The following is a 57,671-nucleotide window of genomic DNA, read 5'->3' on the forward strand; positions in this document are numbered from 1 at the left end:
ATTTTTAATTTGGCTTTTAAAAAGAGAAAAAAAATAAAAACAAAAAATAAAAATTCGGCTCTGTGTTAATCCGAAAAATTAGTGTCTTTTTGCACGCTACGTTTCATACACAACCCGTTAGCTCTAATTTAAAAAATGACGTTGAAAAACAGAATAATAATCATCCTATCGATTGGAATTATAACCATTTCGAAATCTTTTGGGCAAAATAGTCCTAAACAACTTGGAATAGATTTTTTTAATGCTCTAAAGTCTAATGACTCAACTAAAATTATGAAAATCATTCCTGAGCCTGAAACCTTGATTGAATTTTCAAAGAGTATCGGAATTAAAAGAAATAAAAAAGAGATAACTGAATTCTTTACTAAATATCCAAACGAAGTAAAACAATTCATAAATCGTTTTGAAAATCTAAAAGATTACGGAATTAAGCTTGGAATTGAATTGGAATTTGCTGAATTCAAAGATATCGAGATAAATACACGTGAATAGCAAATAAGTGAAGAAGGCAAAACTATTCCAGTGACGGATTTGAATGTGATTTTTAATTATAAAACTAAATCATATCGTTTAATATTAAATTCCATTTTTGAATATAATAAGGTTTGGTTTTTAGCAGGAGATAAACCAAGGCTTGAAAAATATTAAAAAAACTACAACTAACACCATGTATAATTCATTGCTAGTACTCGCCTACTCAAGAAAATCCTCGCGGATTTTCTATTCGGTTTGTATTTGCTATTTTAATTACTGAAACACGCTATGAAATCATACACAAACACGTTGGCAAACATATGGAAAGACACTTACTAACTTCAATCGGAATTCTAATTTTAATGGTTTCTTGCAAACAAAAAGAAACTCAAAAGATTGAAATTCTCGAACAAAAACCAACGACTGAATTAAACGCAGAAACGGAAAAAATAGCTGAGGAAATTCTTATTCCTGAACAATATTTTGAAAATGATAGTTTACGAATTTTACTGGAATCCGATTTAGAAAAACTTACTCTAAACCCAAAATTTGATTTAAAAACTGAATCGAGAATAAACACACACGACGAAACAATAACTGATACAGTTAAAACACAGACTTTTGACAAAACAAAAATTTACTCTTACCAAGCTAAAGACAAAGAATGGATTTATTCTGCAAAAATAAGGAGTTCAGAATTTAAGTTTTTAAAATCTATCAAAATTGGAGTTAATAAAGAATCTCTTGAAAATATATTGAAATCGGAATTAAAAACTGATTTAATCAAAATTGGAGATTTAGAGAATACATCCGTTTTCATTTTTACTTTTGAGAATGACACACTGAAAGCTATAGATTATCAAGGTTGGGTAGATTAAAAAATACGATTTGCCAACAACGTGTATAGTTCATTGCTTCTGACATTTCCTTCGGAAAGTCCTTGCGGCTGAACAATGAGTCGTTATTTTTTCCTAATTTAGTATAAGAGCAACGAAACCACACACAAGACCGTTGTACTTAATTATGAAAAAACTATTATTTATTATTATTTTATTTTTCTTATCATGTAATAATGATAAACCCAGAATTGGTGTAATTGAAGAAAGGGATTTAACTCAAACGCAAATTGACTCTATATTAAATGAGTATAATTTTGTGTACTCAGATTTGACGTTTATAGATAGTACTAGTCAGGTACTATTGCCAATAACTACTCAAAAAAATTATGAAAAAAGATATAGTAGTTATGAATATGAAGCAGAAGATTACCCTCGTTATTGGAATATTCTGTTCTTTAATAGCGATAATGATACAACCAATTTATTGATAAATTCCAAAATTCGTATCGCGGACTTTGAGTGTAACATTAAAAATTCGGGTCCAATATTAAGAAACCGTATTTTATATAAAATCGGCGACAAGGATTATAATAAAGACAAAAGACTTAATTATGAAGACCCCCTGCATTTATTTATTTCAAAAATTGACGGAAGCGAATTAGTTAGACTTTCACCATTAAATGAGAACTTAGAAAGTTATAAAATTGTTCCAAAAACGGACAAAATAATTTTTAGAACTAGTAGGGACATTGATTCAGACCTAAATTTTGATAAAGATGATGAGCTCATTTGGTATCAAATTGACTTGTCTGAAAAGAATTCTCTAAAGGAAATCGTTAATCCTGCTAATAGAAAGTTGATTGAAAAACTATATTTCGAACAATGGCTCGTGAAGGAATAACTAAGTACAACACAACCTATAAACAATACGGGTTCGGGCAAAATCTTTTGGATTTTGCTCTGGACAGGAAAAAATAAATCAAAACCAAAAGATCTCGCTATGTGCGTGGCGGAAAGCAAACGCCAGTTTGCTCCCGTACTGTTCATAGCTCAACCGTTGTACAACATAAACCAATTCTCTTAATATCAATGAAAGGAAACAGCTATGCTCCAGATGAAACAATAATTAAACTTTCAAGAACAAAACTGTTAACAGAAAATATTTTATGGAGCACCTTAATGATTGTTTGTCTTTATTCTGCTTACTTTAACCTTTACGGATTAAGATATTTAGCATTATTACTATTTTTTTTGTTTCTATATGGAGTTTATCAAAATGTAAAAAAAGCTAAAAAAGAACCTAAAATTCAGTTGAGACTATCCAACAAAGGATTGATTTTAAAAAACGGATCTTTTATTAACTGGTCCGAAATAAAAAAAATGGAGGTGATTGTTAAACCAAATTATTCATCTTCAATTCAACAGGAATATCTTGTTGTAAACACAAATAAAGACAAAACGGAATTTTATATTAACGAATTAAATATTAGCTCATTAAGATTGGAATATTTGATTAAAATTTATAGAAAAAGGTTTGATAAAAAACAAAACAATTAAAAAACGTTGCACGACATTTGCCAAAAACATAAAATGAAACCTGAAACAGCTAAAAATATTGGAATAAAAAAAGCTTTGCAGTCTGCAACAATTGGAATCTTAATCGCGCTTCTTTTTATGATCTTACTTGCTGGTGGTAGTTTTCAATGGATGTTTGACTGGAATTACTGGATAAATATATTAATCGGAATTGGAATTTTTTACGGACTTGCATACTGGTTCGGGAAAAATGCTGGGTATGAAATTTTGATTAAGAAAAAAGATTCTGATAAAGTCCGAGCAAAATACGGATTTTTGACTTTGATAATAACTGCTTTTCTTGTTGGATGGACTGGATTTGTACAAGAGGGAATGGAACCTTACGATACTTTTTGGGACTCGTTTGAGGATTATATTTTTAAACCATTCTTTTGGATAACATTAATTGGCTTTTTGCCTGCAATTTTAGTCGGAATCGTATTTGGAAAGTGGATTAAAAAAAAGTAAATAAAAATGTTGTATAACAATGGCTGTAAATAATTGCTTGAGTATAGTAAGTGCTAATCGGAATATTCTCCGAATATTCCTCGCTCTGTGCCTTTTTGCTAACTTAGTACTGTTAAGTAACTACCCATAGCCGAACCGTTACCACACACCTAAGAAATATAACGTTTGAAAATAACTTTTAAAATAATAATTCTGATATTCCTCCTATTTGGTTGTTTAAATCCAAATCGAAATTTGATAGCAGTCGAAAATGACTATGAAATTGATTTGACTGAATTGGACTCTGTTCGAGAAAATCTAAATGGATTTTGGATTCCAGAAAATGATCGAAACGGACAAGAAATCCTGTGGCTAAATTTTGAATCAAATAAGGATTTAACCGACTGGGAAACTATACCCTATACTGACGAAATAAAGCAAACGGAAATATTACCTTATAAATCTTGTCCAACAATTGTTACTTTGATAAAGGTAAATAAGGAAGTTCAAATGCAATTCGTTTCATTAGATGGACAAGACACAACAAAAATTGATCAACTGACCAAAACGAAATTTAAGATTGGCGGAACTACATACTTGAGACACAAAGGTTATGAGTTCCTGAAATAATAAACGTATGGTATATATATGTGATCATAGCAGCTAAAGGGCTAAGCGGATGATCTGGTTATTTTGGAGTGGTGCAGCACTCGCAATAAAGAAAAGTTGGCAATCACTGCGCAAAAAAAAGAAAAGCAAGGTAACAATTTGCTCTGCTATGACACATATATTTAACGTTACCCAATATTATAAATGACTGAATTCACTCCACCAATATCTGAACGTAAAACTGAGGAGTTAATTGAAATTGTATACTCAGGCAAAGAGTATTGGAATGAAGAAGCTATTCGGCAATCAAAACTGGAACTTGAAAAAAGAAATGTTTCTAAAAAAGAGCAAGAAAAAGTAATTTCTAAGTGGGAAAAAGAAGTAGATGATTATATTGTTGAACTGAAAAACACTTTAGAACAAAATAAATCGGAAGGATACTCTATTCTAAGAATGTTATCCATTTTTGCGGTTGCTCCTTTTATCCTTGTTGGTAAGTGGACTGTCGGTAAAGATCTTATCGAATTACGGAATGAAAATTTTAAACTAAAATTCAAACAACGGCTTATTTTACTTTTGACTGGAACTTTATTTTGGATAGGAATTTTTATTTACGGATTTAATGCATCTGAAAAAGAAAGGTTAAAGCTCTCTCATGAAGAAGAAATTGAAATATCTGACTGGAAAAAGAAACACGGATATGAAAAATAAACATTGGGTAACAACACCTATGCGATAATGCCGGGTTTGGGTTTAATCGAAAGGTCATTATCTATTTGGTTTGTCGCCAAAGTATTAATTTTAGTATTTAGAAAAAATAAAAACAAAACATAAACTTTGGCTTAGTGCTAGTTCGAAAACCAGTGATTTTTTTGCTCCCGCACTACGCATAGTTAAACATTATTCTATATTATGAAAAAAATATACATACTAATATTAATACTTGTATTAAGCCCATCATTTTCTTTTGCATGTAGTTGTGATTGGGGAGGGAATTTTATTAAGGCTGCGGTATATAGTGATGTGATTGTAAAAGCAAAAGTGATTCAATTTAACTTTCACCTTCCTAATGGTAAAGTATATACAAATCAAGAGGAACTTAATAAATATCTTTCAGCGAATCCAGATTTCCGACCAATCAATATAGGAGCCTCAATGCTAGTTGAGCATATTGAAACAGTAAAAGGAATTGAACAAAGAAAAAAATTCGAAATTTATGGAATGAGCGGATTAGATTGCAGGCAAAGTCTTCATATTTTTGATATTGGAAAAATATATATCTTATCAATTGACAGAAGTAAAAAAACTAAATATACTCCTCCAAATGAAGATGAAAAAGATTATATGATTGGAGGTTGTTCTGAACATTCTCTTGAATTTATTCCTGCTAAAAACAAAGTGAGAGGTTACATCAAAGGACATTATTCAAGACGACTGATAAATTACGATTATAAAAAGCTTTTGAAAAAAGTAACATAGACTAACACCATATAAGTGGTCATAGCAGTTAGGTGATCGATCGAATGGTCAGCGTATTTTTGTTGTGGCGCAATGCTTACAAAAAGGAAAAGCTAGCAACCAATGCGCAGTTTTTGTCGAAAATAGGGTAACAATTTCCCTTGCCACGACAAATATATTAAACGTTGTGTGTAATTCTGAAAAAAATAAGTACAAAACAGTAACAAACAAATTTTTAATTTGTCTTTAAAAAAATATTTTATGAGAATTAAAAGGTTGTTCAAAAAAATTATTGCTGTTTTATTATTGCTAGTAACTTCTGTATTAGTTTATAGCCTTATTCCTAGGGTGCGCAATATTGATCCTGAATTTCAAACAGAATTGGAATATGGGGAACCGATTGCTAAAGAAATCAAAGATATTTTAACACCAAAAGAAGAACCAGAGAGAATAAGATCTATAGTTATTCTTCAAGATGAAAAAGTAGTTTACGAATACGGTCCAACAGATAAAATTATGAATACGGCTTCCATACGTAAATCCATTCTTGGACTATTATATGGAATAGCAGCTGATAAAGGGTTAGTTAATATTAATAAGACCCTTACTGAACTTAAAATTGATGAATCAACGCCTCTAACGAATCAAGAGAAAACAGCTACCATAAAACATTTGCTGATGTATAAATCTGGAATTTATTTACCATCTCAAGGAGAGCATGATTCACAGATAACTGATAGACCCATAAGAGAAAGTTATAAACCTGGTGATTATTTTTTCTCAAATAATTTTGATGCCAATGCTTTAGGTACAATATTTATGCAAGAAACTGGAATCTCCATCGGAAAATTCATGGAAGAACACCTAGCTATACCAATGGGGTTTCAAGATTTTTCAAAACAAAATGTAATAGTTGGAGATCCTTGGTTTTGGCCAAAAAAAGAATCAAAACATGAACAATATTATATTTATTTAAGTACAAGAGATTTAGCTAGAATTGGTGCTATGGTAGCAAATGGAGGCCATTGGAATGGAAAGCAAATAGTATCTAAAAAATGGATAGCAGAAAGTATAACATCCTACAGCAACCTTAAGAAAAATCGTATAAATTATGGACGTTATGATGGCTTCGGTTATCAGTGGTGGATTTCATCTAACACCAAAACCGTATGGGCAGATGGTTATGGAGAAAGGTTTTTGATAATAAACCCAAATCGAAATTTAACTCTGGTAGAACAGAATTTCACTGGTAATTCTTTTTTGTCTACAGGATTATGGTTAATGAATAAAAATATGGATTCAGGTTTAGGAAATTTAATTAAAGTACATCAAATGATTACACTAAAAGAATAAAAACTAAATGGGCATTGTCTTTTTCTACTTTCTAGTTTTGCTTCTAATAATTTCAATCTTGGGTGGAATTATCTATTTAAGTTATTGGATTCCTAAAAAACTAGGCAAAAAGAAACTAGGAATCATTCTCTCACGAATACTGAGTGTTGGAGTAATTCTTCTAATATTATCATTTGTTTTTGATGATATTTTGTTTTTTAAACGGGACGCGAAAAAATATCTCTCTGAACAAAAAATTGAATTGAATGATGATTTCGAAATCTTAAATAATCAAAGTGGTGGAGTAATGGATTATTACCATAGATTTGAATTAGAAATTTCTCAGGTTGACAAAAATCGCTTGATTAATGAAATTAGATCTGCTGAAAATTTTCAGGATTCAGTAATATCCTATTATCATTTACCAAGTTATTTTGACAGATATTCTGGAGAGTTAATAACAGCAAATTATGAAACTGACAGGGAATTTAAAACCGAATTTTATCAGCCTAATGGAAAAGGAATGGCTCCAACGTATAGAATAATAAGTATTTCGAAAATTGATAAAAAACTGACTTTTGAAGATATTATTGAGTAATAAACTACACACAACACCGAGTATGTGATCATAGCTGTTAAGTGATAAACCAAAGGTTCTAGTATATTTGCTATGGCGCAAAGGTTCTAGAGAGAAAAGTTATAAAACCAGCGCAGGTTGTCGATGGCTAGGTAACAATTTATTTTGCTACGACACATATTTATAACGTCGTAAAACATTTTGAAAATAGATAAAGCTCAATTAAAAGATTGAAACTAGTTTAAACCACTAACAAAATAGAAAAATTCCTTTATTAAACTTCGAAATCTAAAATATATTTCCAGATGAAATTGACTCACCCGATAATGGTAATTTTTATATTGGTAATCCTAATTACTGGAGGATTCTCTTTTTGGTTATATAACGCTTTACATAGCCCAATAAGCCATAATTGTGCAACGAAATACATTACAATTGAACAAGGCTCCTCATCGAATAGAATTCTCGAAGTATTAGAAAGAAATAAAATACTACAAGCTCCTCTGGCAACAAAGATATATTTGCGATTCTCTAAAATGGATGATAAGATGGAAGCGGGTGATTACAAATTTCCTTCACCCATCAGCCCTATAGATGTAATAAACCAACTAAAGCAAGGAAAAAAACGGACCAAAACGCTTACTATCCCTGAGGGCTGGACACGGTTTGAGATTGCCAAACGTATTGTAAAAGAGTTTCCAGTAGAATCGTTATTGACTGAAAAAGAAGTTCTGTCGTTGATGGACGATACCAGACTAATTCAAGAGATTGATTCTAAGGCAAAAAATCTTGAAGGCTATCTTTACCCACAACTTATGAATTTAAATACGGTACTCACCCCAAGGATGTAATTGCTAAAATGGTTCAACAATTTAAATCAGTTTGGCAAACAGAATGGGATGGGTTGGCACAAAAGATGGGAAGAACTAAGCGAGAAATTATTATCATTGCTAGTCTCATTGAAAATGAGTCAAAAATAGATGCCGAACGTGGTTTAGTTGCTTCCGTAATTTACAATCGCCTTGAGAGCAAGATTCCTTTGGGTATTGATGCAACAAATGTATACATTGCCAAATTACTCGGCCGTTGGGATGGCATAATTCACAAAAGTGATCTTGAAGTGAATCACCCTTACAATACTCGAAAAGTACTTGGCTTACCTCCTGGTCCAATAAGTTCCCCGAGCAAAACGGCTATTGAAGCGGCTCTAAATCCGGAACAAACGGAAAATCTTTATTACGTGCTTAATGTAGAGGCCAATGACGGGTCACACCACTTTTACCCTAGCGCTACCGAGTTTTCTAAAGGTAAAGCTGATTATCAAAAGTGGTTGGCTAACCAACGAAGAAATTGATTTAAAATAAAAATTTTTGGCTAAGTACTTAATCGAAAGTTCCCTATTTTTAATTCCCGTACTAACTATAGTCGAGCCGTTAGCATACATATGAAAAGAACAATCCTTTATATAATCTTTTTGTCAATAAACATTGGTTTTTGTCAATATCGACAAAAAGCCGGACAACCGTATGCCGAACCTGATTTGTTGATATGGGAGAATGATACAATTCAAATTCAAACTTTTCCTTTATACTGCCTCTCTACATTTGACCAAAAAAATCTTTTCGATAACAAAGAAGCAAAACCTGAATGTTGGGGTTGTTTAAAAAACTATATTGCCGAATGGAAAATTATAAATAGTAAACTTTATTTATCTAACATATACAGTTTCAACTTTAAAAAGGACAGTATAAAAACTGACTTAAATAAACTATTTCCTGATAAAATAAAAAACAATGTGGTTTTAGTAGATTGGTATTCAGGCAATCTTTTTGTTCCAAAAGGAGAACATATTTGGATGAGTCAAAGTCCAGGTTTCCCAATTTACGAATCAGAGTGGAAATTAATTATCGAAAAAGGACAAATTGAAAATATGGAACTTAAAAATGGCAACTATTATAAATCCATTTACACTGAGAGTCCGAAAAACTTAATTGCTTTTATTGAAAATAATTTAGACCAAAAAAGTATAAATGAATTGAAAAATAGAAAGATTTCTATTTATTTAAAAACTGGCAAGTCAAAAAATGATTTTTCTATTTCAAAAGTCAAAGGAATTACCGATAAAAGCTTAGAAAAAAAACTTGTTGAAGTTATAAATAAATTACCCAATTTTGACTATTATTATAGACATGGGGAAGAGTTAAATATCATATTTCTAATAACATTTATGGATAATCGACCTTGAAAAAACAAAATACGTATGCTAACACCGTATAAAAATAATTACTGTTTTAGGCTTAACCAAAGGTCGTTGCAGTTTTGTTACACACAAAACCTCAAAAAATGAAACTATTAATACTCATATCCTCTATATTTATTTATTGTGGTGGAATAAAAGCTCAGAATACGGATTTATATAAAAAGTATAAATACGAAGATTTTCTAAAGGTTAAAACTATTGATAGTGGATATAATTATGTAAAAACAATACACAGAAAAATAAATACTGATTACGACTATAGAAAAAATCAGGATGATGTAATTGTCAGAGTATTATTAATTAATAATGGGGATGATAAGGGAATTGAAATAATACCCATTGACGAAACCAATAATTTTCGAAAAGATATAATAAGGACTTTGATTATAGCGAACGAGAATTTGACAAAAAATGATTCTGAAAAGTATATCACTGAGTTTAATATCACTTATGATTATGAGCCTCATATGGAAAATTGGCAATGGAAAAAAGAACTGCCAAAAATTCGATTACCTCTTTATAAAACCAAAGTAAAAACTGTTACTATAAATTGTGAAGTTGATAAAAAGACTGGAGAACGATTTAGTAAACAAGAGGTAAAAGAAAAGTAAAGTGTGTAACATCATATATTAAATCAGAGTAAAGTTTAGTGTTAGCTCGAAAGGTCTTTTTCTTTTTGCAATGGCGCTAGATTTTTATAAATTAAACAAGAAACAAAAATGCGCAGATAGATCTATTGGTTTAGACATACTTGCCTTGTTCCGATTCATATACTAAATCTTTGCGGTAATTAAAACAAATTAAACTTTGAGAAATCACATAATTAAATTTTCAGTGTTAGCATTCATAATATTATTAAATGCTTGCAAAACTGAAAAACCGAAAACAAAAGAGAATGATTTTTCGACCACGGAAAGTCCTTACCTTGGTCAAAAGCCGCCTGGTTTAATACCAGAACCTTTTGCCCCTGGATTAGTTACAACTTTGAATTGGGAAATTGATGGTGTCTTTACTCCTGACCTTAAAGAGTTTTATTTCATCAGAGAAGTTGGAGAAAAAGAGGAAGATAAAAAAATGGAATTTGTTGTCTTCCAATATAAAAACAACCAATGGCAGGATTCTGTTATATCATCAAGGGTTGGACAACCTTTCATATCACCCGATGGGAAAAAAATGCACTTGGGAAGAAGGTATAAAGAGCGTACTGGTACTGGTTGGTCGGAGATAAAAAAACTCGACACCGTATTTATGAAAATCCCTATTATGAGACTTACCGCGTCGGCTAAAGGAACCTATGTTTTCGATGAGATGTCTGAAGAAGGTCATCTCCGTTACTCTAGATTAATAGATGGGAAACGTGAAGAACCCAGATCATTTGGAAAAGAGATTAATACTGGAAAATCGAATGCCCACCCTTTTATTGCGCCAGATGAGTCTTATATTCTTTGGGATGGTAGACGAGATAGTGGCTATGGTAATGCTGATATCTATGTTAGTTTTCGACAAAAAGATGATTCATGGAGTAAAGCTATTAACCTCGGCGAAAATATAAACACAGAAGCTTCTGAATATGGTGCAAGTGTGACACCTGACGGAAAATATCTGTTCTTTAACAGAAATGTTGGAAAGGTTAAACCAACTGACAAGTACGAGAATACGGATATGTTCTGGGTGGATGCTCAGGTTATTGAAAGGTTAAGGTCTAAACAATAAAAAATAACTACCGCCAACAACGCGTATAAAACATAGCTAAAATGCGATAAACTAATAGTTCTGCTCTTATTTGTAAAGACCACCAAATTTGAAAATTTGGCTTTTAGAATAAAAAGTAAAAACAAAATATAAAAATTCGCCTCTGTGTTTATCCGAAAATTAAGCATCTTTTTACGCCCTAAGTTTCATACACAAGACCGTTGGTAGGTATTGAAAATGCAACTCAAAATAATTACAAAATGGCTAAAAATAAAACCACCGAAACTGAAGTAGACGTCTTTGATTTTATTGAATCATATGTAGACAATGATCAAAAAAAAGCTGATAGTCATAAATTAATCGAATTGATGAGTGAATGGTCAGGTTTTGAACCAAAAATGTGGGGGCCAACAATAATAGGTTTTGGAAGCTATCACTATAAATATGAAAGTGGTCATGAAGGTAATGCTCCTTTGTTAGGTTTCTCTCCCCGAAAAACGCAATTTTCACTCTATATCTATTCGAAAACAGAAAAAAGTGATACTCTTTTGATGGATTTAGGCAAATTCAAAATGGGTAAAGCCTGTATTTATTTTAAGAAACTAACTGACATAAATATTCCAATTTTAGAAAAACTTAGTATGGAAACGATTACATATCTTAATGAACACCATGAATGTGCTTGTAGAAACTAACAATGACCAGCCAACAACATGTATCGTTCATTGCTGCAGAATTTCCTAAACAGAAATTAGCACGCATTAATTATCTTAGCCAACAGCGGAAAATGACTTAGGCCTTTTCTGCAACTAACCATAAACCAACCAGTGCGCGGCATTTGAAAAACCGAAAATAAAATGAATGAAACAAGGCGAGAATACATTAAAAGAATAAATATCGTCTTGGATTTCATAGAAAATAATCTTGACACTAAACTATCACTTGAATATTTATCTAAGAAAGCCCATTATTCAGCTTACCATTTCCATAGAGTATTTTTGACATTAGTAAATGAAAGCTTAAACGAATACGTCAATAGAAAGCGGATTGAACGTATAGCCGCAATTTTATTGGTTAAACCAAATTCTTCTTTAAAAAACCTAGCCTATAAATATGGTTTTAATAGTGATAATTCTTTTTCAAGAGCATTTAAGAAATACTACGGTATTAGTCCAACTAAATTTAAATCCGAGGGAAAAGAATTACTTAGCAAGATTGGTATAGAACCTTTTTCGTCAGAAAAATACATTTGTTCCATTGATAATATTAAACAATGGACTAAAATGAATGCGCAAATAACGATTAAAGAATTACCTGAATTAAAACTTGCAAGTATATCTAATATCGGAAACTTTGAAAAAGCAGGTAGTATGTTTCAAAAATTGATGGAATGGGGACATCAAAAAAGAGTCTTAGACACTTCAAATTTTAAAGCAATAACAATTTATCGCGACAACCCGAATATTACCCAAACCTCAAAAGTGAGATTTAGTGCTTGTGTAACAATATCTGAAAATATAAATACAGATGGAGAAATTAACCAACATAATCTAAAGAAAGGGATTTATAGCATTGGACATTTTGAAATTAAAGCAGAAGAAATTTCGAAAGCTTGGAAAAGTATGTCTATTTGGGTAATTGAAAACGGTTATGAATTTAGAGATGGAGATTATTTTGAGATGTATCATAATGACCACAAAACTCATCCTGAACAAAAATTCATAATAGACATTTGTATTCCTTTGCAAAAGACTGAAAATATTAAACTTGGAGAAATCAACAATCTAGATCTATCAAAATATAAAGACAACTTAGATTATCATCAATTGATAAGCTATATGAAAGAATTGAGGCTCTTTTTTCAAAAAGAATATGATACAATTTTTAAACTCGGAAAGATTTATCAAGGAGCCCCTAATTTTTCTTATTTTTCTCTAACGACAGATGAATTAAAAAAGCAAAAGCTTAAATTCGTTATCATTTTAAATCACAAAGAACTGTATTTTTCGATTTGTTTATCAGGTCAAAACAAAAGCATTCGAAAAAAGTATTGGAAAATTTTTAAAGGTAGCGATTGGAACAAGTACCATTTAGCAGAATCAATTGATAATAGTTTATCAATAATTGACCAAACCATACTAAAAAACCCTGATTTTAATAATAAAAGAAATTTAACTGAACGAATTGAAAAAGAATCACTGAAATTCATAAACGACATAAAAAACATCCTTGAATAAAAACGACCACATAACAATGGGTATAATTAATACGGGTTTTCGTGTTTAATCCAAAGTTTAGCGTAATTGTTAAGGTCCGCCAAACCTTTTGATTTGGCTTCTAAAATGAAAAATAAAACAAAATTAAAAGGTTTGGCTAAGTGTAAGTTGTCAAATTACCACTCTACTACTCCCCTACTAATCATAGTCGAAGCCATTGTAAAACATTTTAACAAAACCTATGAAGAAAATTATAAGCCTACTAATTTGCGTCCTTTTACTTGTCTCTTGCGGAAATAAACATGAAGGAGAAGAAAAACCTAGCTTACTATCTAATTTAATTAACATAACTGATAATGAAAATAATGGAATTGAAGAAATTCTGAATTTTTATGGAGGTCGTTGCGAATATTCTATAGGAGTATCAGCTTCAACAAGCGATGGAACAAAAAAATACTTCGAAATTGAAATGAGTCAAAGTGATGAGATTGAGAAAAGATTAGATAAACCAATATTACCTTCCTCAAATATAGCATACATATTCTACAAGAATCTAAAGGAAGAAAAAAAGAATTACGATGCCATCCACGTAATTCTTGTTTCTAAAAACAATGCTGAACAAGAATTTAAATACCCTATTTCAACACTTGAAAAAGTTGAACAAAGAATGTCTTTGAATGATAAAACCGTGAATTTGCTTAAAGAGAAAAAATTTGAAAATCTAAAAACCATGCTTAATAACGAATTAATTCCCTTTGATAAGAACGAGCTTGTACCACGTTTAATCAAACTTGAACCACAATTTGGAGATATTAAAGAATATCGTTTCTTCGGATTTATGATTGCTCCTTATAAAGGGAAGGATATACTTCACCTGTCAGGAGCTTTATTAAGAGAAAAGCAAAATCACGAATTTAGCATTGATGTGGATTTTAATTCAAATAGAGATGAACTATACCAGCTTCAGTACAAAAAATGATTTGAATAAAAAACGTTTTACGCCAACATATATATGATCCTAGCAATCAAGTCATCAATCGAATGGTTGTCTTATTTTTCATAAGGCGCAATACTTACAAAAAGTAAAAGATAGCTATCAACGCACAAAAAAACCAAAAAAAGCAAGGTAACATTTTGCCCTGCTACAACACATATATTAAACGTTGTCATACATTTGAGAAAAACAATCTACATAACAATAATATTAGGAATTCTGATTTCCTGCAAACACAAAAAAGAACCTAAACAAGCGGAAAATAAACCAGCTGAAAGTCTTGCGTGGAAAATTGATTTAGATACTATTTTGGAAAGAAATAATCCGAAAAGTCTTGATTTAACGATACATCAACTTTTTATAGATACAACACGAAATTCGGAGATTTATGAAAAAGTGATTAACTGGAAACCGAATCGAATGGATAATGACGCAATTTCATATTACGAGAAAGAAATTTCCAAAAAACACAAACCGAATAAAATTTACTTAAAAGGATTTCCGAGACATTGGATTAGTTTAAAAAAGTTAAACAATGAATTCGTGATTTACGAACCTTGTGACGGAAATACGCCATCATACGAAATCAATGAAAGTTCAGTTCTTTTCTTTCATCAACTCGAATCAGATGCTGACTTAATATCTGAATTGAAAAAATTGAGAGAAAACGAAATCGCTTTAGAATTAAATACTATTCCACAAAAAACCAAATCTGAAAAAGCCGAATTAACAATAAAAGCAACTGAATTTAAAAACGTTTATGAATTGACTTATAGTTTTGATAAAGTTGTGAGTAAACAGTTGGTTACGCCAAACTATAAAGCGTCGGAATTTGATATAATTGTAAATAATTGTCCGTCAATGAAAAGAATAGAATTTAATGGATTTGACAAAGATTAGCAGAATAAAAATGCACTGCAACACCGTATGAAATTAATTGCTGGTTTTAGCCTATTTACTAACTTTAGTACTTGAAACACGAAACTAATCTTATACGAAACCATTATATTTAATGTAATAAAACACATTGAAAAAATCTTGGGACAACTTTTTATTCAAAAATTTCGTCTATGTAAGTAGAACCGAAATTTAAAATGAATAGATCAACCAAAGTCTTGCTAATTATAATCATATCATTTGGGACATATTTTGTTTTCGATGCTATTTTTTTCAGGGACATCAGAAAATGGCTCTTTGACCTAACAAATCAGCTCGGAATTAGTCAAATATTAACGTATTTGATAACTGGAATTCCGTTATTCTTAAGCACTTTACTGATTGGGAAAAGAACGGATTTTTTTCAAAATTTAGGACTTGACAAATCAATAATCAAAGGATTCCTATTTGCCATTGTCTGCATCTTACCGATGTATATTGGATTTAGTATGATCTTTGATTTTAATCTAAATGTAAAAATAAACACAATTTTGATTGGAGTTGTTTCTGCCGGATTTTTCGAAGAACTATATTTCCGAGGATTTTTATTTGGATTACCATTTAGAAAAACAAAACTCGGATTTATACTTTCCGTATTCTTCGGAGCTCTTTATTTTGGCTCATTGCATTTGTACCAAAGTTCTAATTTTAATGAATTAATGGGTATATTCTTGATAACATTCTTGGGAGGTATCCTGTTTGCATGGGTATACGCAGAATGGAATTACAATATTTGGGTTCCTATATTTCTGCATATGCTAATGAATTTAGCGTGGGAATTATTCTCTGTAAGTGAAAACGCACTTGGCGGAATTTATTCGAACGTTTTCCGACTTCTAACTATTGCTTTAGTAATTGTTCTTACTATACTCTACAAAAAAAGAAAAGGAATAAAACTCACTGTAAATAGAAAAACACTTTTACTTAAAAAAACGAACTAGGAATAACAGAAAAAAAAGCACTACTCACAACAATATGTATAATTCATTGCCTGTTCTGCGTTTACCCAGAAAATCGTACCGAATTTCCTCTTGTTAGTTTTCTTTTGCTAACTTAGTTCTTGTCAACGCAACTAGTCATAAAAGAACACGTTGTGCATAATTATGAAAATGATTCTTAAAACAATATTTCTGCCAATTATAAGCTTCACTTGTTTTAGTCAAAATAGTGGCAAGGAAAATTTGAACCTAACATTCATAAATCAGTGTACAAACGAAAAAGTAAATCCTGAATTTGAAATTCTAATGCCTGAATTATCGTCTAAATTTACTTATGAATACATAACTATTTTTAGAGAAATTGATGACTTGATTACTCAATACACAACCTCTATAAAAACAAAAACAGATACAATTTATATTCCTAAAATCCTCTTTGCGGTAGGAAACGAATTACATTCAAAACGTTTTAATTACTTGAATTGTGAAAAAGTTTGCAATGGAAAAGAAACCGATTTTTATAAAAATGGAAATAAGCGGACTGAAGGAACTTACAAAAATGGAAAACCAATCGAAATCAAAGATTATCGAACAAGTGGAACATTAAGAGCTCAATACTTTTATGAAAATCTGACTCTGAATTACAAGCGAATTGATTATTATGATGAAAATGAAGATTTAGAAGAATATCAAATTTACGAGAACAAAAAATGATAAAAGCAAAATATTTATATTTGGCTTAGTACCAATCCGAAACGTATCGCTTGTCACCTGCCCTACGTTTCCTCTACGAGACGTTGGCAAACCTTATAATCAACCTCTCTATTAAACCAAAAAACTGTAGTCAATAAAAAATGGATATTGAAAATATATTAAATAAAATTGGGCAAATTTATTCACCATTATCTAATGATTGTCAGCAAGAATTCATTGCTAAATTAAAACTTATTACTTATAGAAAAGGTGATACTGTCGTCCGAGAAGGACAATACTCTAAAAAAGCTTATTTAATTGTACAAGGTTGTGCCAGAGCTTATTATTTAAAAGACGGAAAAGACATTTCAGACTGGTTTACTTTTGAAAATCAGTTTATGGCTTCTATTGTAAGTTTTTTTAGCAGCCAACCCAGCCCACATTATGTAGAATTTGTAGAAGAATCAATTGTCATAGAGTTCTCAAAAGAAACGGTAGACTCACTTTCTAACAAATTCCACGATTTTGAACGATTTATTAGTAAAGTTGTTACAGAAACGATGTTAGGCCTTTGCGAAAGGCTACACACTATTCAATTTTCAAAAGCAGATGAAAGGTATAAGAACTTAATCGGTATTTATCCGGACATTACCCAAAGGATACCACTTACACACATTGCATCATATTTAGGAATTACACTTGAAACATTAAGCCGAATCCGCAACCCTAAAATTCGAATTTGATTTATATCAAATGATAAGTATTCCATTAAAATGACTTTTGTAAAAAGATTTAAAAATGGAAGAAAACAACAAACAACTAAAATCAATTTGGGGTGTCTGGTGGGAGCCTATTAGAAAATGGTTTTATCCAGCTTGGCTACTCTATGAAGTCTCAATTCGTTTTTACAATTATTCTATAGCCGTCCATCAATTTATAATGGAACAGCAAAACTATTTAGGGGAAATTATTATACAAATTTTAGCTGTATTTTTAAGTATTGTTACTTTCATCATTTGCTCCTTTTATTTGACAATCCCTACTTGTCTCACCTTATATAGATTCTTTACAAAAAACAATTTTGCAAGCAACACATTTGAACAGAAAATAAAAAAATACTTCTAACTTTTAATTATTCATCAAGCATCAAATAAACAAATAAGTATGAAAGTTATTTTAGAAAACATACCTATCAACAGTTTAATTAATACCATTTCAAAAAAGGTAGATTATTCAGACACTTATGCTACGACAAATCATTCAGATAGTTTAGACAAAATTACAAATAAGGTATTTGCTGACTTTCCAGATTGGGTTAAAACACTAATGAAACTAAGAAATGCAATTGCCAAAAAATTGAACTAAAAACCCAAAAACCATCAGATTATAGCACAGAATTCAAAATTGGAGGTAATATAGGTTTTTTTAAGATATACAAAATAATGACTGATGAAATTATTTTAGGTGCTGATGATAAACATCTCGATTTTAGAGTTAGTATTTACAATTCTCACGACCCCACTTATAATATTAAAGTTTCTACAATAGTTCAATACAATAAAAGTTTCGGTAAAGTCTATATGGTAATCGTCAAACCGTTTCATAAATTAATTATGAAACAAATAGTCAAAAGAGCCTACACCACAAAACAAATCTAATTCTAAAAATATGAATATTTATTTAATTACTTCTGGTATTCTTTGTCTCATTCTAGGGTTGTTACATTCTATACTCGGTGAATTGTTAATTTTTAGAACGAAAAAAAAAACTAATAAATTAGTGCCAACATTAGTCACTAATGGCCTAAAAGAAAGACATCTTAGAATTATTTGGGCTACTTGGCATTTAACATCATTTTTTGGTTGGTGTATCGGTACTTTACTTATAAAAATTGCCCTTGACCAAAATTTAGTGAGTAAAGAATTATTAAAATTCATAATTGCTTCAATTTCAATTTCAATGTTATGTTCATCTATTTTAGTTTTTATAGCAACAAAAGGAAAACACCCTGGGTGGATAATTTTATTGGGGATTAGTATTTTAACTTTTCTAGGAACTTAAAACAAACAAATGAACAAACGAATAGCATTAATAATAGGGCATCCAGACAAAGAAAGTTATAATTACGCTTTAGCAGAAGCCTATAAAAAAGGTGCAAAGACATCAGAATTTGAAATTCAAGAAATTGTTATACAAGATTTAGAATTTAATCCCAACCTTCAATATGGTTATAGGAAACGAACCGAACTTGAACCTGATTTATTAAAGGGTCAAGAAATATTGAAATGGGCAAACCATTTAGTTTGGATTTATCCAGTTTGGTGGGGTTCAGTACCTGCAATTATGAAAGGTTTTTTAGATAGAGTTCTTCTTCCTGGGTTTGCTTTTAACAAAAGGAAAAACTCAATATGGTGGGATAAACTTTTTATTGGCAAAACAGCTCGTATAATTTGCACTTTAGACCAACCTAGTTGGTATTACAAGTGGTTTTATGGAAATCCTAGTCATAAGGCAATGAAAAAATTAACAATGAACTTTGTTGGAGTAAAAAAAGTAAGAATTACAACCATAGGACCAATCAGACTATCCAAAGAAAAATTTAGAACAAAATGGTTGAAAAGAGTTCAAAAACTAGGTGAAACTGGTAGGTAATATAAAATAATTAACAGAAAATAATGAACGGAAAGATTTTAGTATTTTTTGGAATTACCCATACACTTTTAGGGATTTCACCTTTTGCTTTTGGTGAACAATTTGTAAAATTTGCAGACAATTTCTTTTTCAAAATTAGTGAGGGACTTTTTGAATTTCCATTACTGAATGGACAAATGAACTTCGAAAATTTTCAGCGTTTTGGTTTGTCTACTATGGTCTGTTGCTCATTCCTCTTGAAATTTTAGTCAATTATGTAGAAAAAATAAGAGGACAACTACCTGAAAAATTTATTTTGACTTACTTGATTATCATAGTAATCGGAGTTTATATGATACCCGTTTCTGGAATGACATTTTTAATGTTACCACATGCAATTTATATGTTATTTCAAAAAAATCAACTAAAAAGCAGAAGCTAAAAAATAAAGAAAATATGAAACACTAGAAAACATAGTTAAAATATGAATATCTAACCTTAAAAATAACGTTTACCAACAACAACGTATATAAAAAATAGTAGGATCAACACAGATCAATTGGTTTGCATTTTTTTTATTATTTTGCCTAGATATCGTAAAAAGTAGTAGATTATCATCTGCTACTTTTCATACACAAATTGTTGTGACTAATTATTCAAAAAATTGACAAAAAATATATATTATGTAAGCGGATTAGGAGCTGATGAAAGAGTTTTTAATTTCTTAAGAATTGATAATGTGATTGAAACGCATATCAAATGGTTAGACCCTTTAAAAAATGAGTCTTTAAGCTCTTATTCTCAAAGATTGATTCTACAAATTGATCTTTCTAAAGATGTAATACTTGTAGGAGTCTCATTTGGAGGGATTGTAGCACAAGAAATATCTAAACATATTGATATAGAAAAATTGATAATTATATCTAGTGTAAAAAGCTTCAAAGAGTATGGATTTGATCTCAAACTAGTAAGCTTTACAAAGATTTATAAAATAGTCCCTTCATTCATTCTCAAATGGTCAAATAAATTGACTGCTGATTATTTCTTTGGCGTTGAATCTAAAGAAGAATCGGAACTATTAAATAGAATAATCGATAGTACTGATGAGAAATTTATGGTCTGGGCTATTGACAAAATCATGAAATGGAAAAATTCTAGAGCTTCAAAACTTGATCTAACACATATTCAAGGGGATAGTGACAGAATTTTTAATAATCGTAAATTAAGAGGTGTAATTTGGGTTAAGAATGGAGGGCATTTCATGATAGTAAATAGAGCTAAAGAAATATCTAATATTATAAACTTACAATTAGCATATTTATGGGACACAAAAAAGTATGTTTAGAACGTCATAGAGCAGAAAATCTAGGATCTGATTTAAACAACTTAACTTTTGAATTGAAATTTATTGAACCCTATTGGAGTGCGAACCAAATGGAAGAGAAAAGTATTCAAATGTTAATGAACGAACTCAAACTTGAATTACCTAAAGATCATATGTTATGTAATGAAAACGCTAAACTAATTGCAAGAAAGACGAATAATGATGATATTGTATTGGAACTAGAAGATAAAAGAATTGCTGTTGTTCATCTAACTTGGAAATCGAAAAAAGAAATTGATGGTTACCCAATTACAAGAATCTACAAAAACAAAGCGGATTTTTGGAATAAAGAAATGAAACTGGATGTTCTAAATTTTAAAGAATAAAAAGCTGATAACATTATATACGAAATTAGAGCAAAGTTTAATGCTAGATCGAAAGGTCATTTCCTTTTTGCAATGGCGTTAGATTTTTATGAATTAAATAAGAAATAAAAAAGCGCAGATAAATGTATTGATTCTGGATTGTTTGCCTTACTCCGATTCATGTATTTGACGTTTTATACAATATGAGAAAACTAATACTTTATATAACATTATTTGCGACTATTTCAAGCTGTACACAGAAAGGTTATGAAAAAAATATTGCTAAGGATTACTACTTAAAAAAGATTGATTTTAACGGAATTCAGTTTGTTGGAAAAAAGACGGACTCAATACTTGAAAATGGAATTTGGGAAACTATTGTACCTGATTACGTTTTCGCTTATGGGAGTAATGAAAATATGATAATCGTAAAAACTCATCCAAATTATTACACTAACCAATGGAATGTAGACACAACGAAAACTGACTTTTATGTTATTGACTTAAATAAAGATGAAAAAAATATTTATGGTCCCCTCTTAGAATATCAATTTGAAGAAAAAATGTTTGATCTAAATGGAGATACCATTGAATTTAATCATTTTTTTTCCGAAATAAAAAAATAAAACAGTGTACAATACTATATATGTGATCATAAATAGCTAAATGATCAATCAAATGGTAAGTGTATTTTTGGTAAGACACAATGATTGCAAAAGTAAAAATTAGCAACCAATGCGCAGAAAAACCGAAAAGCAAGGTAATATTTTGCCCCGCTATGACACATATATTAAATGCTATCTCACATTAGAGAAGTATAAAGTTTGAAAATAATTTTTAAAATATTAATTCTAACATCCAAATGAATAGGATAATTTGCATTTGTTCCGAATGCAAAAGTGATTTCGTTACTGATAACCCTAAAATGAAAGTGTTATCCCACAAATGCGCTTATTAACTATATGATTATCAAAATTGTATGTGCGAATTTAAAAATAACAAGTACCCAGAAATATTATTGGAATTGAAAAATACTAGAATATTTAAAAAACAAACTACAATAAATGGATGAAAGAGCATTTAAAACATTAACTGATTTTTTAGAAAAAATACCAAGTATTCAAAAGCCAATTTCTTTTGGTGACACTGACGGATATTGGTGGTTAAAATTCTCTCTTGATATCAATCATAAACTAGCTTGGAATGTTGTGCAAGAATTAGGTTTTGTAATTAACTATATCTCAATCGATGAAAGATTACCTACTGTATTTTATCCTGTCTCTCCTCCTCCATATATGAATGGAGGACCAACTGATTTTTTATCATGGGTAATTGAAACTAAAAATACCGATTTTAAACCCGGTACTTTAATGAAATGGTTAGAAGGTAGATTACCAAACCCGGTTAATGATTTAGAGCAATGGAATGAAGAATAAAACACTACATCAATATGTAAACACAATGCTTTTAAGTACTTTGAACATAGGAAGTTTTGTATTTCTGATTTCGGAGTTATAATTTTTATTATTTTAACCGTAAAAATTTAGAACCAAAAAAAGTGTAACACCTCATTTATTTTTGAAAGTGACTGACTTTCTGCACCTACAGATGTTTACATTTAATGTTGGTACTCATCAATTCAAATTCAAGTAAAAATGAAAGTTACACCCGAAAAAAATGAAAAGGTTGCCAATATGATATTTGGATCAATTTACCCCCTTTACCTAAACAGATTGGAAAAAAATGGTAGAACAAAAGAAGAACTCAACCAAATAATTAAATGGTTTACAGGTTTTGATCAAGATGCTTTGCAAGCCCTTATAGATGAAAAAGCAACTTTTAGAACTTTTTTTGAAAAAGCTGAAATACATCCAAACGCGCACCTGATTAAAGGGGTCGTTTGTGGTTATCGAATTGAAGAGATAGAGGATGAATTTGAATTGTATAGACAATGTAGACGTATGGAAAAGCTAATTGATGAATTGGCAAGAGGTCGTAAAATGGATAAAATTTTACGTAAAGAAAAAAAGTGAAAATTGGTATTAACAAGCTATAAAATCTATGGCTACCCTGCGAAATTTTCAGCATCATATACTAACCCTTGTTACCAATAAGACAAAAAAATATGATTGAGTTAAGTTTATCTGAAGAAAAATTTAATATTAATGGTGTTGCTTTGAGTTTTCCAATAGAAATTGAATTTTTAAGCAAATTACTTTCTGTTACCAAAAGAACAAAAAAAGGAAAAAATAACACAATCTACACTTGGGATGATTTAGGAATCCTTGCTTATTCAAAAAATGGTAAAGTTGCAGAAAGTTTACTACTTGAATTAAAAAAAGAGGATTTTGATTTTAGTCCTAAACAGGTTTTCAAAGGAAAATTTTATTTTGATAATGAAGAACTCATTAGTTATTATAAAAATAATAAAGACAAAAGAATTAAGCTTTTTGACGGAGACTCATCTGGTGCACTAGTTCTTAATAGTATTAGTGTCTGGTTTGACTCTATTGATAACAACATTATAGCCATTGAAATAGCTGCTTTTAAAGGTTCGACAATTAAAGAAATACCTCGGGATAAGTATCTGATTAAGGAATTAAATGAAGAAACGATTGAATTTTCAGATTTTGGTTTTAAATTATCTATTATTCAGGAATTGATGTATAACAAAGAACTTCTTCAACCAAAATTTGACTTATTTGAATTTGTTATAGGGTATACCAAAAGAGAGATTGATCTTGAAAAGGAAGGTTACGAACCAATACCAGAGGTAACAAATTACTTTAAAAAACTTCCTATACCAAAAAAATTAGCAAGTGAAGTAACCGAAATATATCAAGATGGAGGAAACGATATTTATATGCAACTTTTGAGGTTTGCCGAGGGTTGGGAAGATTACTGGGACATAGAGAAAACTGAAGATACTAAGTATTTTCCGAACTTAAAAAAAGTGGTGTTATGTTATGCTAAAAAAAACGTATTTGAAGAATTTAATAATAAAGGAATTAAAGCTGAATGGTTGTAAAACTGGTCACAAAACTGTATCAAAACCTAGTATGAAGTAAAATCCATCGAAAAGACTGGGCTTATTTGTTATATCGACCAATACAAAATTTAGTATTTTAATGATTGACGATAAACACAAAATAGTGTATTTAGCGAATTAGTAAGCCGAAACTAAAGTGCTTATCACCTACCCTATATTTTTATATTAAATAATGTATACAATTAGAAGAAATTGACAATAGATTTTACGAATATTGCATATCTCAGGGCAGGAAATGATCGTCAGCAAAGAGCTTATGCAGAACTGATGAAGTTATCACTTTTTGAAAACCTCCAAGACTATAATCCCATATTAACAGGAACCATTCCCATTGGGATAGATCTTCCTAAAAGTGACTTAGATATCATTTGCGAAAGCTCAGATCATATTGGGTTTACTAAGACTCTTAAATCGTTATATTCTAATAAGGACAGTTTCGAAATACAAACGGGTAATTGGAATGAGCTAAAATCAACTATTGCTATATTTCAATCGGGTAAATTTAAGATTGAAATTTTTGGACAGGATTGCCCAACTGAAAATCAAGATGCATATAAACATATGATAATCGAGCATAAAATTCTGAACTCAGAAGATGATAGATTTAGAGCAGAAATAATACGACTGAAACAAGAAGGACTAAAGACAGAGCCTGCTTTTGCAAAATTATTGGGCTTGACTGGAAATCCTTATAAAGAACTATTGAAATTTGAAATATAAACACTAAAGGAAATAAAAAATTTGCTACATCATATACCGTAGAGTATATTTGTAGTATGATAAGGTCTGAAAAAACGAGACAATTAATAATTAAAAAAACAGCTTCTATATTCAATAAAAAAGGATATACCGGAACTTATTTATCTGATTTAACTAATGCTACTGGATTAACAAAAGGTAGTATCTATGGGAACTTTAAAGATAAAAACGAAGTTGCTCTTGAAGCTTTTAGATATAACTATAAATTCCAAACAGAACAAGTACTATCTAAAATTGAAAAAGAAAATAACTCTGCTAATAAATTACTTGCTTTTTTAAATCATTATAAAACAGAATTTAAGCCCATTTTTAATAATGGGGGCTGCGCCATATTAAATACGGCAGTAGATGCTGATAACGGTAATGATTTACTTAACAAAGAAGTAATAAAAACTATTCATAATTGGCATCAAAAAATCAACTTAATTCTAGCTGATGGTGTTAAAAACAATGAACTTAAAAATATAGATATCGAAACATTTTCGTACAGAATGATTTCCTTAATTGAGGGAAGCATTTTATTGGCAAAGACATTAAATAAACCCGAAATTTTAATAAATAATATAGACTTTTTAATAGAAGAAATACATCAAATAAAATTAGATTAAAAAAATTTAAACACACATATACCGTACGGTATATACAAATAATATAATTATGAAAAGAGTTGTAATAACAGGATTAGGAGCAATAACACCAATTGGAAAAAATGTAACCCACTATTGGAAAAATCTTTTAAATGGAATATCAGGAGCCAATAAGATATCGCGCTTTGATTCCACTAATTTTAAAACTCAATTTGCGTGTGAAATAAAAGAATATGATGTTTTAGACTATTTCGGTAGAAAGGAAGCCAGAAAACTGGATAGATATAGCCAATATGGATTAATATCAACAGAAGAAGCTATTAAAGATGCTAAATTAGAATTCTCTACATTAAACAGTAATAGAATAGGAGTTATTTTTTCAAGTGGAATTGGTGGTTTTGAAACTTTCGAAAACGAAGTTATTGAATACACAAAAAATGATTTCAACCCAAGATTTAATCCTTTTTTCATACCAAAAATAATAGCTAACGGTCTTTCTGGTATGATTTCTATTAAATATGGGCTTAGAGGTGTAAATTATACTCCTGTAACGGCTTGTGCTTCTTCAACACAAAGTATCATTCAAGCCTTTAACTATATAAGATTAGAAAAAGCTGACATAATAATTACCGGGGGTTCAGAAGCTCCAATAACCCAAGCTTCAATCGGTGGTTTTAATGCTATGAAAGCAATGTCTACAAATAACACCAACTATATTACTGCTTCAAAACCATTCGATACCAATAGAGATGGTTTTGTTGTTGGTGAAGGTGCTGGTACTTTAATTATAGAAAGTTTAGATTCGGCTTTAAAAAGAAATGCAAATATTTATGCAGAAATTATTGGAGGTGGAGAAACATCTGATGCTTATCATATAACTGGAACACACCCCGAGGGATTAGGTGCATATCTTGCTATGGAAAATGGAATAAAAGAAGCGAAAATTACTCCTAAAGATATCGACTATATTAATGCACACGCTACTTCTACAGGATTAGGAGATTTATCTGAAATAAAAGCCATTGAAAAACTCTTTCAATCCAATATTAATAACATACAAATTAGCGCTACTAAATCTATGACAGGACATTTATTGGGTGCAACAGGTGCTATCGAAGCAATAGCGACTTGTTTATCTGTAAATAAAGACTTAATACCCCCTACAATTAACACAACAAAAATAGATGAAAACATACCTAATGAATTGAATTTATCACTTGGAACAAAATCTTATAAAAAAATTAATTACGCTTTAAGTAATAGTTTTGGATTTGGAGGACATTGCTCTGCATTAATATTAAAAAAGTACGTTGGCTAACAATCCATAGAAAACATAAGACATTTTGTTTAACTCATAGTTAACTAAGCACTAATAAAGTTCAGTAAACATAAAGTTTTGGGGGTTATTAAAGAAAAAGGAAAGAGCAAAAATATTTATATTTAACAAATCTCTTAATAGCCATTCCTACACTAGAATTAACTCAGAAAATTTTAAATCAAATCGGAACTGAATTAAATGACAAAGATTGTTTTATTAAACTTAGTCATAAACTATAAATGTAGTACAACAATATATAAGCACTCATGGTTCACAAATAGAATGGTTATCGTGTTTTTCTTAAGACGTACTACTTGCAATTGAAAAGTTAATAACCAACGTCAAAAAAACCTTAAAACGAGCCTAAAATATAAATCTCTAAAGTACATACACTTAACGATTATGGTATGTTAAAACAAATTAAAAATTACATTATCTTAAACATAAAAATGTCAGTGATTTCTTAAATACACGACTAAAACTTCAATATAAAATCAAAGTACAAAAAAACTAACCTCTAACAGAAAATCAAAAAAAAATCATGAATCTTTATAAGGTTCTGATGATAACCAGCATCAAAAACAGCCATAAAATATAATAGAATTAATTATGAAGAATCAAGAAATAAAATTGGTAGATGGAGGCAAAAAGTCCTCAACCTTCAAGGACAGATTTGTATCAAAAATTATGAAATCTTACTTAGGCTTTGTAGATCGTATGATTATAAAAACTGTAAAGAACAAGGTGGGAGAAACAGATATTGCAAATTACAAAGAACTATATGCTTTAGAAAAGAATTGGACTACTATACGTAAGGAATTAGATTTACTATTGGACCAATTAGATACCGTTGTTTATTATGAAGATGTAGATAAGCGATATTCTAGAGAAACTGGTGATGAAAAAACTAAAAAGAAAGACTCTTGGAAAATAGAACAATTTTATCTCTATGGTCATCGCATAAAACGTGGCTTCAAGCGCTCTCCGGCTACCGGAAAACTACTTGAAAAAATTCCAGGAATACAAACTGCATTATTTTCAATATTACAACCAAAAGCTCATATCAAGGCACATCGGGGGGAATATGCAGGCTTATTACGTTGCCATTTAGGATTAAAAGTTGATTCTCCCGAAGAATGTAAAATAAGGGTGAATGATGATTTTTTCCATTGGAAAGAGGGTGAAATATTTATTTTCGATCATACAAATGAACATGAAGCTTGGAATAATTCTGAAAGTATACGAGTAATTTTAATATTTGATTTTGTTAGAAAATTACCTTTCCCTTTGTCTTTTCTAAATAAAATTGGACTAAAAATGTTGGGAAAATCTAATCATATTGAAAATGCCAAGAAAATTTTTGAACATGGACCAAATCAAGTTTTGAAATCTGTTTAATGCAAAATATAATCATTAAGAAAAAAATTACCCACAATGAAAAAAACAATACTGATTATTAATGCACATCAAAAATATGATGGAATATCAGAAGGTAAACTGAATAAAGCGTTTGTTGATACTGCAACAGCTTATCTAAAAGAAAACAAATTTAACGTTATTCATACGCATACAGAACAACCTTACTCTATTGACGATGAACTCCAGAAACTAGTAAAAGCAGATTTTATTATTTTTCAAAGTCCAATATATTGGTTTGGTGTACCATGGATAACAAAAAAATACTTTGATGAAGTATGGTCTGCAGGATACACTACCGTGACATGCTCTGGAGACGGACGAACTCGTGAAGATCCAAGTCGCCGCTATGGAACAGGTGGATTGATGAACGATAAATCTTATATGTTATCTCTGACATATGCATCACCTAAAATAGAATTTGACGATACTAATGGGTTTTATGACGGTAAAAGTATAGATGATGCTAATATTGGTACACATAAAATTTTTCAATTTTGCAGGCTTCAAATGTTACAGACATATGCTATATATAACGTTCACAAAGAAGAGAATCTAAACTTAGAAAAAGAATTAGAAATATTTCGAAAAACCTTGAAAGCAAATTTTTTATCAAACTAGAACTTATTTTCTTACGAATTACTCTTAAAACAAAATTTTCAAAATTTACACACAAAAAATGAAAGAATTAGAATTAAATCAAATTGATGATTTAAAAAATATTTTAACCAATTATGATAATATAATCTTTGATATTGGAGATGTTATTTTAAACTGGAATTCTAAAAATGAGACTCACGATTTAAGACAAATTATTAAGCACCCTATTTGGAAAGATTATGAAAAAGGTATCTTAAAAAAAGAAAATGCATTTACACTTTTAAGTAGTGAAATAAACATCCCATATATCACGCTCGAAAGACTTGTTAACAAAGGTATGAAAAGTGTTACGGTCAATCAACCAATGGTGAGACTGTTAAAAGAACTTAAGCAATTAAACAAGAAATTAATTTGTCTTACAAATATGGATAAAAATTCTTTTTTTTATCTATTCTCTGAGTTTGATTTTTGGCAGTACTTTGAATTTGTTTATGTCTCATCACTTTTATCTATGAGCAAACCAAACATTAGGGTTTTTCAATATGTAATTGACAATGCTCATCTAGATCCTAATAAAACCATTTTTTTAGATGATAAAACATCCAACCTCGAAATAGCAAGAAAATTAGGAATACATACTTTTAATGTAAAAAATTACGATTATCAATTAAATAAAGTCAATATTTCAACCGATTTGTCAACGAGTTCTGAACTATTAAATTTATTAGAAAGAAAGAAAAAAGGAAATGCTTATCTACATGGGCATTTACTACAATCTCCATTTTGTAAAAGTTACATTTCAAAAGATATAGAGTTAACAAAAGGAAAAGAATTCTCTAAAGAAATTTTTTCGACAATAGTTATTCTACATACGAATTCTTCATTACCCAAAGAAATTGTTGAAGCTATGACGCATGAAATTAATGCACATAACCAGAATAATTTTCGTTGGTGTTTTTATAAAGAAGAAGCGAGACCAGAAAATTTTCCAGATGATTTAGACACAACATCAATGATTCTATCGTTTCTATTGAAAAACCAGAAAGTAACAAAGAAAATGATATTGCCAGTAGTACATGAAATGCTTTCTAATCGTAACGAAGAGGGAATTATACAAGTGTATTTTGATAAAAATAGACCTAGGATAGATGCAGCGGTTGCTGTTAATGTATTATATCTTATGTATCAAATTGGTTATGCTAATGAAGAAGATTTAAAAGCTACAAAAAATTATATTTATGATTTTTTAATACATCAAGAATATTTAAAAGGAACGAGATATTACCCCTCTCCAGATGTCTTTCTTTTTTTTCTGTCCCGGTTAGTATCAGATTTCCCTGATCAATTTAAAAGTTTGACTAGTGAATTAAAAAGTAATTTAATTTCTCGTATCGATGCTACTGTGCATCCACTTGATCGTGCACTGCGAGTTATTTCTTTAAAGAAGTTCGGAATTATAAATCGATTAGATTTCATAAAACTCTTAGAAACTCAATTACACGATGGAGGATGGCCTATGAATGGGCTTTTTATCGCGGCTAAATCTAAAGAATACTTCGGGAGTAGAGAGTTAACGTCCTCATTTGCGATGGAAGCAATAGAAACAATGTTATAAAAGAGAATGATCAAAAAAATATATTACTAATGTATGCCATAAAGTACATGAAATAATTTAGTTCATGTGATATCTAAGTAAAAGTAGTTTGCAATACAATTTCAAATCATTTTTCATCTAAATAAAGTATATTGTAATCAGAAAAATAGTTGCCATAATTATATAAAGTTGTTAGTCAATATAAAATGGAGAAACGAAAATTAATCTCATCTGGAATAAAAACTAAAAAATATTTTTGGTCATGGTTTGTTTTATTTTTCTTTTATATTTTTTCTAAAGTCGCAAATTTTAACGATTTCTGGTTCTTCCTGGGATTGACACTATCAATGTTTTTTTTTGTATTATGTTTAATCTTGAAAAAAGTAGAATACACTAGTGACTTTGTATATTTTAACGGTAAAAAAACAAAATTTAGTGATATTAAAAATTTAAAAGTTTTCGAATTTAACAGAAATACGTATTACCTATTCATAACCAAATCTGACAGTTTGTTTTCTAAATACAACTTTACTCAATTAGGATTAGGTAAAAAGGTTAATTTTTTCGCTCTAATGAAAATGTTATATTCTAAAACTTTAGAAGCTGAACTACCACTTGCTGAGTTTTTTGGATTATTGAAAGAAAAATCTGAAATAAAAAAAGTACAATTATTTGAGGAATAAATAACTTTCTCATACTTTATAGGTAGTTATAACTCATTAAGCAACAGATCAACTATTCTTCATTTTTCTAAAAGCGCAATGCTTGTCCAGAGAAGAGTTAGCGATTACTGTAAAAAACGAGGTAACATTTTCCACTGCTCTGTCATAAATGCATTAAACATACTAAAATTAAAAAAACGATATTGCTTATACAAGCTATTAAACTTTTGATGTTAAAAACTAAATAAAGACATAAACGAAAAACAACTTGCTATAACCCCAAAAATAATTACTTGTTTTCTCCCCTACTTGCCCTATATTTAATGTTTAATGACATATACATAGTGTATGCAATGAAACATGATAAAATCAATAAGTTCAAAAAGTATGAATATTAAAAAAACAGTTGCCTTAACTGTATATTTAATGCTATGTAATTATTTAATAGCACAGGTAAATATTTTTTCATCCAATAAAGAATATCAGTGGAAAACGGAAACACTAGAATGGAGTAATACCAAAAAACAGATAGAAGCTGATATAATTGTAAACGAAGAAAATACGTACCAAACGATAGATGGATGGGGAGGCTGTTTTAATGAACGCGGGTGGAAAGCCTTACAATATTTAACAGGTGAAAAGCAAAAAGAGATAATGACCAAGCTTTTTTCAGATAATGGCTGTGCATTTTCATATTGCAGAATGCCCATTGGAGCAAGTGATTATGCCTTAGATTACTATTCTTTAAATGATACACATGGTGATTATAAAATGAATCATTTCTCAATTGACAGAGATCGTAAATACTTATTTCCATATATTAAAGCTGCCATACAAATTAATCCTGAACTTAAAGTCTGGGGATCTCCATGGACTCCTCCTGCTTGGATGAAAGAGAATAATAGCTATAACAAAGGCTTAATTAAAATGGATCCCCAGATCCTAGAAGCTTATGCATTGTATTTTCAAAAGTACGTTGAAGCTTATAGAAATGAAGGAGTTAATATTGTAGCAGTGCATCCTCAAAATGAACCATTACACTTACCAGCTTTCCCGTCATGTGGATGGAGTGGGCAAAACTTAAAGACATTTATAAAAGATTACTTGGGGCCCCGTTTTAAGAAACATGTGCCAAATTGCGAAATTTGGTTAGGAACCATAAATGGTAATAAAGAAACAGATGAGTTTTCAGAATATATACAACCAATTTTTGGTGATCCTGAAGTGGCAAAATACATAACAGGAGCAGGATTTCAGTGGGATGGTGATTCTGCCGTTGAACGTACTAATAAAGAATTTCCTAATAAGAAAATAATGCAAACCGAAACCAAATGCGGTTGGGGAACAAACGATTGGAAATACGCTTTCGAAACCTATAATCAAATGGTTTGGTATCTTGAAAGAAATGCATCCTATTATTTACAATGGAATATGGTACTTAATGAAACCGGTATGAGCTCTTGGGGGTGGAAACAAAATACGATGATTACTGTTGATACTTTTAATAAAACATATCAAATAAATCCTCAATATTGGGCAGTAAGGCATTTTACTCAGTTTGTTAAGCCCCAAGCTAAAAGGGTTTCATGCAAAACTAAAGATGGTATTCAGTCCCTGGCTTTTAAAAATCCGAATGGAAATATTGTTTTAATACTTTCAAATCAAAGCAATAAAGAACAAAACGTAACAATACAAGTTAAAAAGAAGTGTGTAAATTTAAAACTTCTTTCTGGTACAATTTACTCAGCTTTAATAAAATAGCATTTCAAAAAACTAAGTATACCACATTCAGAACATTAGTTATAATGATAAAAAAATGAAATTAATATCAATTATCTTATTAGTAATTTTTCTTTTTTCTTGTAAACAAGACAAAAAATCCGAAGCCGAGATTCAAATGGAAACAGCAGCACAGGCAGAATCTGAAAACAAAACTGACAAATCAGTTTACGAAATGTGGAACAACTATGTAGAAGCAAATCCTAATTTTAAAGATGAAAAAATTCCTGAATCTGATTTTTTTCATAATAATAGAGAAGATGCTATGCGACTAGCAGAATTAACATTAAATGGAAAAAAGAAAGCTTTTTCCGGATTACTTAGTTTATATAAACAGTATAATGTTGATGTACCAAAAGTCGGAACAAAACAAATTGTAACGGATTTTGACGGAAAAGCAAAAGCGATAATAGAAAATATAAGCGTAGATACAATTCCTTTCAATAAAATTTCTGAAGATTATGCCGAATTAGATATGGGAACGAATATCGAATCGCTTAAAAAATGGAAAAAGGCACATTGGGATTTTTTTGAAAGCTTTTTAAAAGAAAACGGAAGTAAATCAACCGATGATATGCTAATTGTTTGCGTAAGATTTGAAACAATATGGCCGCAAAAAACACTAATAACCACTAGGACAATAAACAAGTCGGTAAATACTACATTCAAAAATAGAGTATGTTCATCAAGTCCATCATTTTTTCTGTTTTGTAATTAAAAAAGAAAATAATTTCCAACACAACGTTTAACGTATTAGAACTGCATTTTCGATTAGAATTTATCGCAATTTTACTACCTTAGTGACTCATCAAAATCTTTCTTTAGAAAATTCTGAAACAAACAAGACAAAAGCCTATCGGTAGTAATTAAAACTTTAGAATATGGAAATGCAAAAAATTAGTGCCCTTGTTACAATTATTATGATTTCTATCAATTCTTTTTGTCAACAAGAGATAAGTTTACCTAGCAAATTGGAAAACAATCAAATAAAAGCTATAAATCGTTCGATATCATTATTCGGTGATCAACAAGATGCTGTAGAAATGAATGCAAAGAACGGAAGTGGAATTGGGATAATTAAAGATGTAGAATTTGAGAAAGGAATTATCGAAATAGAATTTTTAGGTGAAAATAATCCAGGTAAAAGCTTTATCGGAATAGCTTTTAATATTCAAGATGATAAAACTTATGAAGCAATATATTTCAGGCCCTTCAACTTTGTTGCAAAAGAGCAAATAAGAAAAGAACATATGGTTCAATACATTTATCACCCTGAATTTACTTGGAAAAAACTTAGAAAAGAGAAAACCGGAGAATTTGAGAATGAAATTAAAATGCCACCAAACCCTGATGATTGGTTCAAAGCTATAATTCATATAGACGAAAAAAAAGTTAAAGTTTTTATCAATGATGTGCCTCAACCTATTTTGATCGTTGATAGATTAACTTCAACAATATCAAAGAAAATAGGAATTTGGACAGGTTTCGGTTCCTCTGGACGATTCAGAAACTTGACTTTAAAAGAATAATTAACCACCAAAAACATAGCTAATAACAACTACAATACTATATCATAATAACAGATAAATGATTACGTATAGATTTTTACATATTTACGTAAAAAAGACTATCATGAAAAATTACATACTGCCATAGATTTATAAATAATTTAGTAACATTTTGCTTTGCTATTATAAACATATGTAACGTTATGCTTACTGTCAAAAATAAATCGATTAAAGAGGAATTAGGGATACTATTTATTCATGGTGCAGGATTGGGAAAATATATTTGGAATGACCTTGTAGCCAACTTAAATTATTCATCCATTTCAATCGAATTTCCCAATAGAAATTCAAAGGACAGAACAAATTCTTTTTTGAGTTTAGAAGATTATGTTTCAAAAGCAATTTCTGATATTGAAAATTATGAAAAACAGAAAATTATTATTATTACTCACTCTATTGGAGGAATTATTGGATTGAGAATTGCAGAACATCTAAAAGACAAGGCCATTGGCTTTATTGCTATTGGTTCGGCAATCCCAAAAAATGGAAAATCATTCGTTTCCTGTCTTCCATTTCCTCAAAAAATAATAATTCCATTACTAATGAGATTGGCTGGTACTAAACCTCCAAAATCAGCAATTGAAAAAGGATTATGTAATGATTTAACACAAGATCAAACAAAAAAAATCATACAGAAATTCACTGCTGAATCAAGAAATCTATACACTCAAAATTCTAATACCAAAATTCCTAGTATAAAGAAGTTATATATAAAACTAACCAACGATAAAGAACTTTCTATATCAGTCCAAAAAAGAATGGCAAAAAACCTGAATTGCGAAAATATTGTAGCACTTGAAAGTGGTCATTTACCAATGTTAAGCGTTCCCAAAAAACTAACTGAAATTTTAAACAAATTTATTGATAAATGTCTCACTCAAGATTGAAAACCCCAAGAAGAACGATGCTTCTAAAAAACTAAATTTGGTTATCTTTTTTAGTCCCCTCCTACCTTTAAAACAATAACATCCCAAAAAAAAACTCATTATGATAAAGACTCTCTTTTTATATAAAACCATTGTAATACCATATATCCAATCATAACGGTTCTAGGTATAGGTAGATTTAATTAAATCTGTTCAAAAAAGAAAATTAGTAGCCAAAATGCAGAAAAATAGAATAGTTTAGTAACATTTTGCTTTCCTCCTACACCAATATATTAAACGTTTAAGGAAATTAAGCAAAACTACACACCAATGCGTAAAATTATAATTCTATCATTTTTTTTGATAATTGGATTTATATCCTGCAAAACTTCTGAAAATAAAGTTGATAAACTTGAGATTGCAAAACGATATTATAAGGCTCTTGACAATTCTGATGGTACAGCTATGAAAATTTTACTGACTGATAGTCTTATGACCAAAGAGATGGATTATGATTACGAACAGACATTTTCGCAAAATGAATACATTAATAAATGGTTGAAATGGGATTCAGTATTTGATCCTACATACAAAATCCTTGAAATTAAACAAGAAAACGAGGTTGTTGTTGCAAAAGTTTCAAAAATAGATAAAAGAATACGTTTTCTTCATGAAGGCCCAACCGTTTGGAGTGCAGTAATCCGATTTAATGTTGATAAAATAAGTAGTATCGAAAGGAAGAACGTGACTTTTAATGAAAATACTTGGGGGGAAAACAGAACTAAATTATTAACCTGGATAGAAAAAAATCACCCTGAATTAAACGGTTTTTTATATGACCAAACAAAGAGTGGCGGAATAAAGTACTTAAAAGCCATTGAACTCTTTAAAAACAAAAAATAACGAATCACAAAATCATATAAAAACAAGGCTATTTTTATACCTTTAATAAAGTTATGTCTATTTGTGAAATCATCAAATTTTCAATTTAACACTTAGAAAAAAACTAGTTATAACCTTAGATATCAACAACAAGTATAATTGATTTAAAAATGACTAAACAATATGAAACTGAGTTTATAAAAATCATCGAAAATGATATCTGGATGATGGATATTTTGAGTGTTGTTAGAGATTTACAATTAAAGGATTGTTGGGTTGGAGCTGGTTTTGTTAGAAATAAAATTTGGGACGAAAAACACAAAATAAGTAGAACAAAACTTAATGACATTGATGTAATATACTTTGACACATCGAATTCGACCAAAGCGTTTGATATAAAAATTGAAAATAAATTAAAAAGTGCTAACTCAAATCTAAATTGGTCTGTTAAAAATCAATCAAGAATGCATCTAAGAAATAGACACAAACCTTATGCTAATTGTAATGAAGCTATTTCTTTTTGGCCGGAAACGGCAACTGCAATAGCGGTAAGACTAAATTTTAAAAACCAAATCGAATATATAGCACCTTATGGATTAGAAGATTTGTTTAGTCTTTTAGTACGACCAACACCAAAATTTGATTTAACTATGTATACGTCCAGAATTGAAAAGAAAAGATGGAAAGAGAAATGGACCAAATTAAAAATAGTGATAAACTAAACGATATATAAGTCTGCGTGTATTAAACTGAAAATGATATCTTATTTTTTGTACAACTTGCAAAATATTAATCATTCTACTTTTGTCATAGATTTTGATTTTTATAGTACAAAACACGTGGATAGATAAATTGATTCAAACATTATTCAATTCTGTACACAAGACTGTTATCATATAAAAACAAACCTGATGGAATCTATATTTCGAACATGGAAAACGAGCAGAGAACTTTATCTTGAATATTTTGATAAATATACTTTAGCACAGCTAAATGAAATTCCAGATGGATTTAGTAATAACCTTATTTGATATATTGGATATAAAACGTTTCGGTAAAATAAAGTAATATAAAAAAAAACTATGGCAACATCTTGCGCACCTGCTCCTATCAACAAAAAAGAATATATTTCTGATATCGGAAAAGTATTAGTCAAAGAACATGGAAAAAAACAATTTTACGAACCCGAAGAAGTAAAAAAAGCTCATAGAAAAAGTAAATGGTACGATGGACTTGATTTTTCTTGCTGGGCAATGAGCACTTATTCTTCTCATTCTGATTTTGACAGATATCATCAAGAAACAGGAGAAATTTGTGATTATACTCAAATGAAAACAGAAATGCTAAACGGATTATCTGTTTCTCCAAATAGTGATTGGATGGATATCCCTGATTTGGATATTGATACTTCTTGGTTAGACTTTGGAGATGTTTTTGATGGAGTACTTGATGGGATTGGGGATGTCATTAGTGGGATACTTGATGGATTATCATAAAACTGCCTCTAAAACTATATTTAGTTTTTTCAATGAAAAAAAGTTGGATGTCAACTACAATAAAAACAAGATTATAGCTTTCCATTTTTTTTCTAAACTCCTTTTTTAACAACACATCTTTACCAAATATCATACTACGCAATGCACAACCACCAAATAAGTAAGTATAATGAAAAAGCCTAGTTAAATCAATTTCTTAACAATTATCAAGAGAACATAGTATAAATCGTAGGAAATTTGTAAAAACAAAAATCTTACTACTATGAACATTTTACAAATAGCATTAATTGGCAACGGAATATTTTCTATGTCGACTGGATTTTTCTTATTGTTTTTTAGAAATAGAGTCGCTCGATGGTTTGGACAAGAAAAATCACTGGTATTCTTAATAATAGGATTGGGATTGCTATACTTTTCTTTTTCAATTTTTATGCAATTAAAAAACCTAAAGCTTGATGAGTTATTCTATATTATCATTCAAGACTTCGTTTGGGTCATAGCAAGTACTTTGATACTCTTCATTAAACCTTTCAACATATCACCTATTGGGCATAAAATTATTGGTATTGTAGCATTTGTTGTGTGTGTTTTTGGAGTAGGACAATCTATCGGACTTGCGCAAACAGATAGTATTAAAAACCAAAATATTAAGCAATTAACTTTTGAAAGAATAATAAATACTTCAAAACAAAACACTTGGAAAGCAATATCAGATGTTTCTAATTATCATAAAGTTGCTCCAAATATAGATAGTGTTGTAATTATTTCTGGTCATGGAAAAGGTATGGTACGAAGTTGTTCTCATAAAACAGACAGTTGGACAGAAGTAGCAACTTTATGGGAAGAAGGAGAACAATACTCTTTTCAAGTAAATACAGATGCAGAGGATTATCCATATCCATTAAAATACTTAAAAGGCAATTGGAAAGTAAAAGAATATTCTAAAAATAAGACTAAAATAACTATGACCTTTAATTTTACATATAAAAAGAAAATTTATAACCTTTTAATTCATCCATTTATGAAAAAGAAGTTCAATAAAATTTGCGAAGAATTATTAGATAACTGGCAAAAAGAATTAGAGAATAAATAACTACTATCAACTTTATATATAAAAAATAGTAGCAAAACATCAAACCTAAAATATGGCTCTATTCTATTATCTTTGTTTTATCCTCTTTACCAGAAGTAAAACGATCTAATATTATTAGAATCTGGTAACTAATTAAAACAATAAGTTAAGTTACTATAATTAAAATATGGATCTAGGGTAACCAGTATTAGAAAATGAAATAACTAACCATAAATAGTACATTTAAAATAATAACCAACATTTGGTCATTACAATTCTTAAATTAAAAGTTAGCAATATATTAAAATGACACACCCTTTACGAAAACATATTGAAGAAGTAATTAGCCTTACCGATGAAGAGTTTAATTTTGTAATAGGCCATTTTGAGCACATCAAAAAACGTAAACATCAATATATTGTTCAAGAAGGAGAAATAGTTAATAAAGAATACTGGATCATAAAAGGCTGTTTAAAAAGCTACTTTGTTGATACTACTGGTAAAGAACATATACTTCAATTCGGAATGGAAAATTGGTGGATTACAGATTATGAATCTTTCGTAAAACAAACCAAATCCAAGACTTCTATCGATTGTATAGAAGATAGTGAATTACTCTATATATCCTATGAAAATAGAGATAAACTAACTGCTCAAATGCACAAAATGGAGCGGTTTTGGGCCAAAAAGAGTAAAATTGGTAGAATTTCACTTCAAAATAGGATTTTATCATTATTAAAAAATTCGACAAAAGAAAGATATGACCTACTTCTAGAACAATATCCAAAACTTTTTCAACGCGTTCCTAAAAAAATGATTGCAGCTTATTTAGGTGTATCTAGAGAAACGCTTAGCAGATTAAATTCTTAATTACTTTCTTTTATCACACAATGTGATCTATATCACTTCAAAGAAGTGACATCCCTCCTTTCCAAAATATTAAGTTCTCAACACCTTTGTATGACAATTAATTTAATATATAAGTTATGCCATACATTAATATCAAAGTTACCGATGAACGTGTAACACAAGAACAAAAATATCAATTAATACAGGGAGCAACTCAACTGGTAGTTGACATACTCAACAAAGATCCTAAAACTACTCATGTAATTATTGACGAAATACCTATTGAAAATTGGGGAGTTGATGGAAAACAATATTTAGGAACGAAAAAATAAAGAAAATGAAAAACAAAACGGTAATCATTACGGGCGCATCTACAGGAATTGGGAAAGAAATTGCAAAATACTTTATAGCTCATAAAAGTAATGTTGTAATGAACTCGTCAAATGAAGAAAATTTAAGAAAAGCTTACAATGAATTGGGTTCTCCTTCTAATACGATTTACTTAGCTGGAGATATTAGTAAACAAGAAACAAGTAAAAAACTTGTAGCCTTAGCTTTAAAGAAGTTTAAGTCTATAGATGTTCTTATTAATAATGCAGGAATATTTTCTCCAAAACCATTTTTAGATGTTGAAGAAAAAGATTTGGATCTTTATTTTAATGTAAATCTAAAAGGAACATACTTTGCTACTCAAGCAGTTATTCCTAAAATGGTAGAACAACAAAACGGTTCAATAATAAATATGGGAACTGTTTTAGTAGATCATGCCATTGATGGGTTTCCTGCAACTGCACCACTTACAAGTAAAGGAGCAATTCATGCTTTAACAAGGCAATTAGCTGCAGAATTTGGTAAACAAAATATTAAGGTGAATACAATTGCTCCAGGAATTATAAGAAGTCCGTTACAAAGTAAAATAGGGATTAAAGATGCAGATAGTTTAGCTGGATTACACTTATTAAACAGAATTGGAGAAACAAATGAAATTGCAGAAGCCGCATATTATTTAGCAACATCAAATTTTATAACAGGAGAAACAATTAATGTAGCCGGTGGACACACTGTAGGTCATGCTATCTAAAAAAAAAGTAATTATGTATACAGATCATATAAGAGATATTGAAAACTTGATTAACAGATATTTTGAAGGGATTTTTAATGGTGATACAATCAAACTTGAAACTTGTTTTCATACAAACGTATATATCTACGGAGATCTTAAAGGAATGGGATATTTAAAAAGTGTAAATGAATATCTTGAAGGTGTTAAAAACAGAAAAAGCCCTAAAGATTTAAACGAGAAGTTTAAAATGAAAATTATAGGAATTGATATTATGGGAAAAATTGCCATGGCAAAACTACATCTTCCTATGCTTGGTTATAATTATTATGATTATTTATCCCTTGCTAGAATTGATAATCAATGGAAAATCGTTAACAAGATATTTACTCATGTAGAATAACTAAGACGGTTTCAAAAACACACATAAGTTGTAACGGTTTGGATGCTTATCCAAACCGTTTTTATTTTTAGATGAAGTATCTTATTTTCATGAAAGAGAAATATTAGTAGTAGCAATACACAAAACCTATTCTTGTATATTTGTTATAATACAAAGGTTTTAGACTAAAAAATCATAAAATCAATAGGTTGTTGATAGCTAGGTAACAAATTATGCAGCTTTGAGATATACCGATATTAAAAATTATTTAATTTAAGAAATAACCAATAATGGATGATGGAATAGCAATCGAATTTTTAGACCATGTAGCTATTCGTGTAAAGGATTTAAAAATTTCCTCAGAATGGTATCAAAAAGTTTTAGGTTTAAAGAAATACCAGCTCCCTGAATGGGGAGAATTTCCGCTCTTTCTACTTTCAGGAAAAACAGGAATAGCATTGTTTCCTGCCAACTTAAATGATCCTAAACTTGATTTTAATTCTAGAAATATAAAAATTGATCATTTTGCTTTTAATGTGACTAATGAAAATTTTGAAAAAGCAAAAAAACGATATACAGCGTTAAATCTAGATTTTAATATTCAAGATCATTATTATTTCCATTCAATCTATACAAAAGACCCAGATGGACATATTGTAGAATTAACCACAATAGTTGTAGAAGAAGATGGATTTTATTTAAAGTAAAACATAATTAATAATATATACCGTTTAAGGTAACCATAAGTAAACAAGAGATATTGTATACTACCAATTCAAATAAGCTAACATGTTGAATAACCGACATCATTAATTACTAAATGTTATGATAAAAAATTTAGTACTCTTATTAATCTTTTCTTTCGCTAGTAAAAATTACGCTGAAACCAGAACGATTCATGTTTTTGTAGCATTATGTGATAATACATTTCAAGGAATTGTTCCAGTACCCGAAAAAATTGGAAATGGAAAAGATCCTGCATTAAATTTGTATTGGGGAGCCGGATACGGTGTTAAATCATTTTTCAAAATAAAGACAAAAGATTGGGTTTTAGTAAAACAATTGAAATCATCAAATCCTATTATCCTAGATAGATTACTATTTAAGCATTCTACAAAAAACGTTTATTTATTAGCTGATGCTTATGATGGTGAAAAGATAAAAACTTGTGTTGAAGATTTTCTAAAAGCCTCAAACTCGCAAAATGGATTTACAATAAAAGAAAATAATTTAACACTTAATTTTGGAGGAGACTCTGATTTGATCTCCTACGTTGGGCATGATGGGTTAATGGATTTTGAAGTTGATATCGATTACAATGAAACCTATAAAAAGAAAAGAGATGTCATCATATTAGCATGTTTTAGTAGAAACTATTTCACAACTGAAATTAGAAAAGCAAATGCTAATCCTATTTTATGGACAACACATTTAATGGCTCCAGAAGCATACACATTAAAAGCGGCAATTGATGGATGGATCAATAATGAAAATGGTAAACAGATAGACGAAAGAGCTGCACAAGCATATAATAAATATCAAAAATGTGGAATAAAAGGAGCTCGAAACTTATTTACAACGGGATATAAAAACTAATTATACCTCTTAAACATTAGGCATAGTTTTTTCTAATATTTCTTTACCACTTATCTTAATGTATAACTTATAAACAATCCATGTGCCGACAACCATTTCCAACCAACTTAAAGGAAGTGTAATTAGTAGTATATTCCAATCAGACAATCCCATATTTGCCGTTGCTATCCAAAAAATAACAAATACAGCAGACCATAGAATTGTGCTAGAAATTAAAACAGACTTTAGATTAAAGCCAAAAGAATTGGCGTATAACCAAAAGAATAGTACTAAAAGGGCTGTCAAAAGGGTATCCCAAAAACCCCAAATAGTAAAAATAACCCAATCCATTTCTGCTATACCTTCTTTATATTCGAAAAACTGTTTAACTCGTGGCATTACTAAAACAAAATAGCGAAAAACTTCGGATATATTAATCCATACACTTGTTATTAAAATAATTAAGACAAATTGTTTTGGTCTAAATATATTAGTAATCATTCTAATCAATATTAAGGGTTTTCTTTATTTCTTTTAAAATAGCTTGAGGAGCAGGAAAACTAGGAGTTGACCTGTAAATTGCAATCGAGTTTTCTAAATCACTAATCTGATGGACTAAATCAATACTTCTATTCGAGAATTTTGCAAACCGTAATTTTTTTGGATTAACAATTTTCTGATCAATTAAAAAATCAATCTTTCTAGTACATCGACAAGGATTTTTAGGGTTAGCAAGTCCACATTTGTTGTTTAAAAAACTTCTAATTTTTTTCCTAGATCTAGAAAGTATCTGTCTGTAGTTTTCTGCTGTTATCTTTAAAATTTTAGCACCTTCGACACCATTAAACTCAAGAATATCTGTGAGTATATACACTATCCTATCCAGATCATTAAGACATAAAAGTAACCCTTGTGTACAGCTTACCTTCACCTCTTCCTCTAAAAGTGAAAGCTCGCCTTCATTTTTGGAATATCTTACCTCATTAGATTGTCCCAAATCAATTAAGTCCGCATAATCCTCAAAAGGCATTGCAAATTCTTTAGATCGTTTCCCTTTTTGTGTTAGTAAATAATTAGTTGCAACACTATACACCCACGACTTAAATTGACTTTTATTATTAAACGTACTTAAATGAGTAATAACTTTAATTAATATTTCCTGTGTTGCATCTTTTGCATCTTCTGGAAACAATAGCATTTTAAGAGAAAGATTAAAGACCAAATCCTTGATTTCAATTATAACCAGTTCAAGAGCCTTTCTATCGCCTAAATTTGCTTTTTCTACGAGTATATTCAGTTTATCTTTCATAACTTCTATAAATTAGACAATTCTCATTGCCCCAGTGTGACAATTAAAGTAAAAAAGTTATACCTAATACTCTAAATATAGAATGTGCCATCCATTTTTCATATTTTGGCAGCAATAACACATAGTAGTTAAAAATAAAGAGTAATAAAGTTTAAAAAAAAAGAAAAATATCTTAACCTGAAGAAAATGAACACTTTATTAAAATATATTATAGAAGAACTAAAAAATATCCAAAATGGTAAAATATGGATAGGAAGTTCTTATACCAGTAAATTAAATTCAATCGATAATAGTCTAGTCTTTAAAAGACCTATTAAAGATATGCATAGCATAGCCGAGATCATTTCTCATCTTACTTTGTGGAGAAATGAAGCACTATTAAAAATCAAAACTGGTACTGGTAGTAAAACAGACGATTGTGAAGAAAACTGGTTAACAAATTCTAAGTTACAAGACAAAGGTTGGGATACAATAAAAACTGAGTATGACAATACATTAACTGAATTGATTACATTATTGAAAGAAAAAGATGATTCATTTTTGAAAAAAGAGTATTATGACACTGATTTTAAAGGTAATTATGAATATTCATTCTTATTAAACGGAATGCTTCAACATGATATTTATCATTTAGGACAATTAGGGCTAATTATAAAATATTTAAAACAATAAGTCATAGCTTATAATAATTACATTTCAGTAAAAGCATAATTTATCTGCTCTATATCTGCTCTATTTCATCTTAGATAGACTAAACATCAAGGACAAGTTTGTAACCAACGCCACGTACATTTACTATTTTTACTTTTGAATCAAATTCTAGTTTCTTACGCAATTTAGAAATAAAAACATCCAAGGTTCTACCAACATAGCCGCCTTCGTCTTCCCATACCATGTTTAAAATAACTTCTCGTCTTACAGTTGTATTAACAGCGTTATAAAGCAAAATAAGTAAATCTGCTTCTTTATTGGTTAGCTCTATTATCTGATCTTTAATTAAAAGTTCCGTATTTCTCTTATCAAAATGGTAATCACCCAAAGAAACTATATTTGAATCGACACCTCGTTTCAATTTTTTCTTCTTCAGAAAATAAAAGATACTTGTTAAAAGGAAGATTATTATAATCGAAATACTATAATATATCGTGTTAGTATCTGTATTTGATTCATTTGAGAAATTCGAAACGTTGTTAAATGCTGTTTCATTCTTTGCTCTTTTCTTAGTAAACACAAATATTAGGTTGTAACAAGATTTAGGTTGAGTTCTTGTTTTGCATGGTATGATGTCTGCTTGTTCTCGAAAATTCATTTTAAAACTATAAACAAGCTCTTTGGTTTTGCACTGCTCTACTTCAACAATATAATGATTAGCGAGCTCTGTTTCTTTAACAACATGATCAACAGTTTCAACCAATTTTTCTGGAGTAAATTCAAACTCAGATTCAAATTGAATTTTGTATCGATTGTTTTCTTTTATAATTGGTAACACTCTAGAAATACTATCTCCTACACTAAGCAAAACCTTATGCCCTATCATGCGTAAGGATACCTCTATATGACTATCATCCTGAGTATCTTGAGCAACATTTCTGGAAATAGGTAATACTAACAATATAAAAAACAACGGAACTATTTTAAGACACCTTGAGTTCATTTTACAAAACTATTCGAATCTGAGACAATTAATAACGTTTTACGCAAAATTTACATTATTTTACATTTCATTTAGCGATTAGCACCACATTTCAGAATAGATTTGATAACACCTAAATAATACAAATCAAATATGAAAAAAAACACTCTTATTTTCGCGATAGCACTTATAACCATATCTATGTTAATCTTTGGTTTTAACAACCGAAATGTTTCTGTAAACACCCCCATAACAAAAACTACCAGTAAATCTCTTGTTCCAGAAGGGCAAATTACCGACAACTATAATTTTAATTTTTTTCCAGATTTTTTATATCATGTAGACACAAGATTTCAGGCTATTAAAAAAGACAAAATCAATAATGCCATATCTATACATGATTTCATTACTCTAGAAGATATAAAATCTATTACATCCTACAAATCTGTGAGTGTTATTATTCTAGACGATAATAAGCAAACAGATATTCGAGAGACAGGAACTAGTGATCTTTTAACTAATGCTCAGATTAAACTTTTGCAATCGGCCGGTTACTCAACCAACATTTTGATTAGGGCAGATTATCAAAAAAAGTATACTAGTACAGGTGGTATATATGACAGTTATGCTACTCCCCATTTTACCGTTGCACCAGAAAAACCTGCCACATATGGTAATGATAAGAATGCACTCATACAGTACCTCAAAGAAAATAGCCGATTAGAAGTAAGTATTATAAAGCAAAACAAGGTACAAGAAGGTAAATTATTTTTTACGGTAACCAAAAACGGAGTGATTTCAAATGTAAAACTTGGAACTTCATCTGGTCATCCATCTGTTGATCAAAAGATGATGGAGTTAATCTATAAAGCTCCAGAAAAGTGGAAACCTGCTGAAAATACAAAAGGCGAAAAAGTTGATCAAGAACTTGTATTTTTCTTTGGAACAATGGGTTGCTAAATCTATACTTTATAATATCTTAAAAGTGCTTACTTAGCCCATCTCTATAAAGCTTGGGCTTTTTTAATATATTTATAATATCATAAGAATTTATCATCTCGAAATCGTTACTTTTTATACACAAACTGTTAAATCACCTAATCTTTACATACTCATCATAAATCACAATGAAATTAAATAGTTATTTAAGCAATCGTCTTAAGGAAGTTTTTACCGAAGGAAAATGGGTTACGGGAACTAATTTCAAAAAAGAAATCTTTGATTTAGAATGGGATGATGCTCTAAAAAAAGTAGAAAGTTTAAATACTATTGCAGATATAACATTTCATATTCACTATTATATTTCGGGAGTGATACAAGTATTTGAAGGGGGTACTCTTGATATCAAAGATAAATTTAGTTTTGACGCTCCTCCTATTAAAAACCAGCAAGATTGGCGAAATTTGGTAGATAAGTTTTGTTCTGATTCAGAAAAATTTATAAATCTAGTTCATACCATGCCAGAAGAAAAGTTATTGAGCAACTTTGTTGACCAAAAATATGGGAGTTATCTAAGAAATATTGATGCTATGATAGAACATACGTATTATCATCTAGGGCAAGTAATTCTTATCAAAAAACACCTTAAAAAAGACATTTAGTCGTCAAACTATTTAAAAAACACCTCAAACATTTATTCTCTAACATAGGTTTTAAAAGAATTTAAAAAACTCGATACAATGTTGTTACTATAACTCCTTTATTATCATTTAAAACAATTGATAATAATTGTTTTTTTTCTTCTACTTTGAAATTAAATGGTGATGCTAATAAGTTAATTCCACTTTGCTTTTTTAATCTAATTCCTTGTCCTGAAATTATTTCTTTATTGGGTACAAACTCTCCTAAAGGTAAATGTTCGGTTAAAATAACATACTTAAAATCAACTAATTTATCTAGTATTTTTTGTACTTCAGTATTCGACAAATGTTGCAATACTTGTCTTAATAAAGCGCAGTCTCCAGATGGTAGATCATCGATTGCTATATCCAAACAATAAAATTCTAGATTTTCATCTTTAAACTTTGTTTTATTAAATTCTATCAAATCATTTACAATATCTACCGCAACGTATTTTTTAGTATGTTTTACTAATTCTTTTCCTACATTAAAGTCTCCACATCCTAAATCACACACTACAATTGGGTTTATAAATGATGTTAAAAATGATGTTAAAACATCGATATACGGATTAATAATCTCTGGATTATGTGATCCTACTCCCGAATAAAAATCCGTTGTATTGTCCCCCCACAATTTCATTTCATAAATTTGTTCCATAGCATCTTTTGTAGGCCAAGGTCTTTTTATTTTTTTAGAGCTATTTTTTTTCTTCGTCATAGACATTCTATTTCAAGTCATACTGCCAAAACAAACCTACAAATTATATGATGTAATATATAGTTTAAAATTTATACTGTATTAAATAAAAATGTTTTATAGCCAAAAGTTCAACTATTGTTTTAATCAAAGTTTTTTGTTTAAAAGTGCAAGCAATTTCACTAAGATTTATGGTGAAATAAAAACTAAACTATTATATTGCTTGATCTCGGGGATGTTGAGACTGACTCGTATAACATGAATTATTATCACAAATAACCCAGCATTTATATATCATAAACTGTATAGAAGCAATCTAGGATTCTTTGATACATTAGAAAAAAGTTCGTAAAACTGATAACCAAAAATAAATGCAATAATTAAAACTTTATAATGTCTTTAAAAACAGTAATTACGTATTTGATATTAATAGTTTCTTTTGGAGTTTTTGGACAATCGGTACCAAAAGACTTTAAAAATCCTATTTTACCCGGTTTTTATCCTGACCCCTCTATTTGTCGTGTTGATGACACCTATTATATGGTAAACTCTAGTTTTGAATGGTACCCTGGGTTGCCTATTCACAGAAGTAAGGATTTAGTAAACTGGGAAAAAATTGGTCATGGATTACATCGACCTGATCAAATTGTGTATAAAGACGGTTTAAAAAATTCAAATGGCATATTTGCACCCACGATACGTTACCATAAAGGAACATTTTACATCATTACGACCATGGTTGGTCAAAAAGGTAATTTTATTATATCGTCGAAAAATCCTTCGGGTCCCTGGAGTGATCCCGTTTGGATCAAAGATGCCCCTGGTATTGATCCTTCTCTTTTTTGGGATGATGATGATCGTTGTTATTACACTGGTGCTGGAATCATAGATAAATCTGGTGGTGAATGGCCTGGTAAAAACGGTGTTTGGATGCAAGAAATAAACCCCGATACCGGAGTATTAATTGGATCAAAAAAACAACTTACTTATGGTCATGCTTCAAACGCACGTTGGGCCGAAGGACCACATTTATATAAAATCAAGGACGAGTATTTATTATTAATCGGCGAAGGCGGAACCGGAGAATATCACTCTGTTACGGTTTTTAACAGTAAGAGTCTTTGGGGACCTTATATACCAAATCATGCTAATCCAATTATGACGCATCGTCATCTGGGAAAAACACACTTAATTGGTCAAACAGGACACGCAGATCTGGTGCAAACTCAAAAGGGAGATTGGTGGAGTGTATTGTTAGCCAAAAGACAAAACGAAGGGTTTATTACTTTAGCTCGTGAAACCTTTTTGGCAAAGGTAGATATGACTGTTCAAGAAAGTGGTATTACTCCTATATATAATCCCGGTATTGGTTTATTACAAGAGCAACAAGAACGACCTAACTTGCCATGGACTCCCATTCCTGCTATCAAAGAACTTGATGATTTTAATGATAAAGATCTTGATTTAGAATGGAATTTTTTACGAACACCTCGTTCTAACTGGTATACCCAAAGTAATGGTCAAATGAATATTCAATTGCGCCCAGAAGAAATTACTCAATTAGTAAATCCTTCTCTGATTGCTAAACGTACTCGTAATTTTAATTATCAAGTTCATACAAAACTTGCTTTTACTGCTAAAAATAAAAATGAAAAAGCTGGTTTAGTTGTTTACCGTCGTCATGGCAATCACTATCAGTTATTAAAAAGTAAAAAAGAAATTGTATTAATCAAAACCTTACAAAAAAACAATAAAGGTAAGTTTACTCCTCAGATTATTGCTACAGTTCCCTTTCAAGATAAAGAAGTGATATTTGGTCTAAAAGTTGATGGTTTAAAAATTCAATTCTTGTATGGCGAGCATGAAGATGCTTTAAAATCAATTGGAGATGCTCAGGATTATACTATTGTTTCTGATGACGTCGCACAAAAATTTAATGGCGTTTATGTTGGAATGTATGCTACGTCGTCTGGTCTAGAGAGTAAAAATGTAGCCAAATTTGATTGGTTTTTTATGAAAGGTAAAGATTAACAACTAATAAAAAGGGTATTATGATGATAAAAAAACTAGCAACTTCTGTAATTTTCATTTTATTCTTTTGTACAATTTGCCATAGCCAAATCAAATATCAATATTCTGAACCTAAAGACTTAAACGACGGATGGAAAACAGAAAATCTAAAATCACAAAATATAGATACCACAAGAATCTATAAAATGTTTACTCAGTTGCATAACAATAAACACAAATTGCATAGTGTTTTGTTAGTTAAAAATAATCAAATCATTATTGAAGAATATTTTAATGGTCACGTTGTAAATAAGCCTCATGATCTGCGTTCTACGACCAAAAGTATTCGATCAATTTTACTTGGAATTGCTATAGATAAAGGGTTCATTGATAGTATTGATGATCCAATTTCCAAATATCTTAAAAATAAAATTCCGAATAAGAACCTTGACGATCGAAAAGAAAAAATCACAATCAAACATCTAGTAACTATGTCTACTGGACTTGATTGTAATGATTGGAATAAAAAATCGAAAGGACAAGAAGATAAGGTTTACAAAAAAAAGGATTGGATCCAGTATACCTTAGATCTTCCGATGATTAATGAACCGGGAACTGTTTCTAATTATTGTTCTATGGGAGTAGTTATACTGGCAGAAATAATAAGCCAAGCTTCGGGCATGTCTATCGACAATTTTTCAGAAAAATATTTATTTAGTCCTTTGGGGATTTCAAATATAAGTTGGGGACATACTTCTGATAAAGATGTTATTGCATCGGGTAAAAGGTTGTATATGACCTCTAGAGACATGGCCAAAATTGGACGACTAATACTACACAACGGAATCTTTAATGAAACACAAATTGTTTCTAAAAAATGGATAGAGGAGTCCACCTCTCCTAAAACAAAAATAACGGGAATCGATTATTGTTATTTATGGTGGAATATTCCTTTTAAAATAAATGGCAAAGTGATAAATTCCAAAATAGCAACTGGAAATGGGGGACAATATATTATGGTTTTTCCAAAACTAGATATGGTTGCCGTATTTACCGGCGGAGCCTATAATTCTCAAGAAGACAAACTACCTTTTGCAATCTTAAATGATGTTTTCCTTCCTACATTTGTGAATTAAAAAAAGAATATACCTATATAATCATGTCAAAAGAATTTAGGATGAATTGTAAAGATTATACGCATTAACAGAAGTGTCTTAACTTCAATTATTTAATCACCAAAGTAAATTTATAATGTTCATGATACTACTATCGCTTCTGATGATATATGGTTATTGTAACATTTTATATTACCAAGAGACATATTAAAGAAAAGATTTTTAACTAAAAGGCTCAAAAAACAATTCGATTATGGGGAAAAAAATTACCTATACTGTATTGATTGCAGGTATAATTTTACTAATTATCAATGTATCTAGATTAAATACTGCTAGTATTGAAATAATCGATTTTACAGGGATTATATCCAATGTATTATTAATTTTTTCTATGGTACTTACTAGTATAGATTTAAATAGAAAAAAATAAGTTAAAAGATATTTTATATACTTTTCATATTACATATATACCAATTCTTTTGATAATTTTAAGTTTTATTTTCATTTACTATTAAATAATAGTGCTTCAACCATTAAAAACGATAAAGTCATGACTAACACAAGTATACTGTGGAAATAATTAACTTACCATATAATTTAACTACTAATGAGGCTTCTACATTTCAAATTTTTGATTATCAAACATCAAAGGAATGTTTCAACCAAATGGTATCCTTAAAACAGAACACCTTCAGTTTTTTAATTGAAGGAAGTAAACAAGTGCATTCTAATACTAAAACCATTTCTATTAGAAAATCACATTTTTTATTAATGAAAACCGGTCATTGCCTAATGACAGAAAAACTTCCTAACACCTCGGATAATTATCGTAGTATATTATTCTTCTTTTCTGACAAAGCACTTTTAGACTTCATTAAAAAGTATAACCTCCAGAACTATAAAAATCAAAATCAAGAATCTATATATTCTTTTGAATATGATAATTTCTTGCAAACTTTTGTAAATGGATTGATCGATATTAATCGGCTTAAACCTGAGCTTCAAACAAAATTATTAGAACTAAAATTTGAAGAATTAATGATCTACCTAAAAGAAATCAAAGGAGTTGATTTTATATTCTCGTTAATTTCAAGTTTTAATGATAGGTCTCAACATTTTATTGATACAGTTGAAACTAATAAATTAAACAAGCTTACAATTAAAGAACTATCTTTTTTATCAAATATGAGTGTATCTACTTTCAAAAGAGAATTTGAAAAAACCTTTAATAGCACTCCAAGTAAATGGTTTCAAGATAAAAGACTCGAACATTCTGCTTTTTTATTAAAAAACAAATCTAAAAGGCCTTCAGATATATTTGAAGAAGTGGGTTATGAAAACTTATCTAATTTTATTCAAGCATTTAAAACTAAGTTTGGCGTAACCCCAAAACAGTATCAATTAAATTGAACGTTTAGCAATACTTTTTGAGCTAAATCAAACATAACTTACGCCTAAGTATCTCATAATTTTGTATTCACATTTAAATACTTATAATTATGAAAAAAATAAATTTAATCTTAGGAGTGTTCTTGACGATAACTAGTATCGCTAATGCTCAAAATACCTTTACATTATCTAGCAATGATCTAGGAGGTTCTGCTACTATTAATGAAGAATTTAATGGTTTTGGATGCACTGGTAATAATCAATCTCCTCAATTATCATGGAATAACGCTCCCAAAGGAACTAAAAGTTTCGCAGTTACCATGTATGATCCAGATGCTCCTACGGGAAGTGGATGGTGGCATTGGGTTGTTTTTGACATACCATCAACAATAACCTCCCTTAAATCAAATTCAGGAGATATTTCTCTTAATTTAATGCCCAAAGAAGCTATTCAAAGTATTACTGATTATGGTGCTCATGGATACGGAGGTCCTTGTCCCCCAGAAGGGCATGGACTACATCAATACATCATTACCGTACATGCTTTAAAAACAGAAAAACTTGGACTTACTAAAGAAACTAACCCAGCGGTTGTTGGTTATTATCTTTGGAATAACACTTTGGCAAAAGCTAGTATTGTAACGTACTACAAAAGAGATAAAAAATAGATATCATGTCATTTTATAAACAAATTAAAAAGCGTAGGCACTAAGTGTTTACGCTTTTTAATTTGTTTATCTTTCGAAAATTCAAATAGATCTTAAGAAGAACTATTAATTTTAAGGTTTACAAGAAAAGAAAACAACAATAAGTAGTAATAAAATCAGCATAAATATTATAAGTTAACTTAATCAAGGTAACATTTTATTCTCTTATGACACATATATAATAAATCACGTTTTATGGAAATAGGAACCAAGCCAAATAGAGTAAGTTGGAAGTATAAATTTGGATCAATGATCATAACTGGATTGTTGTATAGTGCAATTCTATTTGCATTCGATTATTTTTCAAACGATAAACTTTATAGTACATATAGTCTAATTTTTCAGGGAGTATTTTTTGGAATAGCTACGGGATTAGGTTTTCCTCTTATTACCGAAAAATTTGGAGGAAAATTTACCTCTAAACTTGGTGGAAACGTTACTCCAGTATTATCCGATACAGAAGAAATTGAAATTAGTGGTCCAGCAAATTTATTTCGTGGAATAGAGGCCACTGGAGGAAAGTTATTCTTAACGAATAAAAATGTGATCTTTAAATCGCATACTATGAATATTCAAAAAGGACAAACCAATATTCAGTATGATAACATTAAAGAGATACTACTAAGAAAAACCGCTAAACTTATTGATAACGGAATTCGAATTACAACAAAAGATGGTAAAAATTTTGATTTTGTAGTAAATGAGAGGGAACAATGGATGCAAAATTTGAGTAAAAGAATCAAAACAGACTTATAGAACTTACCTACACAAATAATCTATTATTTAAATTACCATTTGTTAGCTGCTATACTTTCCATATATTTAAAACATTAATGTCATTGACAAAGTATATGGATTTACAAAAAAACAAAGAAAATGCGATTGCTTTTTATAAAATCGCGTATGAGGGTAACCCAAGAAAGGCCATTGATTTATATGTTGGTGATCAATACATACAACATAACCCTGATGTAGCAGATGGACTCGAGGGATTTATTACCTACTTTGAAAGGATGCAACGTGAATATCCAAGTAAGTCAATCGAATTTGTAAGATGTATTGCAGAAGGAAATTTAGTAGCGCTACATACACATCAAACCTGGCCAGGAAATGATCAATATGTAACTATGGATTTTTTTAGATTTAATAACGATGGCAAAATTTGTGAACACTGGGATTCGATACAACAAATTCCAGAAAATTCTGCAAACCCTAATACCATGTATTAGTATACTTATAGTATATCATTAAAACATTAATTCACAAAATAAATTGCTTTTCTTAAACTAAATGGATAAATATTCTTTACTAGGTTTTATTACTCTAATTATAGTATTTGTAGGCTTACTCTTATCTATTTTTCTTTTAACCGTAAAGACACAAAACAAAATAGCCAATAGACTTTTAGCGCTATACTTTATTGTATTCTCAATTCATATTAGTGTTTTCTTCTATACTTCATATATTGAATTACCTCTCGTTATCGAAATGTTGCGAGATCAGATTATCTCATTATCCAGTCCCCTACTATTTTTGTATTTAGTAGCCAATATTTATTCCGATTTTAAACTTCGATATATTCATTTATGTCATCTACTCCCCTTTCTTATAGAAATCATATTATTTATCCCTAATTTTTATGGGGTAAATCATGAAGAAAGAGTAATTTTTACAGAAAATTATAATTCACAAATCATCGTTAAAATCTCTGTAGTTGTGGGATCTGTAATAAGTTTATTCTATTTGATCTTAATGTTTTCAGAACTAAAAAAATATAAACACCTGCTCGTCGAAAATTATTCCAGTACCACTTCTTTCAACTATAATTGGTTATATCAATTGACGATAGTGATCTCATCTATTTTTGTTTTTTCTCAATTTAAACAACTCTACAAATTCACAGGTACCGATATTGAGACACTTAATATTCTAAGACTAGTTCTAATCATACTTTTATTAGGTTTTTTAACTTGGATTATGCTAAAAAGCATGTATCAACCAGAATTATTTAAAGGAATAGATTCAGGTCACAAACTGGTTAAAACGTTAGTTAAAAAAGACAATTCTAAAACAGTTTCTGAATCATCTCAACAAGAATCAATTGAAGCTAACATTCAAAGACTTAATAAATTCATGGAAGAAGAAGAACCATTTCTTGATTCTTCACTTACCATTCAAAAATTAGCCCATCAATTTCAAATGCCCTCACGAGAACTCTCTATTCTTATAAACCATCATTTAAATCAACATTTTTTTGATTTTATAACTTCATTTCGCATCAAAAAAGCTATCCTTTTATTAAAGAATCCAATGAATAAAAAGCTAACAATTTTGGAAATTCTATATGATGTTGGTTTTAACTCAAAATCCCCTTTTAATAAAGCATTTAAAAAACATACGGGATTAACCCCTACAGAATACCGTGCAAAACTTTCATAACAAGCACTTTATAAAAAAGTAATACGCTTATAAAAAAAAGTAGTACTCTTTTTCTGATTAAAAAAGAGTACTACTTTTTTTAGTTGTACGTCTTATTGCTGCCATATTTTCATTTTTGCTTTGAATCCAAACAATATAAAAATGAAGAATCTTATTTTACTAGCGTTTACTACCGTAATACTTAACGCATCTCTTTTCGCAAGACAACATTTATCAGAAAATACAATCCAAAAAGTAGATTCATTATTAAGTGAATATCCTATTAGTAATGGTCCGGGAATTTCTGTTGCTGTTATTAAAGATGGTAAAGCTATTTTTAAAAGGCACAAAGGATATGCAAATTTAGAGCATCGAATTCTGATAACAGATTCTACAAAATTTGTAATCGGTTCTATCGCTAAACAATTTACTGCATTTGCTATTTTACTATTAGAAAATGAAGGTCTACTTTCAATTGACAACAGCATAACAAACTATTTACCAGAACTTAATCATTTACCACATAAAGTAACAATAAAACAACTCATGAATCATACTAGTGGCTTTAGGGATAATACTAACCTGAATAATTTAAAAGGTAGAACCGATGAAGATTTGATTGGTCAAGAAGAAGTGGTAGCACTTTTACTTAGACAAAAAAGTTTAAACTTTACTCCTGGTTCAAGGTTTCAATATTGCAATTCGGGCTACATATTACTGGCCGAGATTGTAAAACGGGTTTCTGGGATGAGCTTTTCTCAATTTACTCAAGAAAAAATATTCAAGCCACTTAAAATGCATCAAAGCGTGTTTTTAGATGATCCAACTCTTATGGTCACCAATAAAGCCAACTCCTATATCAAGCAGAAAGATGGCTTTCACTACATTCCTCTTAATCGTTCTGTAGTAGGATCAACAGGCCTTTATACTACAATACATGATTTAGGTCTCTGGGCCAACAATTTTGAAAACCAGACAATTGGAAATAAAACTATTTTTCAAAAGATGAAAACAAAGAGCTCTTTAAATACTGGAGAAATCATACCTTATGCCCTTGGTCAAGAGTTAAAAAATCACAAAGGATTGGATGTTATTTTTCACGGTGGTGGAGATGCAGGTTTTAGATCTTATTTACTACGAGTGCCTTCACATAAATTAACTGTAGCTATTTCAGGAAATTTCGAGTCCTTTAATCCACTAAACATCTCATATGGATTAGTTGATATATTTCTTTCTAAGAATATACAAAAGAAAAAGAAAAAAGAGATTCCTGTCTATAAAACTAAAGATTTAAAAAAGTTTGAAGGCGATTATAAAATCTTTAATGGATTTTATATAACAATAGAAGCCAAAAGTGATACCTTATACTTTAAAAACTACGGATCAGAAGAAAAATTAAAACTACCTACTATAGGAGAAAATGAGTTTCTTTTTCCGTATATCCATCATAGCAAATTTAGATTTACCAAAGATGGGCTTGTATGGCATTTGTCTGATTTCTATTATCCAGGGAAAAAGGTGTTTTTAAATCCTCCAAAATATGAAGAAATAAATATATCAGAATATACAGGAGTTTATAGAAGTGCTGAAGTCGAGACATCATATACTTTGATAACCGAAGATAATCAAATTAAAATGACACATAATTATAACCCAGATCTATTATTAGAGCCTATTAGTAAAGATGTTTTTAGAACAAATCAAGCATATATGGGGGAAATAGAATTTACAAGAAACGAAGCCGGAAAAATTAATGGATGCAAAGTTTCTGCACAAAAAGCCTATAATATTTTTCTTAATAAAATTGAATAACAATTCAAATTAAATCTCACACGCAAGATACTCTATCTTGCGTTTTTTATATTTTTATATTCCTAAAAAGAGGATTAAATACTTA

Annotated in this window: 69 protein-coding genes and 1 pseudogene; 66 read left to right on the forward strand and 4 right to left on the reverse strand. The window is 29.8% G+C overall.

Annotated elements, in window-relative coordinates:
* Window positions 1–141 precede the first annotated feature (141 nt).
* The 54 genes and pseudogenes from AWE51_RS09615 (at window position 142) to AWE51_RS09880 (ending at window position 42,895) form a co-directional block, all read left to right on the forward strand.
* The gene (locus AWE51_RS09615; RefSeq protein ID WP_157766056.1) at window positions 142–492 is read left to right on the forward strand and encodes a hypothetical protein; all 351 of its coding nucleotides are present in this window, start codon (window positions 142–144) and stop codon (window positions 490–492) included.
* Window positions 493–794: 302 nt separating this feature from the next.
* Window positions 795–1,352, forward strand: coding sequence for a hypothetical protein (locus AWE51_RS09620; protein WP_066312748.1), 558 nt, complete (start codon window positions 795–797; stop codon window positions 1,350–1,352).
* Between the two features lie 145 nt (window positions 1,353–1,497).
* Entirely contained in the window at window positions 1,498–2,214 is a 717-nt protein-coding gene (locus AWE51_RS09625) for a hypothetical protein (RefSeq protein ID WP_066312752.1), read from the forward strand.
* Window positions 2,215–2,402: 188 nt separating this feature from the next.
* Window positions 2,403–2,870 carry a hypothetical protein gene (locus tag AWE51_RS09630; protein ID WP_066312755.1) on the forward strand — a complete coding sequence of 156 codons (468 nt, stop codon included), beginning with the start codon at window positions 2,403–2,405 and terminating at the stop codon, window positions 2,868–2,870.
* A gap of 6 nt (window positions 2,871–2,876) precedes the next feature.
* Window positions 2,877–3,356, forward strand: coding sequence for a hypothetical protein (locus AWE51_RS09635; RefSeq protein ID WP_157766057.1), 480 nt, complete (start codon window positions 2,877–2,879; stop codon window positions 3,354–3,356).
* A 234-nt stretch (window positions 3,357–3,590) separates the two neighbouring features.
* Window positions 3,591–3,965, forward strand: coding sequence for a hypothetical protein (locus tag AWE51_RS09640; protein ID WP_066312757.1), 375 nt, complete (start codon window positions 3,591–3,593; stop codon window positions 3,963–3,965).
* 183 nt (window positions 3,966–4,148) lie between these two features.
* Complete coding sequence (locus AWE51_RS09645) at window positions 4,149–4,655, forward strand: hypothetical protein (protein ID WP_066312758.1); 507 nt, start codon at window positions 4,149–4,151, stop codon at window positions 4,653–4,655.
* Between the two features lie 201 nt (window positions 4,656–4,856).
* The gene (locus tag AWE51_RS09650; RefSeq protein ID WP_066312759.1) at window positions 4,857–5,423 is read left to right on the forward strand and encodes a hypothetical protein; all 567 of its coding nucleotides are present in this window, start codon (window positions 4,857–4,859) and stop codon (window positions 5,421–5,423) included.
* 240 nt (window positions 5,424–5,663) lie between these two features.
* Window positions 5,664–6,755 (forward strand): serine hydrolase domain-containing protein, encoded by a 1,092-nt coding sequence (locus AWE51_RS09655; RefSeq protein ID WP_066312763.1) that lies wholly within the window; start codon window positions 5,664–5,666, stop codon window positions 6,753–6,755.
* Between the two features lie 58 nt (window positions 6,756–6,813).
* Complete coding sequence (locus AWE51_RS09660; RefSeq protein WP_157766058.1) at window positions 6,814–7,332, forward strand: hypothetical protein; 519 nt, start codon at window positions 6,814–6,816, stop codon at window positions 7,330–7,332.
* A 305-nt stretch (window positions 7,333–7,637) separates the two neighbouring features.
* Window positions 7,638–8,665: pseudogene (mltG, locus tag AWE51_RS26985) on the forward strand (endolytic transglycosylase MltG).
* 90 nt (window positions 8,666–8,755) lie between these two features.
* Window positions 8,756–9,556 carry a hypothetical protein gene (locus AWE51_RS09670; protein WP_099098780.1) on the forward strand — a complete coding sequence of 267 codons (801 nt, stop codon included), beginning with the start codon at window positions 8,756–8,758 and terminating at the stop codon, window positions 9,554–9,556.
* 98 nt (window positions 9,557–9,654) lie between these two features.
* Window positions 9,655–10,182 carry a hypothetical protein gene (locus AWE51_RS09675; RefSeq protein WP_066312772.1) on the forward strand — a complete coding sequence of 176 codons (528 nt, stop codon included), beginning with the start codon at window positions 9,655–9,657 and terminating at the stop codon, window positions 10,180–10,182.
* Between the two features lie 196 nt (window positions 10,183–10,378).
* On the forward strand, window positions 10,379–11,284 hold the full coding sequence (locus AWE51_RS09680; protein ID WP_066312782.1) for a TolB-like translocation protein: 906 nt from the start codon (window positions 10,379–10,381) through the stop codon (window positions 11,282–11,284).
* A 239-nt stretch (window positions 11,285–11,523) separates the two neighbouring features.
* The gene (locus tag AWE51_RS09685) at window positions 11,524–11,958 is read left to right on the forward strand and encodes a DUF1801 domain-containing protein (RefSeq protein WP_066313102.1); all 435 of its coding nucleotides are present in this window, start codon (window positions 11,524–11,526) and stop codon (window positions 11,956–11,958) included.
* A 162-nt stretch (window positions 11,959–12,120) separates the two neighbouring features.
* Window positions 12,121–13,500: an AraC family transcriptional regulator gene (locus AWE51_RS09690; protein ID WP_066312785.1), complete on the forward strand. Its 1,380-nt coding sequence runs from the start codon at window positions 12,121–12,123 to the stop codon at window positions 13,498–13,500.
* A gap of 220 nt (window positions 13,501–13,720) precedes the next feature.
* Window positions 13,721–14,458 (forward strand): hypothetical protein, encoded by a 738-nt coding sequence (locus AWE51_RS09695; protein WP_066312794.1) that lies wholly within the window; start codon window positions 13,721–13,723, stop codon window positions 14,456–14,458.
* 195 nt (window positions 14,459–14,653) lie between these two features.
* Entirely contained in the window at window positions 14,654–15,373 is a 720-nt protein-coding gene (locus AWE51_RS09700; RefSeq protein WP_066312797.1) for a hypothetical protein, read from the forward strand.
* A gap of 194 nt (window positions 15,374–15,567) precedes the next feature.
* Window positions 15,568–16,350, forward strand: a complete 783-nt coding sequence (locus AWE51_RS09705; protein ID WP_066312800.1) for a CPBP family intramembrane glutamic endopeptidase — start codon at window positions 15,568–15,570, stop codon at window positions 16,348–16,350.
* Between the two features lie 168 nt (window positions 16,351–16,518).
* Window positions 16,519–17,061, forward strand: a complete 543-nt coding sequence (locus AWE51_RS09710) for a toxin-antitoxin system YwqK family antitoxin (RefSeq protein ID WP_198403814.1) — start codon at window positions 16,519–16,521, stop codon at window positions 17,059–17,061.
* A gap of 140 nt (window positions 17,062–17,201) precedes the next feature.
* The gene (locus AWE51_RS09715) at window positions 17,202–17,783 is read left to right on the forward strand and encodes a Crp/Fnr family transcriptional regulator (protein WP_066312802.1); all 582 of its coding nucleotides are present in this window, start codon (window positions 17,202–17,204) and stop codon (window positions 17,781–17,783) included.
* Window positions 17,784–17,838: 55 nt separating this feature from the next.
* Window positions 17,839–18,165, forward strand: coding sequence for a hypothetical protein (locus AWE51_RS09720; RefSeq protein WP_066312804.1), 327 nt, complete (start codon window positions 17,839–17,841; stop codon window positions 18,163–18,165).
* A gap of 39 nt (window positions 18,166–18,204) precedes the next feature.
* Window positions 18,205–18,405: a DUF2867 domain-containing protein gene (locus AWE51_RS09725; RefSeq protein ID WP_066312806.1), complete on the forward strand. Its 201-nt coding sequence runs from the start codon at window positions 18,205–18,207 to the stop codon at window positions 18,403–18,405.
* Entirely contained in the window at window positions 18,396–18,698 is a 303-nt protein-coding gene (locus AWE51_RS09730; RefSeq protein ID WP_082832379.1) for a DUF2867 domain-containing protein, read from the forward strand. The genes AWE51_RS09725 and AWE51_RS09730 overlap by 10 nt, the downstream gene beginning before the upstream one ends.
* Before the next feature lie 10 nt (window positions 18,699–18,708).
* Window positions 18,709–19,101 (forward strand): hypothetical protein, encoded by a 393-nt coding sequence (locus AWE51_RS09735; RefSeq protein ID WP_066312810.1) that lies wholly within the window; start codon window positions 18,709–18,711, stop codon window positions 19,099–19,101.
* A gap of 9 nt (window positions 19,102–19,110) precedes the next feature.
* A complete protein-coding gene (locus AWE51_RS09740) occupies window positions 19,111–19,692 on the forward strand; it encodes an NAD(P)H-dependent oxidoreductase (protein WP_066312812.1) in 582 nt (193 codons plus the stop codon).
* A gap of 160 nt (window positions 19,693–19,852) precedes the next feature.
* Window positions 19,853–20,113, forward strand: a complete 261-nt coding sequence (locus tag AWE51_RS27215; RefSeq protein ID WP_394332232.1) for a DUF6463 family protein — start codon at window positions 19,853–19,855, stop codon at window positions 20,111–20,113.
* Between the two features lie 222 nt (window positions 20,114–20,335).
* On the forward strand, window positions 20,336–21,016 hold the full coding sequence (locus AWE51_RS09750) for an alpha/beta hydrolase (protein WP_066312817.1): 681 nt from the start codon (window positions 20,336–20,338) through the stop codon (window positions 21,014–21,016).
* A complete protein-coding gene (locus AWE51_RS09755; RefSeq protein ID WP_066312819.1) occupies window positions 20,992–21,381 on the forward strand; it encodes a hypothetical protein in 390 nt (129 codons plus the stop codon). The genes AWE51_RS09750 and AWE51_RS09755 overlap by 25 nt, the downstream gene beginning before the upstream one ends.
* 182 nt (window positions 21,382–21,563) lie before the next feature.
* Window positions 21,564–21,986 (forward strand): hypothetical protein, encoded by a 423-nt coding sequence (locus AWE51_RS09760; protein WP_066312820.1) that lies wholly within the window; start codon window positions 21,564–21,566, stop codon window positions 21,984–21,986.
* A 438-nt stretch (window positions 21,987–22,424) separates the two neighbouring features.
* On the forward strand, window positions 22,425–22,796 hold the full coding sequence (locus AWE51_RS09765) for a hypothetical protein (protein ID WP_066312823.1): 372 nt from the start codon (window positions 22,425–22,427) through the stop codon (window positions 22,794–22,796).
* 219 nt (window positions 22,797–23,015) lie between these two features.
* Window positions 23,016–23,393, forward strand: a complete 378-nt coding sequence (locus tag AWE51_RS09770) for a DUF2200 domain-containing protein (RefSeq protein WP_066312828.1) — start codon at window positions 23,016–23,018, stop codon at window positions 23,391–23,393.
* 92 nt (window positions 23,394–23,485) lie between these two features.
* Window positions 23,486–24,388, forward strand: a complete 903-nt coding sequence (locus AWE51_RS09775) for a DUF6892 domain-containing protein (RefSeq protein ID WP_066312830.1) — start codon at window positions 23,486–23,488, stop codon at window positions 24,386–24,388.
* Window positions 24,389–24,601: 213 nt separating this feature from the next.
* Window positions 24,602–25,129, forward strand: coding sequence for a DUF4269 domain-containing protein (locus tag AWE51_RS09780; protein WP_232517372.1), 528 nt, complete (start codon window positions 24,602–24,604; stop codon window positions 25,127–25,129).
* 56 nt (window positions 25,130–25,185) lie between these two features.
* Complete coding sequence (locus tag AWE51_RS09785; protein WP_066312831.1) at window positions 25,186–25,776, forward strand: TetR/AcrR family transcriptional regulator; 591 nt, start codon at window positions 25,186–25,188, stop codon at window positions 25,774–25,776.
* 49 nt (window positions 25,777–25,825) lie between these two features.
* Window positions 25,826–27,073 carry a beta-ketoacyl-ACP synthase II gene (gene fabF / locus AWE51_RS09790; protein ID WP_198403815.1) on the forward strand — a complete coding sequence of 416 codons (1,248 nt, stop codon included), beginning with the start codon at window positions 25,826–25,828 and terminating at the stop codon, window positions 27,071–27,073.
* A 609-nt stretch (window positions 27,074–27,682) separates the two neighbouring features.
* The gene (locus AWE51_RS09795) at window positions 27,683–28,471 is read left to right on the forward strand and encodes an aspartyl/asparaginyl beta-hydroxylase domain-containing protein (protein WP_066312839.1); all 789 of its coding nucleotides are present in this window, start codon (window positions 27,683–27,685) and stop codon (window positions 28,469–28,471) included.
* A 36-nt stretch (window positions 28,472–28,507) separates the two neighbouring features.
* Window positions 28,508–29,110 (forward strand): NAD(P)H-dependent oxidoreductase, encoded by a 603-nt coding sequence (locus AWE51_RS09800; protein WP_066312841.1) that lies wholly within the window; start codon window positions 28,508–28,510, stop codon window positions 29,108–29,110.
* A 58-nt stretch (window positions 29,111–29,168) separates the two neighbouring features.
* The gene (locus AWE51_RS09805) at window positions 29,169–30,704 is read left to right on the forward strand and encodes an HAD-IA family hydrolase (protein WP_066312843.1); all 1,536 of its coding nucleotides are present in this window, start codon (window positions 29,169–29,171) and stop codon (window positions 30,702–30,704) included.
* A gap of 353 nt (window positions 30,705–31,057) precedes the next feature.
* On the forward strand, window positions 31,058–31,366 hold the full coding sequence (locus AWE51_RS26440; protein WP_147405103.1) for a hypothetical protein: 309 nt from the start codon (window positions 31,058–31,060) through the stop codon (window positions 31,364–31,366).
* 366 nt (window positions 31,367–31,732) lie between these two features.
* A complete protein-coding gene (locus AWE51_RS09815; protein WP_198403816.1) occupies window positions 31,733–33,106 on the forward strand; it encodes a glycoside hydrolase family 30 protein in 1,374 nt (457 codons plus the stop codon).
* Between the two features lie 55 nt (window positions 33,107–33,161).
* A complete protein-coding gene (locus tag AWE51_RS09820) occupies window positions 33,162–33,842 on the forward strand; it encodes an ASCH domain-containing protein (protein WP_066312855.1) in 681 nt (226 codons plus the stop codon).
* A gap of 163 nt (window positions 33,843–34,005) precedes the next feature.
* Entirely contained in the window at window positions 34,006–34,653 is a 648-nt protein-coding gene (locus AWE51_RS09825) for a hypothetical protein (protein WP_066312857.1), read from the forward strand.
* A 182-nt stretch (window positions 34,654–34,835) separates the two neighbouring features.
* Complete coding sequence (locus AWE51_RS09830) at window positions 34,836–35,579, forward strand: alpha/beta fold hydrolase (RefSeq protein ID WP_066312860.1); 744 nt, start codon at window positions 34,836–34,838, stop codon at window positions 35,577–35,579.
* A 309-nt stretch (window positions 35,580–35,888) separates the two neighbouring features.
* Window positions 35,889–36,461 carry a hypothetical protein gene (locus tag AWE51_RS09835; RefSeq protein ID WP_066312867.1) on the forward strand — a complete coding sequence of 191 codons (573 nt, stop codon included), beginning with the start codon at window positions 35,889–35,891 and terminating at the stop codon, window positions 36,459–36,461.
* A 149-nt stretch (window positions 36,462–36,610) separates the two neighbouring features.
* Complete coding sequence (locus tag AWE51_RS09840) at window positions 36,611–37,162, forward strand: nucleotidyltransferase family protein (RefSeq protein WP_066312870.1); 552 nt, start codon at window positions 36,611–36,613, stop codon at window positions 37,160–37,162.
* A 360-nt stretch (window positions 37,163–37,522) separates the two neighbouring features.
* Window positions 37,523–37,936, forward strand: a complete 414-nt coding sequence (locus AWE51_RS09845; protein WP_066312872.1) for a hypothetical protein — start codon at window positions 37,523–37,525, stop codon at window positions 37,934–37,936.
* A gap of 262 nt (window positions 37,937–38,198) precedes the next feature.
* The gene (locus AWE51_RS09850; protein ID WP_066312875.1) at window positions 38,199–39,029 is read left to right on the forward strand and encodes a type II toxin-antitoxin system RatA family toxin; all 831 of its coding nucleotides are present in this window, start codon (window positions 38,199–38,201) and stop codon (window positions 39,027–39,029) included.
* Window positions 39,030–39,314: 285 nt separating this feature from the next.
* Window positions 39,315–39,878, forward strand: a complete 564-nt coding sequence (locus AWE51_RS09855) for a Crp/Fnr family transcriptional regulator (RefSeq protein WP_066312878.1) — start codon at window positions 39,315–39,317, stop codon at window positions 39,876–39,878.
* A 116-nt stretch (window positions 39,879–39,994) separates the two neighbouring features.
* Window positions 39,995–40,189 carry a tautomerase family protein gene (locus AWE51_RS09860; protein ID WP_066312881.1) on the forward strand — a complete coding sequence of 65 codons (195 nt, stop codon included), beginning with the start codon at window positions 39,995–39,997 and terminating at the stop codon, window positions 40,187–40,189.
* A gap of 5 nt (window positions 40,190–40,194) precedes the next feature.
* Window positions 40,195–40,938: an SDR family NAD(P)-dependent oxidoreductase gene (locus tag AWE51_RS09865; protein ID WP_066312884.1), complete on the forward strand. Its 744-nt coding sequence runs from the start codon at window positions 40,195–40,197 to the stop codon at window positions 40,936–40,938.
* A gap of 13 nt (window positions 40,939–40,951) precedes the next feature.
* Window positions 40,952–41,320, forward strand: coding sequence for a nuclear transport factor 2 family protein (locus AWE51_RS09870; protein ID WP_066313107.1), 369 nt, complete (start codon window positions 40,952–40,954; stop codon window positions 41,318–41,320).
* Window positions 41,321–41,589: 269 nt separating this feature from the next.
* Window positions 41,590–42,006 carry a VOC family protein gene (locus tag AWE51_RS09875; RefSeq protein ID WP_066312887.1) on the forward strand — a complete coding sequence of 139 codons (417 nt, stop codon included), beginning with the start codon at window positions 41,590–41,592 and terminating at the stop codon, window positions 42,004–42,006.
* A gap of 118 nt (window positions 42,007–42,124) precedes the next feature.
* Window positions 42,125–42,895: a hypothetical protein gene (locus tag AWE51_RS09880; RefSeq protein WP_066312893.1), complete on the forward strand. Its 771-nt coding sequence runs from the start codon at window positions 42,125–42,127 to the stop codon at window positions 42,893–42,895.
* 9 nt (window positions 42,896–42,904) lie between these two features.
* On the opposite strand, the gene AWE51_RS09885 is transcribed toward AWE51_RS09880, so the two are convergent.
* Entirely contained in the window at window positions 42,905–43,375 is a 471-nt protein-coding gene (locus AWE51_RS09885; protein WP_066312895.1) for a hypothetical protein, read from the reverse strand.
* A 1-nt stretch (window position 43,376) separates the two neighbouring features.
* Window positions 43,377–44,183: an RNA polymerase sigma factor gene (locus AWE51_RS09890; RefSeq protein WP_066312897.1), complete on the reverse strand. Its 807-nt coding sequence runs from the start codon at window positions 44,181–44,183 to the stop codon at window positions 43,377–43,379.
* A gap of 186 nt (window positions 44,184–44,369) precedes the next feature.
* Between AWE51_RS09890 and AWE51_RS09895 the strand changes: the two genes are divergently transcribed.
* Window positions 44,370–44,855 carry a DinB family protein gene (locus tag AWE51_RS09895; RefSeq protein ID WP_066312900.1) on the forward strand — a complete coding sequence of 162 codons (486 nt, stop codon included), beginning with the start codon at window positions 44,370–44,372 and terminating at the stop codon, window positions 44,853–44,855.
* Between the two features lie 79 nt (window positions 44,856–44,934).
* On the opposite strand, the gene AWE51_RS09900 is transcribed toward AWE51_RS09895, so the two are convergent.
* Window positions 44,935–45,837: a helix-turn-helix domain-containing protein gene (locus AWE51_RS09900; protein ID WP_232517373.1), complete on the reverse strand. Its 903-nt coding sequence runs from the start codon at window positions 45,835–45,837 to the stop codon at window positions 44,935–44,937.
* A 132-nt stretch (window positions 45,838–45,969) separates the two neighbouring features.
* On the opposite strand from AWE51_RS09900, the gene AWE51_RS09905 reads away from it, so the two are divergent.
* Both AWE51_RS09905 and AWE51_RS09910 read left to right on the forward strand, forming a co-directional pair.
* Window positions 45,970–46,776: an energy transducer TonB gene (locus AWE51_RS09905; protein ID WP_066312903.1), complete on the forward strand. Its 807-nt coding sequence runs from the start codon at window positions 45,970–45,972 to the stop codon at window positions 46,774–46,776.
* Between the two features lie 167 nt (window positions 46,777–46,943).
* Window positions 46,944–47,417: a hypothetical protein gene (locus tag AWE51_RS09910; protein ID WP_066312906.1), complete on the forward strand. Its 474-nt coding sequence runs from the start codon at window positions 46,944–46,946 to the stop codon at window positions 47,415–47,417.
* Between the two features lie 61 nt (window positions 47,418–47,478).
* Here the strand turns inward: AWE51_RS09910 and AWE51_RS09915 are convergent, their stop codons facing one another.
* Window positions 47,479–48,156, reverse strand: coding sequence for a class I SAM-dependent methyltransferase (locus AWE51_RS09915; protein ID WP_066312909.1), 678 nt, complete (start codon window positions 48,154–48,156; stop codon window positions 47,479–47,481).
* Window positions 48,157–48,528: 372 nt separating this feature from the next.
* Between AWE51_RS09915 and AWE51_RS09920 the strand changes: the two genes are divergently transcribed.
* From AWE51_RS09920 to AWE51_RS09955, 9 genes are all read left to right on the forward strand, one after another.
* Window positions 48,529–50,166, forward strand: a complete 1,638-nt coding sequence (locus tag AWE51_RS09920) for a glycoside hydrolase family 43 protein (protein WP_066312912.1) — start codon at window positions 48,529–48,531, stop codon at window positions 50,164–50,166.
* Window positions 50,167–50,186: 20 nt separating this feature from the next.
* Window positions 50,187–51,281, forward strand: coding sequence for a serine hydrolase domain-containing protein (locus tag AWE51_RS09925; protein ID WP_066312917.1), 1,095 nt, complete (start codon window positions 50,187–50,189; stop codon window positions 51,279–51,281).
* 232 nt (window positions 51,282–51,513) lie between these two features.
* Complete coding sequence (locus tag AWE51_RS26445; protein ID WP_157766059.1) at window positions 51,514–51,690, forward strand: hypothetical protein; 177 nt, start codon at window positions 51,514–51,516, stop codon at window positions 51,688–51,690.
* 140 nt (window positions 51,691–51,830) lie between these two features.
* Window positions 51,831–52,670, forward strand: coding sequence for a helix-turn-helix domain-containing protein (locus tag AWE51_RS09930; RefSeq protein WP_066312919.1), 840 nt, complete (start codon window positions 51,831–51,833; stop codon window positions 52,668–52,670).
* Between the two features lie 89 nt (window positions 52,671–52,759).
* On the forward strand, window positions 52,760–53,317 hold the full coding sequence (locus tag AWE51_RS09935; RefSeq protein WP_066312921.1) for a YbhB/YbcL family Raf kinase inhibitor-like protein: 558 nt from the start codon (window positions 52,760–52,762) through the stop codon (window positions 53,315–53,317).
* A gap of 234 nt (window positions 53,318–53,551) precedes the next feature.
* Window positions 53,552–54,112, forward strand: a complete 561-nt coding sequence (locus AWE51_RS26105) for a GRAM domain-containing protein (RefSeq protein WP_082832381.1) — start codon at window positions 53,552–53,554, stop codon at window positions 54,110–54,112.
* A 95-nt stretch (window positions 54,113–54,207) separates the two neighbouring features.
* Window positions 54,208–54,585 (forward strand): nuclear transport factor 2 family protein, encoded by a 378-nt coding sequence (locus AWE51_RS09945; protein WP_066312923.1) that lies wholly within the window; start codon window positions 54,208–54,210, stop codon window positions 54,583–54,585.
* 61 nt (window positions 54,586–54,646) lie between these two features.
* Window positions 54,647–55,795, forward strand: coding sequence for a helix-turn-helix domain-containing protein (locus AWE51_RS09950; RefSeq protein WP_066312925.1), 1,149 nt, complete (start codon window positions 54,647–54,649; stop codon window positions 55,793–55,795).
* A gap of 141 nt (window positions 55,796–55,936) precedes the next feature.
* Window positions 55,937–57,586, forward strand: a complete 1,650-nt coding sequence (locus AWE51_RS09955) for a serine hydrolase domain-containing protein (protein WP_066312928.1) — start codon at window positions 55,937–55,939, stop codon at window positions 57,584–57,586.
* The last annotated feature ends 85 nt before the right edge of the window (window positions 57,587–57,671 follow it).

Origin of the sequence: Aquimarina aggregata (assembly GCF_001632745.1) — a bacterium.
Classification (GTDB): Bacteria; Bacteroidota; Bacteroidia; order Flavobacteriales; family Flavobacteriaceae; genus Aquimarina; species Aquimarina aggregata.

Excerpts from the sequence above, each read along its gene's own strand:
- AWE51_RS09620 (WP_066312748.1), top strand. The coding sequence starts at position 795 with ATGGAAAGACACTTACTAACTTCAATCGGAATTCTAATTTTAATGGTT.
- AWE51_RS09625 (WP_066312752.1), top strand. The coding sequence starts at position 1,498 with ATGAAAAAACTATTATTTATTATTATTTTATTTTTCTTATCATGTAAT.
- AWE51_RS09630 (WP_066312755.1), top strand. The coding sequence starts at position 2,403 with ATGAAAGGAAACAGCTATGCTCCAGATGAAACAATAATTAAACTTTCA.
- AWE51_RS09645 (WP_066312758.1), top strand. The coding sequence starts at position 4,149 with ATGACTGAATTCACTCCACCAATATCTGAACGTAAAACTGAGGAGTTA.
- AWE51_RS09650 (WP_066312759.1), top strand. The coding sequence starts at position 4,857 with ATGAAAAAAATATACATACTAATATTAATACTTGTATTAAGCCCATCA.
- AWE51_RS09655 (WP_066312763.1), top strand. The coding sequence starts at position 5,664 with ATGAGAATTAAAAGGTTGTTCAAAAAAATTATTGCTGTTTTATTATTG.
- AWE51_RS09670 (WP_099098780.1), top strand. The coding sequence starts at position 8,756 with ATGAAAAGAACAATCCTTTATATAATCTTTTTGTCAATAAACATTGGT.
- AWE51_RS09675 (WP_066312772.1), top strand. The coding sequence starts at position 9,655 with ATGAAACTATTAATACTCATATCCTCTATATTTATTTATTGTGGTGGA.
- AWE51_RS09685 (WP_066313102.1), top strand. The coding sequence starts at position 11,524 with ATGGCTAAAAATAAAACCACCGAAACTGAAGTAGACGTCTTTGATTTT.
- AWE51_RS09690 (WP_066312785.1), top strand. The coding sequence starts at position 12,121 with ATGAATGAAACAAGGCGAGAATACATTAAAAGAATAAATATCGTCTTG.
- AWE51_RS09695 (WP_066312794.1), top strand. The coding sequence starts at position 13,721 with ATGAAGAAAATTATAAGCCTACTAATTTGCGTCCTTTTACTTGTCTCT.
- AWE51_RS09705 (WP_066312800.1), top strand. The coding sequence starts at position 15,568 with ATGAATAGATCAACCAAAGTCTTGCTAATTATAATCATATCATTTGGG.
- AWE51_RS09710 (WP_198403814.1), top strand. The coding sequence starts at position 16,519 with ATGATTCTTAAAACAATATTTCTGCCAATTATAAGCTTCACTTGTTTT.
- AWE51_RS09715 (WP_066312802.1), top strand. The coding sequence starts at position 17,202 with ATGGATATTGAAAATATATTAAATAAAATTGGGCAAATTTATTCACCA.
- AWE51_RS09720 (WP_066312804.1), top strand. The coding sequence starts at position 17,839 with ATGGAAGAAAACAACAAACAACTAAAATCAATTTGGGGTGTCTGGTGG.
- AWE51_RS09725 (WP_066312806.1), top strand. The coding sequence starts at position 18,205 with ATGAAAGTTATTTTAGAAAACATACCTATCAACAGTTTAATTAATACC.
- AWE51_RS09735 (WP_066312810.1), top strand. The coding sequence starts at position 18,709 with ATGAATATTTATTTAATTACTTCTGGTATTCTTTGTCTCATTCTAGGG.
- AWE51_RS09740 (WP_066312812.1), top strand. The coding sequence starts at position 19,111 with ATGAACAAACGAATAGCATTAATAATAGGGCATCCAGACAAAGAAAGT.
- AWE51_RS09755 (WP_066312819.1), top strand. The coding sequence starts at position 20,992 with ATGGGACACAAAAAAGTATGTTTAGAACGTCATAGAGCAGAAAATCTA.
- AWE51_RS09760 (WP_066312820.1), top strand. The coding sequence starts at position 21,564 with ATGAGAAAACTAATACTTTATATAACATTATTTGCGACTATTTCAAGC.
- AWE51_RS09765 (WP_066312823.1), top strand. The coding sequence starts at position 22,425 with ATGGATGAAAGAGCATTTAAAACATTAACTGATTTTTTAGAAAAAATA.
- AWE51_RS09770 (WP_066312828.1), top strand. The coding sequence starts at position 23,016 with ATGAAAGTTACACCCGAAAAAAATGAAAAGGTTGCCAATATGATATTT.
- AWE51_RS09775 (WP_066312830.1), top strand. The coding sequence starts at position 23,486 with ATGATTGAGTTAAGTTTATCTGAAGAAAAATTTAATATTAATGGTGTT.
- AWE51_RS09785 (WP_066312831.1), top strand. The coding sequence starts at position 25,186 with ATGATAAGGTCTGAAAAAACGAGACAATTAATAATTAAAAAAACAGCT.
- fabF (WP_198403815.1), top strand. The coding sequence starts at position 25,826 with ATGAAAAGAGTTGTAATAACAGGATTAGGAGCAATAACACCAATTGGA.
- AWE51_RS09795 (WP_066312839.1), top strand. The coding sequence starts at position 27,683 with ATGAAGAATCAAGAAATAAAATTGGTAGATGGAGGCAAAAAGTCCTCA.
- AWE51_RS09800 (WP_066312841.1), top strand. The coding sequence starts at position 28,508 with ATGAAAAAAACAATACTGATTATTAATGCACATCAAAAATATGATGGA.
- AWE51_RS09805 (WP_066312843.1), top strand. The coding sequence starts at position 29,169 with ATGAAAGAATTAGAATTAAATCAAATTGATGATTTAAAAAATATTTTA.
- AWE51_RS09815 (WP_198403816.1), top strand. The coding sequence starts at position 31,733 with ATGAATATTAAAAAAACAGTTGCCTTAACTGTATATTTAATGCTATGT.
- AWE51_RS09820 (WP_066312855.1), top strand. The coding sequence starts at position 33,162 with ATGAAATTAATATCAATTATCTTATTAGTAATTTTTCTTTTTTCTTGT.
- AWE51_RS09825 (WP_066312857.1), top strand. The coding sequence starts at position 34,006 with ATGGAAATGCAAAAAATTAGTGCCCTTGTTACAATTATTATGATTTCT.
- AWE51_RS09830 (WP_066312860.1), top strand. The coding sequence starts at position 34,836 with ATGCTTACTGTCAAAAATAAATCGATTAAAGAGGAATTAGGGATACTA.
- AWE51_RS09835 (WP_066312867.1), top strand. The coding sequence starts at position 35,889 with ATGCGTAAAATTATAATTCTATCATTTTTTTTGATAATTGGATTTATA.
- AWE51_RS09840 (WP_066312870.1), top strand. The coding sequence starts at position 36,611 with ATGACTAAACAATATGAAACTGAGTTTATAAAAATCATCGAAAATGAT.
- AWE51_RS09845 (WP_066312872.1), top strand. The coding sequence starts at position 37,523 with ATGGCAACATCTTGCGCACCTGCTCCTATCAACAAAAAAGAATATATT.
- AWE51_RS09850 (WP_066312875.1), top strand. The coding sequence starts at position 38,199 with ATGAACATTTTACAAATAGCATTAATTGGCAACGGAATATTTTCTATG.
- AWE51_RS09855 (WP_066312878.1), top strand. The coding sequence starts at position 39,315 with ATGACACACCCTTTACGAAAACATATTGAAGAAGTAATTAGCCTTACC.
- AWE51_RS09860 (WP_066312881.1), top strand. The coding sequence starts at position 39,995 with ATGCCATACATTAATATCAAAGTTACCGATGAACGTGTAACACAAGAA.
- AWE51_RS09865 (WP_066312884.1), top strand. The coding sequence starts at position 40,195 with ATGAAAAACAAAACGGTAATCATTACGGGCGCATCTACAGGAATTGGG.
- AWE51_RS09870 (WP_066313107.1), top strand. The coding sequence starts at position 40,952 with ATGTATACAGATCATATAAGAGATATTGAAAACTTGATTAACAGATAT.
- AWE51_RS09875 (WP_066312887.1), top strand. The coding sequence starts at position 41,590 with ATGGATGATGGAATAGCAATCGAATTTTTAGACCATGTAGCTATTCGT.
- AWE51_RS09880 (WP_066312893.1), top strand. The coding sequence starts at position 42,125 with ATGATAAAAAATTTAGTACTCTTATTAATCTTTTCTTTCGCTAGTAAA.
- AWE51_RS09885 (WP_066312895.1), bottom strand. The coding sequence starts at position 43,375 with ATGATTACTAATATATTTAGACCAAAACAATTTGTCTTAATTATTTTA.
- AWE51_RS09890 (WP_066312897.1), bottom strand. The coding sequence starts at position 44,183 with ATGAAAGATAAACTGAATATACTCGTAGAAAAAGCAAATTTAGGCGAT.
- AWE51_RS09895 (WP_066312900.1), top strand. The coding sequence starts at position 44,370 with ATGAACACTTTATTAAAATATATTATAGAAGAACTAAAAAATATCCAA.
- AWE51_RS09900 (WP_232517373.1), bottom strand. The coding sequence starts at position 45,837 with ATGAACTCAAGGTGTCTTAAAATAGTTCCGTTGTTTTTTATATTGTTA.
- AWE51_RS09905 (WP_066312903.1), top strand. The coding sequence starts at position 45,970 with ATGAAAAAAAACACTCTTATTTTCGCGATAGCACTTATAACCATATCT.
- AWE51_RS09910 (WP_066312906.1), top strand. The coding sequence starts at position 46,944 with ATGAAATTAAATAGTTATTTAAGCAATCGTCTTAAGGAAGTTTTTACC.
- AWE51_RS09915 (WP_066312909.1), bottom strand. The coding sequence starts at position 48,156 with ATGACGAAGAAAAAAAATAGCTCTAAAAAAATAAAAAGACCTTGGCCT.
- AWE51_RS09920 (WP_066312912.1), top strand. The coding sequence starts at position 48,529 with ATGTCTTTAAAAACAGTAATTACGTATTTGATATTAATAGTTTCTTTT.
- AWE51_RS09925 (WP_066312917.1), top strand. The coding sequence starts at position 50,187 with ATGATGATAAAAAAACTAGCAACTTCTGTAATTTTCATTTTATTCTTT.
- AWE51_RS26445 (WP_157766059.1), top strand. The coding sequence starts at position 51,514 with ATGGGGAAAAAAATTACCTATACTGTATTGATTGCAGGTATAATTTTA.
- AWE51_RS09935 (WP_066312921.1), top strand. The coding sequence starts at position 52,760 with ATGAAAAAAATAAATTTAATCTTAGGAGTGTTCTTGACGATAACTAGT.
- AWE51_RS26105 (WP_082832381.1), top strand. The coding sequence starts at position 53,552 with ATGGAAATAGGAACCAAGCCAAATAGAGTAAGTTGGAAGTATAAATTT.
- AWE51_RS09945 (WP_066312923.1), top strand. The coding sequence starts at position 54,208 with ATGGATTTACAAAAAAACAAAGAAAATGCGATTGCTTTTTATAAAATC.
- AWE51_RS09950 (WP_066312925.1), top strand. The coding sequence starts at position 54,647 with ATGGATAAATATTCTTTACTAGGTTTTATTACTCTAATTATAGTATTT.
- AWE51_RS09955 (WP_066312928.1), top strand. The coding sequence starts at position 55,937 with ATGAAGAATCTTATTTTACTAGCGTTTACTACCGTAATACTTAACGCA.